Below are 54129 nucleotides of genomic sequence, written 5' to 3'. Positions count from 1 at the left end.
CACATGCAGGCCGAGATCGGCGTCCATCAACGCCAGCCGCGGCGCGTTGGCGACGAAGGTCGGGCCCAACGACAGGCAGCTGATGGCGCTCAGCCGACGCATGCCCGCCAACGCGATCATGCCTTCATCGATATCGGCATTCATGCCAAAATCATCACCGCAAACCACGATGCGCTTGGTCAAGTTCTCACCTCGCTTTCTTTCTTCGACACGCCCCACATGCGCGCCCTGCTTCAACAAGTCAGCCTGTTCATCGCCGTCGGATGCGCAGCGGCCGCCACCCACTGGGGCGTCGCGGTCGCCTGCGTCGAAGGCCTGGGCGCCGCTCCGCTCCTGGCCAACCTGCTCGGCTGGCTGGTGGCGTTCGTCGTTTCCTTCAGCGGACACTACCGGCTTACGTTCAGACATTCGAAAACACCCTGGACCATAGCAGTACGCCGTTTCTTCTTCATTTCAGCCGTCGGCTTCATCATCAATGAATCCGCTTACGCCTGGTTGCTGCGGGTAACGTCGGTTCCCTATGACGTGCTGCTGGCCCTGATCCTGATTGCGCTGGCGGTGGCCACCTTCATCACGAGCCGGCTGTGGGCGTTCCGCCACAGACCCGCTGCTTGAAGGCGGCATCCGACACGACCTGCCAGATCACGTATTTCACGCTGTTCGCGACCGGCTCCAGGCCCGCCAACGCCCGATAGGCGCCCGCGTCCGACCGTGTGCCCCAGACCCAGTAGCGCGCGCCTTCGGGCGCCGCGCACAGGCGGGACTGGAATTCCTGCGGACTGATCAACACTTGCCTGCCCACCTCGGGCTCGAACCTGGCCGCGTCGTAGAGTTCCTTGCGCCAGTTGTCGCGCACCGGCACTTCCGGATTGAGCCAGTCGTCCACCACCCAGGTTGGCCTGGGCGCCTGGGCGTACAGCGCCAGGTCGAACGGATAGGTGTGCAGCGACACATAGGTATCGCCGGGCTTGGCCAGCGGACGGATCGTCGCGGCCAGCGGGCCCGCGCTGCCGCGGGCCGAATGGGCGGCGATGCCGATGGCCAACACGCAGATCGCGGCGCCAACCCCTGCGCAGACGCGCACCAGGCGCGGCGCCAGCGCGTCGGCCTTGTCGCGGCTCGCGGCCACGATCACTTCGACCAGCAGGAAGGCGAGCGGCGGCACCGCCGGCAACACATAGCCCACCAGCTTGGAATTCGGCAGTGAAAAGAACCCCACCACCACCACGAACCATACCAGCGCCAGGCGCCGCAGATCGCGCTGCGGCCCCGCCGCCCAGAACGCCTTGCGCAGGATGCCGCCGCCCCACAGCGACCAGGGCAGGCTCAGTCCCACCACCACCGGCAGGTAGAACCAGAACGGCTGGGCGTTGTTGAAACCGGTGGCGGCGAAGCGCTGAAAATGCTGGTAGACGAAGAAATAGTCGTAGAAGCCCGGATAGCGGACCTGCATCAGGACGAACCACGGCATGGCGACCGCCGCGAACACCAACAGCGCGGGCGGCCACAACAGCGCCCCGAGCGCGCGCCAGCGGCGCCCCCAGACCAGCCAGATGAAGAGGATGGCGCCGGGCAGAACCAGGCCGATCAGCCCCTTGGCCAGCACCGCCAGGGCCGCCAGCGCGGCGGCGGCGAGCGACATCCACCGATAGGCCTGGCCGCGCTCCAGGCGCAGCACGGTGTCGGCCGCGGCCAGCACACACAGGGTGATCATGCCGGCCACCAGCATGTCGAGATTGGCGAACTGCGCGCCGCCGTAGAAGAAAGGCAGGGTCGCCAGCGCCAGCACGGTCAGCGTCGCGGTGGCGGCATCGCGATAGCGCCGCAGGAAACCATACAGCGCGGCGGCGGCGGTCCATGCCGCCAGCAGCGACGGCAGGCGCGCGGCCCAGGGATGCACGCCGAACACCGTGAACGACAGTTCGGTCAACCAGTAATACAGCGGCGGCTTGTGGAAATAAGGCATGCCGTCGAGCAACGGCACGGCGTGCGAACCGCTGCGCAGCATGTCCCAGGCGACACCGGCATAGCGGCCTTCGTCAGGCAGCGTCAGCGGCCGCACCCAGGCCAGGAACGCCAGCCAGACGCCGACCGCGAGCAGGAACCATCCCGCCGGCGGGATCCAATCGGAACGCGCCGGCCGTTGCATCGCGGCGGCCATCAGGATGCGACCTTGTCGGAATGGGAGGCTCGCCCCTGGCGGCGGCGCACCACGAACAACGGCCGTCCCTTGACCTCGTCGAAGATGCGCGACACGTACTCGCCCACCACGCCAAGCGAGATCAGGTTGACGCCGGCGAAGAACAGCACGGCCGTCACGATGGTGGTCCAGCCCGACACGGCATTGCCGGAGACCAGGTAATCGATCACGAGATAGCTCGCATAGGCCATTGCCAGCACCGCGAACAGCACGCCCACCAGGCTGACCAGGCGCAGCGGCCAGGTCGTGAACGCCGTCAATCCATCCAGCGCGAGGCGCGCCAGGCGCATGCCCCCGAAACGGCTGTCGCCATGCATGCGCTCGTCGGGCGTATAAGGCAGCGCTTCACCCTTGAAACCGACCCAGGCGTACAGGCCTTTCATGAAGCGGGTGCGCTCGGGCAACGCATTCAGTGCGTCCACCACGTTGCGGCTCATGAGGCGGAAGTCGCCAGCGTGGGCCGGCACGTCGACGCCGCGGGCGCCGCTGAGCAGCTTGTAGAACCAGCGGGCGCCCGTGCGCTTGAGCCAGGATTCGTCGGCGCGGGTCTCGCGCACGGCATAGACCATTTCGGCGCCGGCGGCCCAGCGCGCCAGCATCTGTTCGATCAGGGCCGGCGGATGCTGCATGTCGGCGTCCAGGCAGATGATGGCGTCGCCCGTGGCGCTTTCCAGGCCGGCGCTGAGCGCGGCCTCCTTGCCGAAATTGCGCGACAGCTGCACGTAGCGGAAGCCATCGTATTGGGTCCATTCAGCCATCAGGGCCTCGGTGCCGTCGGTGCTGCCGTCGTCGGCCACGATGATTTCCCAGCCGGTGCACAGGGCCGCCAGCCGGCTGCGCAGCAACGGCAACAGCACGCGCAGGTTCTCGCATTCATTCAGGCAGGGAATGACGCAGGTGACGCAGGCGTCGTAAGGCACGTTGGCAGCGGCCGTGCGCCAGATCGCTTCCACGGGAAGCGCTTTGGCCAGGACTTGCTGCCCCATGGGCTCGGACCGGAATTGAATGTGCATAAGGCTCTGGAACTGGAATGCGGGACGTTATGCCCGGCAGTATGCGCAAGCCCTCGTCGAATTTTCATGAAATGCTTTCGGTATCGGACTCGTCGCAATCGAGGCGATTCTAGGCAGGCATGCAGCCAAATGTATGAAGCGCCGTTTAGGCTCCGTAAACCTCTGTCCCCGATTTGTGAAAGGGCGTAAAGCGGCCCCGGCCCCGGCATCGGTAAAATGCGCGAAGCTCTTGTTTTCAAAGGTGGTTATGCAATATCGAGTCCGCCCCATGCTGGCCGGCGACATGGACGGCATCCTGGCAATCCAGGCCGGCGCCTATCCGGGTTTCCTGCTGGAGAGCGCTGATTTCTTCCTGAACCGGCTGACGCTGGCGCCAGCCCATTGCTGGGTGGCGCAGGCCGACGCGATGCCGGATTCCCCGCACCTGCTCGGCTATCTGGTGTCGTACCCGTGGGACGCCGGCCTGCCGCCCACGCTGGACGCTCCGCTTGCCGCCCTGCCCGAGCGTCCGGACCACTGGTTCCTGCACGATTGCGCGGTGGCGCCCTCGGCCCAGGGGCTGGGCGTGGGACAGGCGCTGTTGCGCACGGCCGCCGGCCATGCCGCGCAAACCGGGTTGCAACGCGCCAGCCTGGTGTCGCTGGGTTCAGCGGTCGGTTATTGGACGCGGCATGGCTACGCCCCCGTCGCGGCCGGCGGCCGGGAACTGGCCGACAAACTCGAGGGCTACGGCCCCCAGGCCAGCTACATGGCGCGCGCCTTTCCGCTCTGACCGGCGCGGCACGCCCCCGCCCCTGCTCGTTGCCGCACGCATGCCGCGCCGCCGGCGTCCCGTTAAGATGGGAACGCAATCCCGGAAAGACATGGCGGCAACGGTTTCCACAGCCTGACTTCGCTGCGCCCGCGGGCGCGAAGGTTTCCATGATTTCACTCTCGCCCGTCCAATCCCTGCTGGCCTGCTGCCTGGTGCTGGCCATCGGCCGCGTCCTGACCACCCGCATCGGCGTGCTGGCGCGCTACAGCATTCCGGACCCGATCGTCGGCGGCCTGCTGTTCGCGATCGGCGCCTATGCGCTGTCGACCTGGGGCGGCCATGCCGTTTCCCTGGAAACCAGCATCAAGCCGACCCTGTTGCTGCTGTTCTTCGGCTGCATCGGGCTGACCGCCAACCTGAAACTGCTGGCCAAGGGCGGCCCGCGGCTGATCGCCTTCCTGCTGGCGCTGATCCCCTTCCTGGTATTGCAGAACGCGGTCGGGCTGGGCATGGCCTGGCTGCTGGACATGCATCCGCTGATGGGGCTGCTGGGCGGCACCATCACGCTGGTCGGCGGCCACGGCACGGGCGCGGCCTACGCCACCCGCTTTGCGGACGTCAACAATATCCAGGACGTGATGGCGCTGGCCATGACCGCCGCGACGATGGGACTGGTGCTGGGCGGCGTGGTCGGCGGCCCCGTGGCGGAATGGCTGATGCGCCGCCACAAGCTGGCCGGCAGCCTGGATCGCCAATCGGCGGCGGGCCACGAGGCGCCGGACCTGAGCGAAGCGCAGGCGCCGTCGACGGCCGCCTCGTTCATCACCTCGATGACCGCCGCCTTCGTCTGCCTGGTGGCGGGCGGCTACCTGGCCACGCTGGTGGAAGGCGCGCCGGTGAGCCTGCCCAACTTCCTCTGGTGCCTGGCGACCGGCGTGCTGATCCGCAATGGCGGCGAACGCCTGGGCCTGAAACTGGACGACCGCGCCACCGAGATCATCGGCACCATCACCCTGTCGCTGTTCCTGGCCATGACCATGATGACGCTGGACCTGACCAGCGTGGCGCGCCTGGCCGGGCCCCTGGCGCTGATCCTGGCGGTGCAGACGCTGTTCTGCGCGCTGTATTCGGCCTGGGTGGTGTTCCGCCTGCTCAAGAGCGACTACGAGGCCGCCATCATGTCGGCCGCCTTCTGCGGCTTCTCGCTGGGCGCCACCGCCACCGCCATCGCCAACATGCAGGCGCTGACGCGGCGCCATGGCCCCGCGCCGCAAGCCTTCATCGTGGTGCCGGTGACCGGCGCATTCCTGGTGGACATCCTCAACGTGATCGTGCTGACCTCGTTGATCTCGCTGCCGTTCGTGGGAGGAATGTGACCATGCTCAAGCGCATCCTCCTTATGGCCCTGTGCCTGCTCGTGGCAGCCTGCGGCCGCGCGCCCGATACCGACGCGCTGCGCGCCGACGTCGAACGCGGCCTGGCCGCCACCTACGGCGCGGGCCTGTTCCGCATCGACCAGCTCAAGAGAATGGGCTCCGCCACCGACAGCAGCGCTCCGGCAGGCGAAACCCGCCGCGTGGTCTATTACGACCTGCGGCTGGAAGTGACCCGCGACATCGCGCTCGGCGCCTGGGACCAACCCGGCGCCGCCGCCCTGGTAACGCTGCTGGGCGCGGGCCCGCGCAGCATCAGCGGCGTGAAATCCAGCGGCAACCAGGCTGGCGACCAGATCGTGGCGCATGCCAGCGCCATCTACCGCAAGGAAGGCGAAGGCTGGACGCTGGTGACCCCCGCCGGCTTCAAGGCCGCCGAGGCGCCCTCATTGGACACCGGCGCGCCGCCGCCCGTGACGCAGCGGCTGCTGGACACGCTCGACCAGATCACCCATTCGGTTGCCTACAGCGCCTCCAGCACCGCGCAGCACGTGGTGCAACAGGAACTGGAACGCTCGGTCGCCCGCATCAATGGCCGGCTGGCGCGCATGCAGCAGGGCTATCCGCTGGCCGGCGGACCGGACCGGGGCGAGTACGTCACCTTCGCGCGCGCGCTGGGCGCGGTGGGCCAGGCGCGCCAGATCCGCGTCACGCCGCTGATCACCGGCGGCGGCGCCGAGAACATCGCCCTGCTGCGCAGCGGCGACGCCGTGGTCGGGCTGGCCCAGGGCGATACCGCCAAGCTGGCGTACGAGGGCCGCGGTCCGTTCGCGTCGCAAGGGCCGTTCGCCGGCCTGCGGGCGCTGGGCAGCCTCTATCCCGAAATGGTGCATATCGTCGTGCGCGACGACGCCAAGCTGCGCGGCGTGCGCGACCTCAAGGGCAAGAAGATCGCGCTCGGCGCGCAGGGTTCGGCGGTGCGGGCCACGCTGGAAGCGGTGCTGGCGGCGCATGGGCTGCAGCCTGGACGCGACTACGAGGCGGTTCCCACGCCCTTCACGGCTTCGCTGCCGGCGCTCAATGCCGGCCTGATCGACGCCGCGGCGCAGGTGATCGGCATTCCCGCCACGCCCCTGCGCGACGCCCTGACGCAGGCCCACCTGAAACTGCTGCCGCTCGATCCGGCCGCGGTCAAGACGCTGGCCGCCCAGGACAACGCGCTGATGCCCCTGGAAATCGCGGCGGGCACCTATCCGAACCAATCGGAACCGGTCGCCACCATCGGCACCGCGGCGCTGCTGCTGACCACGTCCGACCTGACGCGCGATGAGGCCCTGCAGGTGGTGCGGGCGGTCTACCAGACCGGCCAGGACCTGCTGGCCGCCGGCTCGGCCCAGGGCGCCCAGGTCAACATCGCCAACGCCCGGCGTGGCCTGACCGTGCCGTTGCACGACGGCGCCGAGGAAGGCCTGGCCGCGCTGGAGAACGCAAAACCCCGCTGACCGCGCTTGCGCTTATGATGGCGCTCCCAATCAGGAATATTCATGAACAAATTCGATCTGCAGAAGAACCAGGCGCTGAAACTGGCCGGCCAACTCAAGCAAGCCGGCACGCCCGACCGCTTCGGCGCCGCCTCGCAAGTGCCCGACCGCCGCGAGCAGCGCAAGCTCGACCAGGCCGCCGGCCTGGTGCCGTTTCCGCTGAAGCTGTCGCAGGCGCAGGCGGACCAGCTGCGCGCGGCCGCCGCCGAACGCGGCCTGAGCACCAACGACATCATCGCCGAAGCCTTGCAGAAGGCCCTGGGCTGATGCATATCTGGGTCGACGCCGACGCCTGCCCCGGGGTCATCAAGGACATCCTGTTCCGCGCCGCGCAGCGCTGGCAGGTGCCGGTGACCCTGGTGGCGAACCAGGCGCTGCATACGCCGCCTTCGCCACTGATCCGGGCGGTGCAGGTGCCGCGCGGCTTCGACGTGGCCGACGCTCACATCGCCGAACGCGCGGTGGCCGGCGACCTGGTGATCACCGGCGACATCCCGCTGGCGGCGCAGGTGCTGGAAAAAGGCGCCATGGCGCTGAACCCGCGCGGCGAACGCTATTCGCCCGAGACCATCCGTGAACGGCTGGCGCTGCGGGACATGATGGAGGAATTGCGCGCGAGCGGCGTGGACACGGGCGGACCGTCTTCGTTCAGCCAATCCGACCGCAAGGCCTTCGCCAACCAGCTCGACACCCTGCTGGCGCGCGCGGCGCGGCTGGCCGCGCCCAAGGCCTGAACGACGCGGGCAATGCGCCCGGCCGCGTCAATAGAACGTGATGTACGCCTTGTAGATGATGGTGCCGATGGCCGTGATAAGGCCGATGCCCATCAGCCCCATGCCGATGTTGCGATCCCGCAGCCCAAACCCGAGCAGCATGAGCGCCACGCCCGTGACGATGATGATCAACATGGTGTTGGTGCTGGGGTGCATGAAGGTCTCCCGGTAAACGACGCGTTTCGCGTCTCAGTCTGCGTTTGCCTTTGCTCTTGCTTTTGCATCCACATCCGGTTGCCGCGGCCCGGCCACGCGCTTTGGGTCGAGCTTAGGGTCGAGCTTTGGGCCGAAATTGCGACTTCAGATTTCATCATAGACAACCCGGGGCACGATGGCGCGCAAATCCGGCGGTCGCGCTTGCGGCATATCAAGGCCGCGCGCAAAACAAAAAAGCCAACCGGCTAAGGTTGGCTTCATTGTCGCTCGGGTTTGCGTCTTCGCTTGCGCAAAGCGCTTGCACCGGTCTCGAGTCGCGACTGCCGGCTTTTCAGCCTGACGGCGCTCTTCGAGGGTCTTTGGTGGGTAGTACTGGGTTCGAACCAGTGACCCCTGCCGTGTGAAGGCAGTGCTCTACCACTGAGCTAACCACCCCGAAAGAGGCGAAATATTAGCACGCTTTTTTGAAAGTGTGCAAGTCGCCTCGAAAAAACTTCAAGCGGCCGCCACCGGCGCGTCCAGCTTGCGCCACACGCATTCGCCGCCAACCGACTTGTCCAGCGCCGCCAGGTAGGTTTCGTGCTCGGCCAGTTCGGCTTCGCTGGCCTTCACCACCGGCAGGCCGGAGGCGTCGAACCTGGCCAGCACCACGCCGCCGCCCGCGCCCGAGTCGTTGTCGTCGACATCGATCAGCAGCGCATCCTGGCCGCGGGTCATGGCCAGCCAGACTTCCGCCAGCAGTTGCGAGTCGAGCAACGCGCCGTGCAGCGTGCGGTGCGCGTTGGAGATGCCGAAGCGGTCGCACAGCGCGTCCAGCGAGTTGCGCTTGCCCGGGAACAGCGAACGCGCGTGCAACAGCGAATCGGTGACCGTCGCGCAGTATTCGGTGATCGGGCCGCGGCCGGTCTTGGCCAGCTCGGCGTTGAAGAACTTCACGTCGAACGCCGCGTTGTGCGCGATCAGCTCGGCGCCCTGGATGAACTTGACGAACTCGTCGGCCACTTCCGCAAAGCGCGGCTTGTCGGACAGGAACTCGGTGGTCAGGCCGTGCACCGCCAGCGCCTCGGGGTCGCTGTCGCGGTCCGGGTTCAGGTAGATGTGCAGGTTGTTGCCGGTGGCCATCCGGTTGACCAGTTCGACGCAGCCGATTTCGACGATGCGGTGTCCCTGGGCGGGATCCAGCCCGGTGGTTTCAGTGTCAAAGATGATCTGGCGCATAAAGCTATTCCGACGCTTGGGCCGCTGGCGCCGACGGCGCCTGGCCATCCGCCGGGCCGGCCGGGGGATGCGTTGCGCTGCCGGCCGGGCCGGGTTTCCTGCGTGCGGTGGCGATCAGGGTGTAGGCCACCGGCACGACGAACAAGGTCAATAGTGTACCCAGCATCAGCCCGCCCACCAGGACCCAGCCGATCTGCTGGCGCGATTCGGCGCCCGCGCCCGACGACAGCGCCAGCGGCACGGTGCCCAGCACCATGGCGCCGGTGGTCATCAGGATCGGCCGCAGGCGCAGCACACTGGCCTCGGTGACGGCCTCGAACAGGGCCTTGCCCTCGTCTCGCAGTTGGTTGGTGAATTCGACGATCAGGATGCCGTGCTTGGTGATCAGGCCCACCAGCGTGATCAGGCCGATCTGGCTGTAGATCGACAGCGTGCCGCCCGTCAGCCACAGCGCCAGCAGCGCGCCTGTCATCGACAGCGGCACCGACAGCATGATGATGAAGGGGTTGCGCCAGCTTTCGAACTGGGCCGCCAGCACCAGGTAGATGAAGGCCAGCGCCATGGCGAACACCAGGTAGATGCTGCCCGACGAATCGCGGAACTCGCGCGACTGGCCGTCCAGGTCCGTCACCACCGTATTGGGCAGCACGTCGCGCGCCACCTGGTGCATGTGGGTCAGCACCTCGCCCAACGCATAGCCCGGCGCCACGGCGGCGTCGATCTTGACCGCGCGCAGGCGGTTGAAGTGGTTCAGCGACTGCGGCGACACGCCTTCGTGCACGGCCACCAGGTTGTCCAGCTGCACCATGCTGCCGTCACGCGCCCGCACGTGGATGCCGGAAATGTCGGTGGGGGTGGCGCGGTCGCGCGGCGTGACCTGCACGATCACGTCGTACTGCTCGCCCTGGTCCTTGTAGCGGGTCACCTGGCGTCCGCCCAGCATCGATTCGAGGGTGCGGCCCACGGTGTCGACGTTGGTGCCGACGTCGGCCATCTTGTCGCGGTCCACCCGCACCCGCAACTCGGGCGTGTTCAGGCGCAGGTCGGTGTCCAGGTTGAGCAGGCCGGGATACTTGCGCAGTTCCGTCAGGAACACCTCGGTCAGGCGCGCCAGTTCCTCGTAGGAGGCCTGGCTCATGATGATGAATTCCACCGGCTTGGAACGCGCCGACTGGCCCAGCGACGGCGGATTGGTCGGGAACGCCCGCACCCCCGGCAGCGACGAGAACAACGGTTGCAGTTCCTGGGTGATGGCCTGCTGGCGGCGGCCGCGCTCCTCCCAGGGCTTGAGGCGCAGGATCGCGGTGCCGTCGGTGACCGTGGGAAAACCGACGGTGACCTGGCTGCCGCTGGCCTCGGGAATGGCGGCGTAGAACTTCTCGATGCCGAGCATGCTGTCGAGCGTGTAGTTCAGCGTCGCGCCTTCCGGCGAACTGACGATGCCGAACACGACGCCGCGGTCCTCGACCGGCGCCAGCTCGCTCTTGACCACCTTGAACAGCACGCCGCTGGCCGCCGCCACCGCGATGCCGATCGCCACCACCAGCCAGCGATGGCGCAGCGCCAGCGCCAGTGTCCGCCGGTAGCCATTGCTCATGGCGTCGAGCCAGCCTTCGATCAGGTTGTACCAGCGGCTGTGGCTGCTCTGGTGGCGCAGCAGCACCGAGCACATCATGGGCGTCAGCGTCAGCGCCACGAAGCCGGACACCAGCACCGCGCCGGCCAGCGCCAGCGCGAACTCGATGAACAGCCGCCCGGTGCGGCCGGTGGCAAAGGCCAGCGGCGCGTACACCGTCACCAGGGTCATGGTCATGGCCACCACGGCGAAGCCGATCTCGCGCGAGCCGCGCAGCGCCGCTTCCTTGCGCGGCATGCCGTCCTCGATGTGGCGGAAGATGTTCTCCAGCACCACGATGGCATCGTCCACCACCAAACCGATGGCCAGCACCATGGCCAGCAGCGTCAGCGTGTTGATCGAGAAGCCGAACAGGTACATCAGCGCGCAGGCGCCCACCAGCGACACCGGGATGGTGACGATGGGAATGATGCTGGCGCGCAGGTTGCGCAGGAAGAAGAAGATCACCAGCACCACCAGGACGATGGCTTCGCCGATGGTGTGGAACACCGAGTCGATGGAGCGCTCGATGAACACCGACGAGTCGTAGGCGATGGTCAGCTTCATGCCCGCGGGCAGGTTCTCGTTCAGCCGCGCCACTTCCTCGCGCGCCGCCTTGGACAGCTCCAGCGGGTTGGCGGTGGACTGGCGCGTGACCCCGATGTTGATGGCCGGCTTGCCGTTGAAGCGCGACAGGATGCGGTCATTGGCGGCCCCGATCTCCACCTTGGACACGTCCCGCAGCCGCACCGGATAACCCTTCACGTTGGCGACGATGACGTTCTCGAACTGCGCCGGGGTCTGCAGGTCGGTGGACGACACCACCGAAAACTCGCGCGCCCGCGACTCGATGCGGCCGGCCGGGATCTCCACGTTCTGGCTGCGCAGCGCCGACTCGACGTCCTGCACCGTGAGGCCATAGGCCGCGAGCTTGTCGCGGTCGACGTAGATGCGCATGGACGGCAGCCGTTCGCCGAACACGCGCACCTCGGCCGCGCCGGGCAGCACCGACAGGCGGGTCTTGATGTAGCGGTTGATGTAGTCGGAAGTCTGGATGGCCGAATACGAGCCGGACTCGACCGCGATGTAGATGATGGGCTGCGAATCCGCCTCGACCTTGCCGATGATGGGCTCGTCGATCTCGTCGGGCAGGAAACGGCGCGCGCGCGAGACCTTGTCGCGCACTTCGGCCGCCGCCGCGTCCGGATTGCGCGACAGGTTGAACTTGATGTTGATCAGGCTGCGCTCGGAGCGGCTGCGGGAGGTCATCACGTCCACGCCCTCGATGCCGGCCAGCTGGTCTTCCAGCGGCTTGGTCACCTGCGACTCGATCACCTCGGGCGAGGCGCCCTTGTAGGTCGTGTCCACCGACACGATGGGCTCGTCGATCTTGGGATATTCCCGCACCGTCAGGCGCGAATACGAGATCAGGCCGATCAGCACGATGACCAGTGACAGCACCGATGCGAACACCGGCCGCTGGATACAGGTTTCCGAAATGCGCATGAAGGCCGCCGCTCGCTGGGATAGTGGCGTCAGGCGCCGTTGTTGACGACCTGCACCGGGCCGCCGTCGGTGACGCGCTGCAGTCCGGAGACCACCAGTTGGTCGCCCGCCGCCACGCCCGTCAGGATCTCGACCTTGCCTTCACGGCGCTCGCCGATGGTGACTTCGCGGCGCTCGGCCACGCCGTCCTTGACGCGGTATACGTACTGGGTCTCGCCGGACGGCGACAGCGCCGCCTCGGGCGCGACCAGCGCCTTGTCCTGGTTGAACAGCAGTTGCACGCGCGCGAACATGCCCGGACGCAGCAGCGAATCGGCGTTGGCCACGGTGGCGCGCAGCAGGATGGAGCGCCCGCCCGCATCGACCAGCGGGCTGACCGCGTACACCAGGCCGGGGCGTTCCTGGCCAGGCAAGGCATCCAGGCGCAGCGTCAGCTGCTGCCCCACGCCGACCTTGCTGAGATACATCTCGGGCACGCGGAAATCCACCTTGAGCGGGTCGATCGCTTCCAGCGGCGCCAGGTCCTGGCCCTGGTTGACGTAGTCGCCCACCGACACGCTGCGCAGGCCGGCGAAACCGGCGAACGGCGCGCTGATGGTCATCTTGTCCAGGCGCGCCTGCGCCAGCGCCACCGCGGCCTCCTGCACCTTGAGCGTGCTGGCCGACTCATCGCGCGCCTGCTGGCTGACGAAGCCCTTGGCCTGCAGCGCCACGGCGCGGCGATAGTGGCTCTGCGCCAGCGCCAGATTGGCACGGGCCTGCGCCAGTTCGGCGCGCGGCACGGAATCATCCAGGCGGATCAGCGCCTGGCCACGCTTGACCGGCTGGCCTTCCTTGAATTCGATCGACTGGATGCGGCCGGCCACTTCGGGCCGCAGCATCACGGCCTCGTCCGAGCGCAGGCTGCCCACCGCCGACAGGCCGCGGGCGAACGGAATTTCCGTGACGGCGGAGACTTCGACCCGCACTGGGGCCGCCTTGGATACGGGCTTGGCGGGCGCGGCGGCGCTGGCCGCCTGCGTGGCGACCGGCGCGAGCCAGCGCGGCACGAATACGCCCAGAGCGGCCCCCGCGGCCACTCCCGCCGCGATCGCGGCCAGCAATGCTGCTTTTTTCATGCGAATGTGGCGGTATCGCGGCGCGTGCCAGGCATCCCCCGCTGGGACGGCGCCGCAGGAACAGGATCAAGGGTTGGCACTTTAGCACCGGATTTACAACCTGGAACAATCCTGAAGCGCACTGAAAGCACTAAACCGGCCGACCCAGGGTATTTCCCGATGCGGCAGGCCGCCGCAGCGCGCCCGCATCGGTGAAAACACGGAGCCGTTGGCGGACGCCGCGGCGCCCCGGCGGGTCGTTCAGCCGCGTCGGACCGACTCGACGCCCTGGTTGGCCAATTGGTCGGCGCGCTCGTTGCCGGGATCGCCGGCATGGCCACGCACCCAGCGCCACGACACGGTGTGACGGCGCACCTGCTCATCCAGGGACTGCCACAGCTCGGCATTCTTGACCGGCTTCTTGTCGGCCGTCATCCAGCCGCGCCGCTTCCAGTTGGCCAGCCATTCGGTCATGCCTTTCATGACGTACTGGGAGTCGGTGTGGATGGTGACCGCGCAGGGACGCTTGAGCGCGCGCAGCCCCTCGATCACGGCCAGCAGTTCCATGCGGTTGTTGGTGGTCTGGGCCTCGCCGCCGTGCATGGTCTTTTCGTGCACGCCGGCGCGCATCAGCACGCCCCAGCCGCCCGGACCGGGATTGCCCTTGCAGGCGCCGTCGGTCCACATTTCCACTTTCTGGTCGTTCGCGTTGTTGTCCTGCATGGTGCTGCTTGTATGTCCTTGTACTCTCGATGTGAATGCGGCGGGCCGCTCAGGAGCGGTCGAAGCCGTCGTCGGCCTGGCGGTTGACCACCACCGACGCGGCCCGGGCCCGCTTGGGCTTAGTCTTCCAGGCCGGGCCGATGATACGCATGCCGGCCACGCGCTTGACCGCCGACACCAGGTAGACCGCGCCGCCCACGCTCCACCAACGCGCGCCGGCCGATTCGAGGAAGCCCCAGCGCTGCAGCCATTTTTCGCTGCGGCAAGCCGGCGCGTAGCAGCCAAAGTGGCTTTGCTCGACCTCGAGCGACAGCAGCTTGAACCAGTCTTTCAGGCGCGGCAGCGACACCTGCGACGACGGCGGTTGCGGCAGCCAGGGCTCCATGCCCGGCATGCGGGTGCGCGCGCCCCACATGCTCCAGGGATTGAAGCCGGAGATCACCACGCGCCCTTCCGGCACCAGCACGCGCTCGACCTCGCGCAGCACGTTGTGCGGCTCGCTGGTGCATTCGAAGGCGTGCGGCAGGATCAGCAGGTCCACGCTCTGCGATTCGAACGGCAGCGCCTCGGGCTGCGCCAGCACCACCCGCGACTGCCAACCGGCGATGCTTTCGGCGGCCGGGGTTTCGGTGCCGACATACCCCTTGAAGGGCATGCGGTTGGCGCGCAGCAGGTTCAGGTCGGCCAGGCCGACCTGCCAGGCGTAATATCCAAAGACGTCCGCCACCGCCGCGTCGAACTGCGCGCGCTCCCAGGCCAGGGCGTATTGCCCTGGCGGAGTCTGGAACCATTCGGCCAGTTCTACAATCGGCGGAGTCTCTTCTGCCACGTCTTATTCCTTCGAATCCCATGCAAGCCTTGACCGCCCCCGCAGGCGGCCGCGAACGCAATGCCGCGGTCTTGCCCCTGCCCGCCTTCACCGACAACTATATCTGGGCCATCGTCCGCGACGGCCAGGCCGCCGTGGTCGACCCGGGCGAAGCCGGCCCGGTGCTGCAATGGCTGGCCCGCGAAGGCCTGCGACTGCGCGCCATTCTACTCACGCACCATCATGGCGACCATGTGGGCGGTGTTCTCGAATTGTCCCGCATCGGCGACATCACGGTGTACGGCCCGGCGCGCGAAAAATTGCCGCGCTGCGACGTGCCGCTGGTCGAAGGCGACCGCGTGGTGCTGCCCGAACTGGACCTGGACCTGGCCGTGCTGGACGTGCCGGGACATACCGCCGGCCACATCGCCTACACCGGGCGGGCGGCGGGAAAACAGCCTGTGCTGTTCTGTGGCGACACCCTGTTTGCCGGGGGCTGTGGCCGGCTTTTCGAGGGCACTCCCGCGCAAATGTCTGATTCTTTGGAAAAATTTTCTGTTTTACCGCCAGATACACAGGTTTTTTGCGCACACGAGTACACTCTAGCGAACTTGCGCTGGGCCATGGCGGTCGAACCCGCCAACCGCACCCTGCAACAGTGGTATCAGCGGGCCCGGCAATTACGCGCAGAAGGTCTCCCCACGCTTCCGTCGACCATCGGCCAGGAACGCGCGACCAATCCGTTTTTGCGTACGCAGCAAGCTGACGTCGTCCGCGCCGCAGACAACTGGGCCGGCCACGACCACCCGACGCCGGTAGAGGTTTTTGCCTCCCTTCGTGAATGGAAGAACGATTTCAAGTGACCGCCCGATGAATTTCTCCCGACTCCTTCTGCCACTTCTGCTGGCAGTCCTCGCCGGTTGCGCAGGAACCAAATCCCACGACGGCAAGAACCTCACCACCAATTCCCAAGGGCGCTACATCGCCCGCGACACGTCCCGCACGGTCGACCTGACCAATCCGCCGGTCGACGCCTGGGACCGCATCCGCCGCGGCTTCGCCATCCCCAACCTGAACACCGACCTCTCGCAGCAGTGGACCGACTACTACGCGTCCCACCCCGAGGCGGTGCAGCGCATGGCCGAGCGCGCCGGCAAGTACCTGTATTTCATCGTCGACGAGATCAACCGGCGCGGCCTGCCGACCGAGCTGGCGCTGCTGCCTTTCGTCGAAAGCGCCTACAACCCCACCGCGCTGTCGCGCGCCCAGGCCTCGGGCCTGTGGCAGTTCGTGCCGGCCACCGGCCAGCATTTCAACCTGAAGCAGGACTGGTGGCGCGACGAGCGCCGCGACCCCATCGCCTCGACCAACGCGGCGCTGGACTACCTTGAAAAGCTGTTCGAGATGCAGGGCGACTGGTATCTGGCGCTGGCCTCGTACAACTGGGGCGAAGGCTCGGTGCAGCGCGCCATGGCCAAGAACGAGGCCGCCGGCCAGCCCACGGACTACCTGTCCCTGAACATGCCGGACGAGACCCGCAACTACGTGCCCAAGCTGCAGGCCATCAAGAACATCATCGCCGACCCGCAGCGCTACGCGGTGGCGCTGCCGCCGGTCGGCAACACGCCCTACTTCGTGACGGTGCAGAAGAACAGCGACATCGACCTGGAAATCGCCGCCAAGCTGGCCGAGATGCCGCTGGACGAATTCAAGGCGCTGAACCCGTCGTTCAACCGCCCGGTGATCCGCGGCGACCACGCCCCCACCCTGCTGCTGCCGGCCGACCGCGTCGAGATCTTCAACGCCAACCTGACCAACTACAAGGGCGACCTGAGCGCCTGGAAGGTCTACCACTCGCGCCGCGGCGAATCCTACGCCTCGATCGCCAAGCGTTTTGGCGTGACCGAAGCCAAGCTGCGCGAAACCAACGACATAGGCTCGCGCCAGAAGGTCGCTTCCGGCCAGTCGCTGCTGGTGCCGGGCGACCCGGGCACCGGCGGCGTGCAACTGGCCTCGCTGGCCGCGCCGGTGGGCGCGCTGGATTCGGCTCCCGTCAGCACCGGCAAGACGCCGGCGCCGCGCGGCAAGGCCGCCGCGCCCGCCGCCCGCGGGGCCAATGCCCGTCCCAACGTGCGCACCCACAAGGTGCGCCAGGGCGACACGCTGTTCTCGCTGGCCAAGCAATACGGCACCTCGGTGGACGCGCTGCGCGCCCTGAACAACCTCAAGGGCAGCGCGCTCAAGATCGGCACCCAGCTGCGCGTGCCGGGCACCAACGCCCGCGGCTAGACCCCGCGATCGATACGCTTCATGCAGCGGCGCCCGCAAGGGCGCCGCTCTGTTTTGTCCGCGAAACCGCCAAACTCCTTAAAATAGGCGGTCTCCAGCAGGAAAAAATCAAAGGAATCACACACATGGGCTTTCTCGCCGGCAAACGCATCCTGGTCACCGGGGTGCTTTCCAACCGCTCCATCGCCTACGGCATCGCGCGCGCCTGCCACCAGCAGGGCGCCGAACTGGCCTTCACCTACGTCGGCGACCGCTTCAAGGACCGCGTGGCCGAATTCGCCGCCGAGTTCGGCAGCGACATCGTGCTGCCCTGCGACGTCGCCGAAGACAGCCAGATCGAAGCCACCTTCACCGAGCTGGCCAAGCGCTGGGACGGCCTGGACGGCCTGGTGCACTCGATCGGTTTCGCGCCGCGCGAAGCCATCGCCGGCAATTTCCTGGACGGCCTGTCGCGCGAAGGCTTCCGCATCGCCCATGACATTTCCGCCTACAGCTTCGCCGCGATGGCCAAGGCCGCGCTGCCGCTGATGGAAGGCCGCAACGGCTCGGTGCTGACGCTGACCTACCTGGGCGCCGAACGCGTGGTGCCCAACTACAACACCATGGGCCTGGCCAAGGCCTCGCTCGAAGCCAGCGTGCGCTACCTGGCCACGGCGCTGGGTCCGCGCGGCATCCGCGCCAACGGCATTTCGGCCGGCCCGATCAAGACACTGGCCGCCAGCGGCATAAAGGACTTCTCGGCCATCCTGAAGTTCGTCGAGGCCCAGGCGCCGCTGCGCCGCAACGTCACCATCGATGACGTCGGCAACGTCGCCGCGTTCATGCTGTCGGACCTGGCCGCCGGCGTCACCGGCGAAATCACCCACGTGGACGCCGGTTTCTCGACCATCGTCCCGGGCATGGAAGAGTAATTCCGTTGGCGGGCCGGGCGCGCCGCCCGGCCGTTGCGCGCCGGGCGGGTCTTCCGCCCGGGCTGCCGGCGCCTCAGGCCGGCCGCACCACCAGCGTGGACACCTGCACGTCCACCGCGGTCATCAGTTTGTGGATCGGGCATTTCTCGGCCACCGCCAGCAATTCGTCGATCTGCGCGTCCGACAGTTCGCCATGCAAGGTGAGCTTGGCGGTCAGGCGATAGACGCCCTTGCGTTCCTCGCTGGCATCGCGCACCACGTCAACGCCCACCGACTCCAGCGGCAGCCCCTTGCGCTGCGCGTAGACCATCAGCGTCATGGCCTTGCAGCCACCCAGCGCCGTATCGAAGTAATCGTGGGGATCGGGGCCCGCGCCTTGTGGCTGCGGCATGTCCAGCGGCAGGTCGTGGCCTTCGGCCGTGGCGGTGAACTGCAGGGTCTTGGGCGCGTTCTGGCGCACGTGGATGGTCATGGGCGGGGTTCCTCGCGTTGCGGGCGGCACGACGGGCCGCTCCTGCCCCGTTTGTAGCATCCGCGGCCGGCTATCGGGCTTCCGCAACACTCATTTCTGACTGTAAGCTGAACTTCCAGCCTCGGCGCTGGTCGGATATTGCTGTCCGCAAGATCGTTTGCATTCAACAGGAAGACCGCATGAGCGCCAGACAACTTCTAGACCAATTACTGCAATCCGGCCAGGGCCTGCTGGCCGACGCCGGTTCCAAGGTGCAGGGAGCCACGGGCGGCAAAGGAGCCTCCTTCCTGACGGGGTTGGGCGGCGGCGCCCTGGGCGCCGGCGCGCTGGGCCTGCTGCTGGGCAGCAAGAAGGCCCGCAAGATCGGCGGCAAGGTCGCCATGTACGGCGGCATGGCCGCGCTTGGCGCCCTGGCCTACCGCGCCTATGGCGACTGGCAGCGCAAGCAGGCCGGGGCGCCCGCCGGCCCGCCGCAGACGCTGGACCGCCTGCCCGCGCCCGAGGCCGAACAGCACAGCACGGCGGTGCTGACCGCGATGATCGGGGCGGCCAAGGCCGACGGTCACATCGGGCCTGAAGAACGCGCCCTGCTGGAAACCGAGTTGGCCAAGCTGTCCAGCGATGCGCAGGACCGTCGCTGGCTCGAAACCGAGTTGTCGCGCCCGCTCGATCCCGCCGTGATCGCGCAGTCGGCCAAGACACCGGAAATGGCCGCCGAAATGTACCTGGCCAGCCTGCTGGTGGTCGACGAGGAAAGCTACATGGAGCGCGCCTACCTGGACGAACTGGCGCGCCAGCTCAAGCTGCAACCGGGGCTGAAGGAACAGCTGGAACAGCACGCGCGCGCGGCGGCCTGACGGCGGGCGCGTCGCGCCAGCCCGCAGCGGCGGGGCCAGCGGCACAACCGCCGGCCCCGCCGTTTTCATGTCCTGTCAATCGGCATGCAGGCCGATTGCGGCAGTCAGCGCCGTGTAGCGGTCGATATCGGCGTTGATCATGTCCTGGAACGCGCCTGGCGAGCTCGTCGTCGGCGTGAAGCCCTGCTCGCGCAATGCCGCCTGCACGTCGGGCCGCAGCATGATGCGCGCCAGCGTGGCGTTCAGCCTCGCCACGACCGCCGGCGGCGTGGCGGCCGGGGCCAGCAGGCCGTGCCATTGGTCCAGCGCGTAGCCGCTGATGCCTTGCTCGGCCACGGTCGGCACGGCCGGCAGCAAGGGAGAACGCTGCGGCGACGTCACCGCCAGCGCGCGCAGGCGGCCCGCCGCGATCAAGGGCGCGGCGCTGGACGCCGTGACCACGCCCATCCCGACCTGGCCGGACATCACATCGGTCAGGGCCGGACCGCAGCCCTTGTAGGGCACCTGCTGCAAGGGCGCGCCCGTGGCCCGCGCCAGCATTTCACCCGCCAGGTGCTGCGGCGTGCCGTTACCGCAGGAGGCAAACGGCAGCGGACGCTCGGGTCGGGCCGCGTTGAGCGCGTCATCCAGGGTGCGCAGCGGCGAGGCCGCCGGCACCACGAACACGGATGGCACGAACGCCACATTCATCACCGCCGTGAAGTCGCGCCTGGGCGAAAATCCCAGGCTGCGGTACACACCGGGGTTGATCGCGAACGAACTGTTGACCATCAACAAGGTGTAGCCGTCGGGCGGCGATTCGGCGACCACGCGGGCGCCGATGTTGCCGCTGGCGCCCGGCCTGTTCTCGACCACCACCGGTTGGCCGAACTGTTCCTGCAGGTCGGCGCCCAGCCGCCGCGCCAACAGGTCGGTGCCGCCGCCAGGCGGGAAGGTCACCACGATGGTGATGGGGCGGGTCGGATAGTTCGCGTCCGCCACGGGATCGCCGGATGGCGGATTGCCGCAGGCACCCAGCGCCAGGGCCAGCGGCAGCAAGCAAAATCGAAGGGCGCGTTTCATGATGCGTATCCCTGGCAAAAGGCCGGACTCAGGCGTCCAGTCCGATATCGAGCACCTTGGCGCTGTGCGTCACCCAACCGACGGCGATCTGGTCGACACCGGTGGCGGCCACCGCGGCGGCGGTGTCGGGCGTGATGCGGCCGGAGGCTTCGGTAATGGCGCGGCCGCGCGCCATGGCAACCGCCTGGCGCAATTCGTCCAGGCTCATGTTGTCCAGCAGCACCACGTCGACGCCCAGCGCCAGCGCGGTTTCCAGTTGCGCCAGCGTGTCCACTTCCAGCTCGATCTTGACCATGTGGCCGACGCTGGCGCGGGCCCGTTGCACCGCGGTCTCGACGCTGCCGGCCAACGCGATGTGGTTGTCCTTGATCAGCACGGCGTCGTCCAGGCCGTAGCGGTGGTTGCTGCCGCCGCCCACCCGCACCGCGTACTTCTGCACCGCGCGCAGGCCCGGCATGGTCTTGCGGGTGCAGGTGACGCGGGCGCCGTGGCCGGCGATGGCGCGGGCGATCGAAGCCGTTGCGGTGGCCACGCCGCTCAGGTGGCACAGGAAGTTCAGCGCCACCCGCTCGGCGCTGAGCATGGCGCGGGCGTTGCCGCGGATGGTCGCGATTTCGGTGCCGGGCGCCAGCTCGGCGCCATCGCGTTGCGCCACGCGAAACTCCATGGCGGGGTCCAATGCGCGAAACGCCAGGCGCGCCAGGTCAAGACCGGCCAGCACGCCATCCTGGCGCGCCACCAGGCGCGTCTGCGCCACGGCATCGGCCGGCACGATGGCGTCGGTGGTCAGGTCTCCGGCCCGTCCCAGGTCTTCGAGCAGGGCCGCGCGCACCAGCGGCTCCAGCATGACATCCGGCAGGGAGGGAATGGTCAATCGGGCGAACGGGGCTTCAGCATTAATGCTCATTTTGAGTATTTGTTGGTTAAAAAAGGCGCGCTCCAATTGCGCATGCACTTATGCTAAAGATGAGTATATGAGCTTGTCAAGCGTCAGAGCCCGCGCGACACGGGCAACTTGCTGCCGGCGATGGCGCGCTCGAGCAGCACGTCGCGGCGGAAGCGGAACAGTTTGGCCGGACGACCGGCCGTGCCGGTTGCCATTTCGCCGGTCTCTTCCACCAGCGCCTGCTGCTCGATCAGGCGCCGGAAGTTCTGCTTGTGCAGGCCGCGCCCGGCCAGGGCCTCGACGGCCTGCTGCAACTGCAGCAGCGTGAACTGCGCCGGCATGAGTTCGAACACCACCGGCCGGTACTTGATCTTGGCGCGCAGCCGCGCGATCCCGGTGGCCAGGATGCGGCGGTGGTCATGGCGCATCGGCTCGCCCGGCAGCGCGGCGGCCTGCCCCGCCGCGTGGCGTCGCCCCGCCTCGGGCACCAGGCCGGCCTCGAACAGCAGCTCGTAGCGCTGCAGCACCATGTCTTCGTTCCAGGCAGCGCCATCGAGCCCGAAGGTGATGGCAACGCGCTGGCCGCGGCGGTTGCGCATGGCGGTGTCGGAAGCGCCTTCACACCACGCCCGCAGGCGTGGCACGATCAGTTCGTCCAGCACCGAGGGCGTGCCCGCGCGCCGGTCTTCCCACGGGAAATAGCGGTACCAGTCCTGCCAACCGACCTGCGCCACGCCGGTCTCGCCCGCCTCGCGAGTCAGGCCGAGATAACTGACGGACATGACCCGCGCGCCCGACTCGTCGGAACGATCGCCGTCGGCGAAGGTATAGAGCTGCTCGACGTAGCCCAGGGGATGATGCGTCTGCGCCTCCACCCACGCCCGCAAGCCCGCTTGCAGCGAACGGTGCGAGAGTTCGAAAGGCCCCGCCGGCAAGGCGCGCGCGTCATCGGTGGTCAGGACGCGCGGCTCGCCGTTGGTGACGGCGACCAGGACGGCGACGAGTTCGGCATGGACGGAGCGTTCGACGGATTCGGTCAAGGTGGATGGCTGGAAATGAAGGAAACCGGGCGCTGTGCAGGGAGGTCGCGAGGCCAGGACATTCGTGGTCTGGCAACGTTGCAACGCGCTCGGCATTATAAGGGCCAGGACGCAGCAACAGCCCCTTGCAAACGTGACAACGCAAATGGCGCTGCGGGCCGATGGCGGCCCTAAGATGAAGGGAAATCCCCGGCGCGTCGCCATCCCGGGACGCCCACAACCGGAGACGTCATCATGCTGAAAACCGCCATCGATTCTTCCGCCGCTGCGACCAAACCGGAACCGGCCAAGGACAAGGCTGCCACCGTCGACCCGCGCAAGGGCACCGGCGTCCTGCCGATGCCCGACCAGAGTCCCACGGTCGCCGGCATGCCACGGCAGGGCCGCGCCATCGAGCCCCCCGGAGATCCCGGCATCATCACGCCCGAGGACGATCTGCTCGATACCTCGTACGAAAACCGCAAGCCCTGAGGCGCCGCGCGGGTCGTCAGCCGACCTTGGCCACCGCTTCCTGGCGCGTGTCGACCACCGTCAGGATGGCCAGGAACCCACTGATGTCGAACACCTCGCGCACGTGCGGCTGCATCGCGCACAGTGCGAGCGCGCCGGCGCTCTGCTTCAGGCGCTTGGCCAGCACCAGCACCACGCGCAGCCCGGCGCTGGAGATGTAGTTCAGGTTCGACATGTCGAGCACGAAGCGGTGCTCGCCCTTTTCCACGTGCGACAACAGGTCCGCTTCGATGCCCGCGGCGTTGCCGCTGTTGATCTGCCCTTCGGGCGAGACAACCAGCACTTCCCCGACTTTCTCGATTGCGAGATTCATAGTGGTTCCCGGAAATTGACCGGCGCCCCGATCCCGGCGCTTGCGGGCGGCGGCGCGATGCCGAGATGATACGCGAGGCGCCCGCGCAGCCAAACGCAAACTTCAAAACGCGCGCGGCATAGCCTGCCGGTACGCCGTCGGCGCGCATTCGGGCATACTTCCACCTGCACGTGTACCACTGAACGCAAGGCGACCATGCCCTCTCAGCCCGATACGCTTGACCTCGTCCCCGACGCCCGCGCCGTCGCTTCCGCCATCGAATGGCTGGAGGCCATCGCCGAGCGCGACGGCTGGTCACCCAAGCTGAGCTTCGGTCTGTCCTTGAGCCTGGACGAAGCGCTGACGAACATCGTTTCGTATGCCTTCGACGATCCCCTGCTCGCGCCCGATCCTGCCCGCGTCAACCTGGCCTGCCGCCAGGATGACGAATGGATATCGCTGGAGATAATCGACAATGGCCGACCGTACGATCCCACCAAGACAGCGCCTCCCCCATTGGCCGCCACGCTCGACGACGCCGAGATCGGCGGCCATGGCGTGCGGCTGATGCAGCACTATCTGCACGACCTGCGCTATACGCGCGACGGCGACCGCAATCGCCTCACCCTCGTGATGCGCGCCGCGTGACTCACCGGCGCGTCCCATCAAGACGCGCTATCGACAACTTGCAATGCATAGACAGAAAGTACCGAACGAAACGCGGTGATCTGTCACTCATGCATAGACTGCGCGCCGGTTGCGCGTGGCCCCCGCTCAGATGCCGCCCGTGAACGCTCCCTATCGTCCAGAAGGATTGCTTGCCCGCCCCCTGCATGCCCGCGTCGACGCGAGCGCCGTGGCCCACAATCTCGCGCGCTTGCGCGCCGCGTTGCCGGACAGCGACGCGCCACGGCTGTGGGCCACGGTGAAAGCCGACGCCTACGGCCACGGCCTGGCGCGCGTGCTGCCGGCCCTGCGCGACGCCGACGGCCTGGCCGTGCTGCACCTGGACGAAGCCCGAGCCTGCCGGCAACTCGGATGGAATGGACCGGTGCTGGTCTATGGCGGCCTGTACTCTCCCGCCGACACGCTGTTGCTGGACACGTCGGACCTGCACCTGGTCATCACCCACGCCGCGCAACTGCAATGGCTGGCGCAATCGCCGGCGCGCGAGCGGCCGGCGATCTGGCTGCGTTTCGCCGGAGACATCCATCACACCGGCTTCTGCGCGGACGACTATCGCGCCGCCTTCGAACAGGCCTGGCAGCTGGCCGCGCGCGGCCTGGTCGGCGAAATCGGCCACTTGAACCACTACGCCCGCGCCGATGAAGCCGACGGCGTCGGCCAGGCCGACGCGCACTTCCGCGAGGTGGTCCGCGGATTGCCGGGCCCGGTGTCCACCAGCAATTCCGCCGCCGTGCTGGGACATGCCGGCCTGGCCGCCGGCACGCAATGGGTGCGCCCCGGCCTGGCGCTGTATGGCGCCAGTCCCTTCGCCGACCGCAGCGCGGCACAGTTGGCATTGCGGCCGGCAATGTCGCTGCACTCGCAAGTGGTCGGCATCCAGCGCGTGCGGGCCGGCGCCGGCGTCGGCTACAGCGGCGCCTTCGTGGCGCCGGCGACCATGGACGTCGGCATCGTTACCTGCGGCTATGCCGACGGCTATCCGCGCCATGCGCCCACCGGCACGCCGGTGATGGTGGCCGGCGTGCGCACCCGCCTGCTTGGACGCGTGTCCATGGACATGATGGCGGTGGACCTGGATCCCATCCCGCAAGCCGCCATCGGTTCCCCCGTGACGCTGTGGGGCGCGGACGGCCCGCCGGTCGAAGAAGTGGCGATGGCCGCGGGCACCATCGCTGCGCAATTGCTGACTGGCTTGAGCGCGCGCGTGCCGGTGGCGCTGGCCGGCGCCACGCGCTGAATGACGGCGCCCAGGACACGCGGCGCCTCCCCGACGCAAGCCGCGGCGCGGCGCGCCACGGCGGTACCGTCGCTGGCGTCAGGCCGTTTCTTCGCGCGGCCTGGCCGGCGCGAACAACAGGAACACCAGCGTCGCGCCCAGGTAGATCACGCCGGTCGCGGCCAGACCCGCGCCCATGCCGGCGGCGCCGAACATCGCGCCGACCACCAGCGGACCGGCCATCTGGCCCAGCTTGTCGGCAGCCCGCATGACGCTGGTGGCGCCCGCGGCGCCGTAGCGCTGCACATCCGGCAGGGCCAGCATGTAGGGCGATTGCGACGCGCCGGCGAAGCAGCTCGCCAGCGCCAGCAGCAGCACCGCGGCGGCGGCGGCCAGCAGGCCGCTGTTGAAGTACAGGCCCAGCATGCCGGCGCTGCCCACCAGGCCGCCCAGCACGATCCAGCTTTTCTTGATGCCGCTGCGATCCACCACCCGCCCCATCAGCGGCCCGACGTAGATGACGCACAGGCCATAGATCATCAGCACCCGGCCGATGCTGGACGCGGCCACGCCTTCGGCTTCGAGATAGAGCGGCAAGGCGAAGGACAGCAGGCCGACCTGGGCGATCGAGAACGGAATCACGCTGCCCAGCAGCAACAGGCCGAAGTCGCGCGTGCAAAGCAGGCGCAAGGTATCGGTGAAATGCGCGTGGACGCGTCCCGCCGCCTGCGCGGCCAGCTTGCGCCCGCGGTCCATGTAGGGGCGCATCAGCACCAGCACGCCGGCCAGCGGCATCGCCAGCATCACCGCGCCCACCGCGAAGACGGCGCGAAAGCCCACCTGCTCCATCAGCATCGCGCCCACCGCGGCGCCAGACAGGTGCCCGGCGAACAGACCGGCGATCACGCCGGTCATGTTGCGGCCACGATACTGCGGCGGGCTGCGTGTCACGATGAAGCCCTGCAGCCCCATCCACGTCAGGCCGTAGCCCAGGCCCACCAGGCCGCGCGCGGCGCTGAACATCAGCAGATTGGCGGCGGCGGCGCAGGCCAGCATGCCCGCGGCGGACACGCCCAGGCCCGCCAGCACCGGCACCTGCCAGCCCCTGCGGTCGGTCAGCCGGCCGGCCAGCAGCGAGGTCAGCAGGCCACAGCCCATTTCCACCGAGATCGGCAGGGCCAGCAACAGATTGGCCGGCAGGTCCAGGCCGCCGGCCGGCAGGCTGCGCGCATACAACGGCAGGAAGCCCAGCGGCAACGCCCACGCGAACAGGAAGCCGAACATCACCGGCCGCGCGATGCGTCCCACTTCGGATTCATCGTCGGGACCGACGCGGGTGCCGTCGGCCAGGGTGGCGCGCGCGGCGAAGGCGCGGTTCATCAGCAGCGCCAGCAGCAACAGCATCTCGATCGCGGCCACCAGCGCCACCGCCACCACCGTCACGGCATCCAGCGCGCGACCGCGCACGCCCGCGGCGATGACATCGCCGGACAGGCGCAGCACCAGGTCGCCATGCGCCTTGGGATCGGCCAGTGCCGCGCCGAGGGGCAGCACCAGCGTCAGGTCGTCGGCCTGCGGCCGGCTCACGGGCAACTGCGACACGTCCAGCGCCCCGCGCGCATCGGCGCCGTAGAGGACGCGGCCGTTGCGGTCGGCCAGTTCGATCTGCGCCACCGCCGGGAAAGTGCCGGCCAGGCGGCTGAACGGCGCCTCGACGCCACGCAGCCGGTCCACTTCCAGCCCATAGCCGAGCACCCGGTTCAGGTCGCGCTGCAGGCCCTCGGCCAACAGGCCGACGTTATTGCGCGTCACGTCGAGCCAGCCGCTGCGGAAAGTGGAAATGGTGTAGGCCGCGTACACGCCCTGTGCCAGCACCAGCGCCAGCAACGGCACCACGAAACGGGCCCGGCCGCCGGCGGCCAGCGAGGTCAGCGGCACAACGTATTTGAAGACCGCCGCCAATCCCAATCCGACCAGCACCGTAACCAGCAACAGCACCTGCAGGTTGTCGATGATGAGCCGGCGACTGGCCTCGCCGTCCTTGGCAGCGGACAGCACCACGGCGCCCACCACCTTGCCGCCCGCGGCGATCAGCGGCACGGCCACCGTCACCCCGTCGTCGGCAACGCCGACCAGGGCGCCGGAGCCACGGCGCGCCAGGCCCGCCGCGAGCGGGCCGCCCGCATCCAGCGTGCGCGCCAACCGCGCCGCGCCTTCGGGCAGCTCGCCCTGCGTGGCCAGCGCCTGGCCATCGGCCAGCAGCACCGCGGCGCCCTGCACGCCGCGCGAGCCCGCGGCCCCATCGCGCAACGTGTCGCGCAGGCCGAAGTACTGTTCAAGCGGCTTGCCAAGGCGCAGGCCGTTTTCGATATTGCCGGCGACGCGGCGCGCCACCACCTCGACGCGGTCGGCGGTGGTATCCACCACCAGCCGGTTCAGCGCGGACAGGCTGAGCGCGCCGATCAATGCCTGCGCCAGCAGCAGCACGGCCAGACAGGCCAACGTCACTTCAAGCACGGGGCGACGACGCAACCCATCGAGCACTATTTGTATTGGTTCGCTACGCATGGGGCCCCGCCGCCGCAAAGTATTTACACACGGGCACCAATGGTATTTACAATTAATGCAAATTGCATCTTATTTCACGCCTTCACCTCATCCGCCGCCTATCGCCCCCATGTCGTTGCGCTCGCTCCGTAGCAAGATTTTTCTACTGGTCGTAGCGCTGCTCCTGGCGGTCGCGGCATTCGTGATGCTGACCACCCAGCGCAATGTCACGCGCACGGTGGTCAACAGCGAGCGCCACGCCGTCAGCAACGTGATGGAACTGGTGCTGCGGGATGCCGAGGCGCGCTGGGGCGCCCTGCTGGCGGACAAGATTTCCACGGTGCGCAGCGGCCGGCGGCAGTTGATGCAGAGCGGCACGGTGGTGGCCGCGGCCCTGAACGCCTATGCCGACATGGCCGAGCGCGGCATCATGACGCCCGGAGCGGCCAAGGGCATGGCGCGCGCCTGGATCAATCGCCTGAAACTCGACGACCGCCGCTACGCCTTCGTCTATGACGCCGACTTCCAGGTGCTGGCCAGCGGCAACCCGGACATGATCGACCGCGACCTGTCGTCGCTGTCCGACTTCAAGAACCGGCCGCTGGCCCAGGCCCTGCTCGAGGAAAGCCGCAGCTCGGGCTATGGCTTTGCCATCTACCGCTGGCCGCCGTCAGCCCAGCGTGGCGATGGCGAAACGCGCTACGCCTATTTCGGCTACTTCCGTCCCTGGAACTGGGTCTTCGCCATCTCCGACAGCGCCCAGGATGTGATCGAGCAGATCGAGACGCGCCGCGCGCAATTGGAAAACTCGGTGCGCGACACGCTGTCGAAACTGACGCTGGCGCAATCGGGCTTCATCTTCATCGCGGCCGATGACGGCCGCATGGTCGTGGCGCCTCCCGAGGCGCGCGCCGGCCTGCTCGACGCCAAGGATGGCCAGGGCGAAACGCTGCGCGCGCTGCTGGCGCGCCAGGACCGCGGCGGCAAGCTGCAAAGCCTGCGCTTCGAGGGCGGCGACGGGCCCTGGCAAATCGACAGCGCCCGCTTCGCGCCGCTGGGCTGGACCGTGGTGGCGGTGGTTCCCGAAAGCGACCTGACGGCGCCGGCGCGCGAGCTGCTGAATCGGCAGGCGCTGATCTTCGTCGGCATGATGCTGGTGGCGCTGGTATGCGCCTGGCTGGTGGCGGCGCGCATCGTGCGCCCGCTGGAGACGCTGACCCACTATGCCCGCCTGCTGCCCGAGCAGGACCTGACCGCGGCATCCAGCGTGCCCGCCTACATCGCCGCGCTGCCGGACAGGCACAAGGATGAGGTCGGCCGGCTGGCGGCATCGTTCCTGTTCATGGACCGCAAGCTGCGCGAGAACATCTCCCGGCTGATGCGCGAGACCACGGCCCGCGAACGCTTCGAAAGCGAGCTCAATATCGCGCGCGCCATCCAGCTCGGCCTGTTACCGGTGCCGCTGTCGCCGCTTACGCGGGAGCAGATCGACCTGAATGCCGTGATGCTGCCGGCCAAGGAAGTCGGCGGCGACCTGTACGACTACTTCACCCTGCCCGACGGCCGGCTGTGCCTGGCCATCGGCGACGTTTCGGACAAGGGGGTGCCGGCGGCACTCTTCATGGCGGTGACGCGCACCTTGATCCGCGCCACCGCCGAGGACGAGACCGACCCGGCGTTGATGATGCAGAAGATCAACAATCGCCTGTCCGAAAACAATCCCAACATGATGTTCGTCACGCTGCTGGTCGGTGTGCTGGACATGACCACCGGCGAACTCAAATGGGCCAACGCCGGCCACCTGCCGCCGGCGGTGGTGGGCGCGGACGGCGTGGTGCGGTTGCTGGAAGGCCGCAGCGGCCCCGCCTGCGGCGTCCAGGAGAACCTGGAGTACCGCTGCCTGTCGACCGTGCTGGGGCCCGGCGAGATGTTCGTGGGCTACACCGACGGCATCACCGAGGCCGTCAATCCGCAGAATGCGCAGTACGGCGACCCGCGCCTGCTGGCCGTGCTGTCCAATCCCCCCGTGCCGGCGGCCAGCCTGGCCAAGCGTCTGCTGGAAGACGTGCAGGCCTTCGCCGACGGCGCGGAGCAATCCGATGACATCACATTGATCGTGATCCGCCGCCCATGAAGACATCGCTGTCCACCCTATTGCTGAGCCTGGCCCTGCTGGCGCCCGCCGCGAGCCTGGCCCAGGCCGCGGCGGCGGCCCCCACCGCCGGTCCTGCCGCGGCCGCGCCGCCCGCCGCCACGCCACAGGTGTTCCCCACCAAGCCGGTGATGCGCCCCGACGGCAGGAAATGGCGCATCGGCTATTTCGAGAGCGGCGACTACAGCGAATATCCGCGCACGCTGCGCGTCACCGTCGATGGCCTGCAGAAGCTGGGCTGGATCACCGTTCCCGCCATCCCCGACGGCCTCAATGGCAGGCAGATGTGGGAATACCTGGCCGACAACGCCCGCAGCGACACGCTGGAATTCGTGCGCGACGCCTGGTGGCAGCCGGGCAACTTCGACGCCGCGCAGCGGCCCGCCGTGCGCGAATCGATCAAGCAGCGCCTGGAGGGCAGGAAGGACATCGACCTGATCATCGCCATGGGCACCTGGGCCGGCCAGGACATGGCGGGCCTGGGCGCGCCGGTGCCTACGATCGTGGCCTCGACCAGCGACGCGGTCGGCGCCCGCATCACCCGCTCGGCGCAGGACAGCGGCCTGGACAATCTGCACGCGCGCGTCCAGCCCGAGCGCTATCAGCGGCAAGTGCGCCTGTTCCATGAGATCGTGCCGTTCAAGCGGCTCGGCCTGGTATACGAGGATAGCCCCGAAGGCCGCACTTACAGCGCGGTCGAGGCGGTCGAGCAAGTGGCGCGCGAACAGGGTTTCAAGGTGCTGAGCTGCAACGCGCCCTCCAATGGCATCGCGCCCGAAGTGGCCACCCGCAATGCGCTGGAATGCTATGCCAGGCTGGCGCCGCAGATCGACGCGGCCTACGTCACGGTGCATCGCGGCGTTACCCCGGCGTCGATCGACACGGTGGCCGAGATCCTGCGGCAGGCGCGGGTGCCCAGCTTCTCGATGCTGGGTTCCGAAGAGGTCAAGCATGGCCTGTTGCTGAGCCTGGCGCAGGCCGACTATTCGTACGTCGGCCTGTTCTATGCCGAGACCATGGCGCGCATCTTCAACGGCGCCAAGGCGCGCGAATTGAGCCAGGTCTGGATCGATCCGGCCAAGATCGCCTTGAATCTGCAGACCGCCCGCGTCATCGGCTTCGATCCGCCCGTGGATATCCTGCTGGCGGCCGACGAAGTCTACGAGGCGCGGTAACCCCCCTGTATCCGGCGTCGGCCTGAAATCGCGCAATCGCATAAAATCCGCATACGTGTCGTGGCAACGGAACTAAAACGCCACCCGGGTTACTCAATCACAGGGGCTGTTGAATCTCCTCTGGGCCCGATCTCGGACACGCCGGATTTATTGGCTGCATGACAATTTCATCGGTTACCCCATCATCGCCGTTCGTCTCTCTCGATGCCTTCGCCAAGGCGGCGCAGAGCGGCGAGGACGTCTACGTCGACATCGCGGGCGAAACGCTGCGGGTTCTCGGCGTGGGCAGCACGCCCGGCGGCCGCAGCGTGGCATGGGTGGCGCCCAATGTCGACACGACCGGCATGTTCGCCCAGGCGTTGGCCCGCAGCTACGGCCAGGGCATCGCCAGCGCGGTGTCGCGCGAACTGGGACTTGAACCGAATCCGGGCAAGCCGCTGTCGGCGCGCACCGTCACGCTCGCGCTTGACATGGCGCAAACCTCGCGCGACGCCCTGTCGGGCGTTGATTTCATGACACGCCTGGCGCTGTCCGCCACCAACGACGCGCCGGCCTTCCAGCAGGCCTGTCGCGACGCCGGCGTGGCGCCCTCCGACCTGGACGCCGGGCGCCGCGGCGCCCTCGACCAGGCCATGCAGGCGCGCTTCGACCAGGCGGCCGAATCCGGCCACAGCCCGGTTTCCCTGGCCACCGCGGCGGGCTGGCTGCGCGACCTGCTCAAGTCCGCCTGAAGCGCATGCCGGCAAAGGATTCCGTTCCCCGGAATATCCTCGCGCGCGGTTTACTTGTTTTTACATATCTGACTTAAAAAACGCTACTTTTGCCTCAATATTTCGATTTTCGAAATATTGTGACAGAGGTAAGCTGCGATAATTCGCGCCATGCCGGTAGTAACTTGTAGCTTAATACACGTTTCTTTTCCCAACCCATGACCAATCCGAGCGATTGCACAACCGCTTCCCCGGAAGCGGATTTGCCTCCCATTCGCCCTGACGGCGAAGGGCAGGGATGGGACACGGGCGAGGAATACCTGCTGCGCGACCTGGTGCGGGAACACGCCACCCGGCTGCAACGCTTCATCGTCAAGCACATCGGCAACAGCAGCGAGGCCGAAGACCTGGCCCAGCAGGCCTTCGTCGAAGCGGCCCGTTCGTACCGCAGCTTCCGCGGCGAATCGCAACTGTCCTCCTGGCTGTACGGCATCGCGCTCAACCTGGTGCGCAACCACCTCTCGCGCGCGCCGGAGCGGCGCCACGACTTCGTCAGCGACAGCGTGCTGGCCGACCATGCCGCTGACGACCTGTCTCCGGACCGCGTGGCGGAACAGAACCAGACCCTGGCCCTGCTGCAGGAGTCGCTGGAAGAACTCCCGGAAAACATGCGCGACATCCTGCTGATGGTGGGCATCGACGAAATCTCGTACGAGGACGCGGCCGCCCTGCTGACGGTGCCGGTGGGCACCGTGCGCAGCCGCCTGTCGCGCGCACGCGCCGCGCTGCGCGACAAGCTGGCACAGAAGGGCTTGCGGCTCGACGCCTGAGCCGCGGCGGCCCAGGCCGCCCCCTTCGCGGCTTGTCCGCTAATGTGCCGTGCCGTATCTGCGGGACAGCACACTAGGGCGCCCTGCCCGTCCCCGGCGCAGCCACCGGCTCGACCTGGATCACCGGCCCCTGCTGCGCGTTGGACTTGCCTTCCAGCACCGGCGCGGCGCTAGGCGTGCCATCGAGCCATTCGGAGGCCCGCACCGGGCCGCTGCTGCGACGCAACTCCACATTCGGTCCGAAGACGATGCGCGTGCGCTGGCTTTGCGCCAGGTCGAGATACTGCCCCGCCGTCATGCGCCCGTCTCCTCCCCATGTGGCGTTGAGCATGGGGCCGGTGCCCGCGGCGCCGGGCGTGGCCACCACTTCGCCGTTGATCGCGACCACCTTCGGCCGGATCAGGAACAGGCGTTCGCGCCGCTGCACGGTCTTGGACTTGTTGGAGAACAGCAATCCCAGGCCCGGAATGTCGCCCAGGATCGGCACCTTGTCGACCTGCTCCGAATTCTGGCTGCTGTTGTAGCCGCCGATCAGCAGGGTCTGGTCGTTGCCGACGATGGCCAGGGTGCTGATGTTGCTCTTTCGGACGGTAGGCAGATTGTCGATCTGGCGCTCTTCCTGGATGCGTCCGTCTTCGATGTCCACCGTCAGCTCGACCCGCGCGCCGTTCTTCGATTCGATATGGCGCGGCGTCACGCGCAACGAGGTGCCCACGGTCACCGGTGTCACGGTCGCCACGCGCTCGCCGCGCGTCTGGATGTAGAAGGTGTCGGACAGGTCGATCATGGCGCCGAGATTGTCGGCGGTCAGGATCGACGGCTGCGACAGGATGTTGGCCTGTCCCTTGGTCTGCAGCGCGCGCAGGCGCGCCGCCAGGGTGTTGCCGACGCTCACGCCGATGGTGCCGGGCGACAGGGCGGCGCCGCTTTCCAGCGGCAGGCCGCCGCTGGGACCGAGGCCCAGGTTGCCATAGCCGAAGGTGGTGGAGCCGGCGCGCGCCCCCCAGGTCACGCCCAGTTCGCTGACCAGGTCGGAGTTGACGTCCACGATCATGGCCTCGATCTCGACCAGCGTGCTGGGCAGGTCGAGCTGCTCGATCAGGCTGCGGTAGATGGGAATGCGGTCCGGGATATCCTGCACGATGATGGCGTTCAGGCGCGCATCGGCCTGCACCGTGGGCTCGCGCAGGCGCAGGCCCGACTTGCCCGTGCTGGCAGGCACGGCAGGCTGATTGCCCGCCGGCCCGGCCGGCGCCGCGCCGCCGTCGCCAGCCACCTGCGGGAACGCCGGCGGGTTGTCGCGCAACGGCGCCGCGATCGCGGCCAGGGTTTCGTTATTGGCGCCGCCCCCGCCGCCGGTGATCAGGTTGCGCAGCACGGTCGACAGGCCGGGCGTCACCACCTTCTGGTCGCGGTAGCTGATGGTGCGGTCGTTGACCGAAGCATGCTTGAGCCGGAACACCGCCACCTGCTGGCCGCCGGCGCCCATCGGCAGCGCGGCCACGGTGCGTTCCACCAGGTCCACGTAGCCCGGGGGGCCCGACACCAGTGCAATGCCCTGGTCGGGCAATTCGCCCCAGCCAAAGCGCGGGTCCAGCACACCCAGCTGCTGCAAGGCCTGGCGCAAGGCGCTGATGGAACTGCCCATGGCGCTGACCGAGCGCGTTTTCATGTCGTTGGTGCGGCTGACGAACAACGTGCCCGCGTAGACGAACCAGTTGAAGCCGTACACGCCGCCCAGCCGGTCCATGAACTCGGTCGGCGTATTGGCGTTGAATTTGCCATTGACCGTGCCCGTGACATTGGGGCCGATCTGCAGCGACAGGCTGAAGCCCCCGGCGAATTCACGCAGCAACGTCTGCAGGTTCTCGTCGCGGGCATAGTAGCTGTAGGGCACGTTGGGCCAGTTCGGCGCGGCTTGCGCGCCGGCCGCCAGGCCCAGCGACAACGCGGTCGCCAGAATCATCCGCTTCAACACTCTTTCTCCTCGGGCGGAATGCCCGTCACGCGTGTTCATGCCAGCCGCCGCGCGGCGCCGGCCCAAAAGGAAAGCGCATTGGCGAACGCGCCCATGGCTTCGTCCAGCGCCAGCTCCCCGCTGCCCGGCTGCAAGGACTGCTGCAGCCACAGCGCCCGCCCCTGCGGATCCACCACGCAGGTGGCCGCATGCCTTGCCAGCATGCCCGCGGCCAGCTTGCCGATTTCCGTCACCAGCCGGTCACGGTCGGCGTCGCCGGCCGGCAAGGCGCAAAGGCGGGCGGACATGGCCAGCCAGCCGTCACGCACCGGCTGCAGGTGGACGCGGTAGGTGTCGTCGATCACCACGGTGATGCGGCCGTCGGCGCGTGTCGACGGCGCCAGGCCATGGCGCGCCGCATAGGCGGCAATCAGGGGATGCTGGGGTACGTTCATGTCGGATCGTCCGCATTGCCGGCCAGCTTCCTGACGAGCCGCAGGACTTCGGCGACCGGCTCGATCAGTTCACTGGGAATGTATTGGTCTGGCAGCGCGGACGCCATCAACGCGCGCGCCAGGGGAATGTTCTGCATCACCGGCACACCGGCTTCGCGCGCCGCCCGCATCATCTGCTCGGCCAGCGCGCCCTCGCCCTTGGCCAGCACCACCGGCAGCGGCGTCTCGTCGGGCTCGTAGTAGATGGCCACCGCCAGGTGGGTGGGGTTGGTCACCAGCACCGAGGCCTTGCGCGTGCTGGCAACCGCGCCGTGCATCACCATTTCCTGGTGCAGGTGCTTGCGCTTGTGCTTGATGTGGGGATCGCCCTCCATCTCCTTGAATTCCTGCTTGATGTCTTCCTTGCTCATCATCAGCCCCTTGCGGTACTGCATGCGCTGCCAGACGAAATCGGCCAGGGAAATCACCACATAGGCCACGGCGATATTCACGATCAGCGCGCGCATCATGCCGCCCACGCCCGCTTCCAGGCCGGCCAGGCCGCTGTGCGGCACCGCCATCAATTCCGGCAGCGCGTCACGCACCACCAGCGTCACCAGCACCGACAGGAAGGCGATCTTGATGATGGACTTGAGCAGTTCCACGAGGTTCTTCTTCGAGAAGATGTTCTTCAGGTTGCTCATCACGTTGAGCTTCTTGGCCGACGGCTTCAGCTTCTCGAACGCCAGCACCACGCCCACCTGCAGGAATTCGGAGAACATGCCCACCACCAGCACGATCAGCACGAACGGCAGCACCAGGTAGACCGCTTCGCGCAGGGCCGCGTCCAGTGCGATTGGCAGCGCTTGTTCGAAAGGCTGTCCCACCAGCGTGGACGGGATCAGGACCAGCCGCCCCAGCGCCTCGACGATGCCATGGGCGTTGCCCAGCAGGTAGCCGAACAACGCCAGCACCAGCAGTGTCTGGGTGAAGTCCTTGCTGTGCGCGACATCGCCTTTCTGGCGCGCGTCGCGCAGTTTCTTTTGGGTGGGCTGTTCGGTCTTTTCGCCGCTCATGGCGCCCGCCATTGGTTGTCCAGGAACGGCAGGGCCGAACCGATCTGGCCCGTGGCCTCGGCGGCATATTCGAACAGCGTGCTCATGTAAAGCACCATCACCAGCAACGCCAGCGCGCTCTTGATCGGCATCGCCAGGAAGAACACCTGCAACTGCGGCGCGAAGCGGCTGACCAGCGCCAGCCCCACTTCGGCCAGGAACATGGAGATGATGGCCGGCGCGGCGAACAGCAGCGTCAGCCGCAGGAAGCGGCCCAGCTGGTCCAGCATCAGCGGCACGCTTTCGCGGCGCAGCGTGGGCGCCCAGTCCCACAGGTCCCACAGGCGGAAGCTGTCGTACAGCATCGTCAGCATCAGCATGAAGCCGCCGCCCACCAGGAAGAACACCATGAAGGCCTGGTTGAACAGGATCCCGAGCGGCGACGAGTCGTTGCCCGTGGCCGGGTTGATAGTGGCGCCCAGGCTGGCGCCGCGCTGGTTGTCGACCACGAAGCCCACCGCCTCGAAGATCCAGAACGGGATCGCCACGAGAAAGCCCATCACCAGGCCGATGAAGACTTCCTTGGCCACCAGCAGCACCAGCTCGACCGCGTCCAGGTCGATCACGGCGTAGCGCGGCGCCAGGGCTGGCACCAGCACCAGGCCGATGGCCGCGCACAGGGCGTAGCGCAGCATGCCGGGCAGCAGCTGGCGGTTGAACAAGGGCAACATCGCGCACAACGCCAGGATCCGCGGCTGCGTCAGCGCCAGCGTGCCCAGGAAGACTTTCGCTTCGACGAAGTTGATGCCCGAGGTCATGGTTGCGCGCCGCTCCTAGTGGATCTTGTAGAAGAGGTCGAACACGGAGATCGTGAAGTTGTACAGCTCGGCGCTGAGCCAGCGCGCCGTCAGCATGATGGTGGCGAACACCGCGATCAGCTTGACGGCGAACGACAGCGTCTGTTCCTGGATCTGCGTCAGCGCCTGGAACAGCGAGAACAGCGTGCCCACGATCGCCGCCACGGCGATCGGCGGCAGGGACAGCCACAGCACCAGGTAGAGTGCCTGCGTCATGTACGAAACGAGGTCGACGGTTCCCATGGCGGCCTCAGGTATAGGACAGCACCAGGCCCTGGATCAGCCGCGTCCAGCCGTCGACCATGACGAACAGGAACAGCTTCAGGGGCATGGAAATCGTGACCGGCGACACCATCATCATGCCCATCGCCAGCAGGATGTTGGAGACGATCAGGTCGATGATGACGAACGGCAGGTAGAGCAGGAAGCCAATCTGGAAAGCGGCGGTCAGTTCCGACAGCAGGAACGACGGAATCAGCACCAGCAGGTCGTCTTCCTTCAGGTTGCGGGCCTGCTGCTCGCCCCACAGTCCGCGCGCGGTGCGCAGGAAGAAATCGCGCTGCTCCGCGCGGCTGTTCTTGAGCATGAAGGCGCGCATCGGCTCGGCGCCGCGCGCCACCGCCTCGAGAATGCCTTCGAGCCGGTCCGGCTCGGGCGTGCCAGGGGCCGCCACGGCCGGCGGCGCGCGCAGCTCATCACCGATCTGCATCACCACGGGCCCCATGACATACGCGGACAGTATCAGCGCCAGCCCGTACAGCGCCATGTTGGGCGGCACCTGCTGCACGCCCAGGGCATTGCGCACCAGCGTCAGCACCACCGCGATCTTCAGGAACGAGGTGGTCATGACGGCGGCCAGCGGCACCAGCGCCAACAGCGCCAGGACAACCGCCAGGCTGATCGGATCCGCGCCGTTCATGCGCCCGCCTTGCCCAGGCGATGCAGCGTGACCCCGATGCGGCCGTCGATCTCGACCAATTCACCGCTGCCGACCAGCGCGCCGTTGGCGCGCACCAGCACCGGCCCCTCGGCCAGCGGCCGCGCCAGATCGAAGGTCTCGCCGGGCTGCAGTTGGCGCAGCTCTCCCAGGGTGATCAGGCGCTCGCCCAGTTCGAAAGTCAGTCGGACGGGGATGGCGTCGATATCGAGCGGCGTCTGGGCGCCCGCGTCGGCATCCTGCGGCGATTGCGGCGTCTCGGTCATGAGGGAAGTCCAGCCTTGGGTAACGAGGTATGAAGAATCCTGGCGGCGCACGCGCAACCCCTGGGCGCCGGCGCCCAGCCACAGTTCGCCCTCGGGCGACACCAGGCAGTGATCGAGGAACACCGTGTCGCGTGGCGCCAGGCTGCGCAGTTGCGCCGCGCCCAGCTCGGTCCAGCCCAGGCAGGCGGCGATGCGCACCGGCACGGCGTCGGCATCGATTTCGTTGGCCGCCGGCGCGGCGCGGCCGATCAAACCCGCCAACAGCATCAGGCCAAGGCCGTCCGCGGCCAACGTGGCGTAAATCGTCTCGCCGCTGGCAGGGTGGCGCGCGGCGAGCGTCCAGGCATGCGCCAGCGCCGCCGCCGGCGCGTCGCGGGCGACCACCCGCAGCGGGCCGCCTGGGGAAGTTTCGCCCAGGGCAGCGACCACCTCGGCCAGCAGCGTTTCGATGGCGGCCGACACCAGGGCGGGAGGCAGCTCGCCCGTATCCAGGTCGGGCCAGCGAGCCGCCAGCCAGGCCTGGGCCGCGCCGGCCGGCAGGCCCAGGCGCAGCCGCGCGCCGGCCCATTCCAGGTCGGCCGACAGCGTGGCCGAGCGCTGCACGGCGTCGGGAGCCCCGGGCGTGAAGCCCAGGCGCCAGCGCGCGGGTTCGGCGTCACTGCCGGCCAGTGGCGCCAGCGTGACCGTCAGGTCGGCGCCATGGCGCGCGATCAGCGAACGGGCGCGGGCCTCGTTGCCGGACAGGCGCGGCAGCGGGAGCGGGGACGAGGGAGAAAACGTACTTGCGGTCATGGGTTCCAGGGATCAACGGAGCGGCGCATCGGCTTCGGTCTCCGTCAGGCAGGGGTCTTCCGGGTCATCGGTGCCGACGCGCACGCGCGTCGGCCGGCCCAGGTTCTCGGCCAACTGCTCGGCCAGCGGCCGCGCCAGAGTGGCCAGACGTTCACGCGAGGTCTCGTTGGCGCAGACGAAATCGGCGACGACGCGTCCTTCCGCTTCGTAGACCGACACGCTCACGCCCGGCAACACCTCGTCTTTCAACTCCACGCGCACCTGGCGCCGGCCCTGGCTGCCATCGGCCACCAGCAACTGCTCGGCGCCGCCCAGCAGGGCCTCGGCCAGTGCCCGGGACGGCGCGTCGGCGGGCACAACGGCCTGCGCGCCGGCGGCCCCGAACAGCGAAAACGGCGTGGGCGCCGCGGACAGCGCCGGGCTCGATTCGTCGCCGCCTTGCGCCATGGCCTGCTCGAATGCGCGCCGATCGGCGTCGCTAGCCTGGCGTCCGGACGTCTGGGCATCCGACTGGGCCAGGCCCGAGCCGTGGGTGATCGCGGTATCCAGGCCGATGCGGCGGTCGATGCTCATGCCGGCTCGTACTCCTCGTGCTGTTCCCAATCCTCGCGATCGCGGGACAGCGACGCGGCCTCTTCCATTTCCATGTCTTCCTTGTGCTCCAGCGCCTTCAGGTGCTCGGCCAGATGGAGGCTGGCCAGCTCCACGAACTTGCCCGTCAGGCGCACCGCCTGCTGGTGCTGATCGCGACGCTCGGCCAGCGCCCGGGCCTCGTCGCCCAGGCGCTGCGCCGCCTGCTCCAAGGCCTGTTCGCGCTGGCGTTCGCCTTCGCGCAGGCCGGCCACGCCCTGCAGCACGTCCTCGATCTCGCGCACCCGCACCACGCGGCTGCACAGGTCGCGGTACATGGCGCGCTCGCGCCGCTCGGATTCGTCGCGGAAATCGGCCAGCGCCTGCTCCGACGCCAGGCGCGCGGCATCGGCCTCGGCGTGCCGCAGGCGCTGGCGCGACACCGCGATCTCGGCCTGGCCTTCGCGAAAGCGCTTGATGGCGAGCAGCTCGTCGAACACGCTCATGCCGCCCCCACGATGCCGGTCATCTGCGCCAGCGCCTCGGGCAGCGTGGCGCGTTCGTCGGTGCGCTGCCGCAGGAACTGGTTGATCGCGCCGATCTTGTCGATGGCCTCGTCGGTGACCGCGTCGCCGCCGCGCTTGTACTCGCCGATCTTGACCAGCAATTCGACTTCCTGGTACTTGGCCATCAGCTCGCGCAGCCGGCCGGCGGCGCGCTTGTGCTCCGGCGTGATGACCGCGTTCATGACGCGGCTGGCGGAGGCCAGCACGTCGATCGCCGGATAGTGATTGGCCGCGCCCAGCTTGCGCGACAGCACGATGTGACCGTCGAGGATGGAGCGGGTCTCGTCGGCGATGGGCTCGGTCATGTCGTCGCCCTCCACCAGCACCGTGTACAGCGCGGTGATGGAGCCATGCTCGTTCATGCCGGCGCGCTCCATCAGCTTGGGCAGCGTGGCGAACACCGACGGCGGATAACCCCGCCGGGTCGGCGGCTCGCCGGCCGCCAGGCCGATTTCTCGTTGCGCCCGGGCGAACCGGGTCACGGAATCCATGAGGAACAGCACACGCTTGCCCTGGTCGCGGAAGTACTCGGCAATGGCGGTGGCCACATAAGCGGCCTTGGCCCGCTCCATCGACGACTTGTCGCTGGTGGCGCAGACGATCACGCTCTTGCGCCGGCCCTCGCGGCCCAGTTCGTGTTCCAGGAATTCCCGCACCTCGCGGCCGCGTTCGCCGATCAGGGCGACCACGGTCACGTCCACCGCCGCGCCCTTGACCAGCATGCCCATCAGCGTCGATTTGCCGCCGCCGGCGGCCGCGAAAATGCCCATGCGCTGGCCTTCGCCGCAGGTCAGCACGCTGTCCAGGGCGCGTACCCCCAGTTCCAGCGGCTGTGAAATGATGCGGCGCTTGAGCGGGTCCGGCGCCTCTGCGAACACGGGATAGAACTTGCTGGCCTCCAGCGGCCCGCGCTCGGCTTCGTCCAGCGGCCGGCCCAGCCCGTCCAGCACCCGGCCCAGCAGGCCCGGGCCGACGGGCACCATGTGGGCACGGCCGGTGGGGATGACTTCGGTGGCGGTGGAGATGCCATACATGTCGCCGATCGGCGTGAGCAGCGCCGCGTCGCGCGCGAATCCCACCACCTCGCCCTTCATCTCGAAATTCTCGCCAGGGTTGCGCAGGATGCAGACCTCGCCCACCTTCACCGACGGCACCACGGCCTTGATGATGGTGCCGATCACCTGCGTGACACGGCCCTTGATACGCAGCGTCGGCGTGTCCTGGAGCGCCAGCGCCATCATCTCGGAGATGTAGTCGAACTGACGCATGGCTATACGCGGCTGCCCAGGGTGCGCTGAAAGGCCTGGCGCAAGGCCTGGATCTGCCCTTCCAGGCTGGCTTCGACCATGCCGATCTCGCTTTCCAGGATGCAGGAGCCGCGCGCCAGCCGGCCATCGGCCAGGATGTCGAGATAGCCCACGCCGGGATAGGCCGCCAGCAGGTCGTTGATCTGTTCTCGCACCGTATCGACTTCCGCCGGATTCAGGCGCAGCGTCATCTGCTTCTGGTTGCGCACGACGGCCAGGGCATTGCGCACCACCACCATCACCTTCTCTCGATCGTCAAAGCCGTCGACCACCTTGCGCACCGCCGACATCACCAGCTCGACCATCTCGTTTTCGACGCCGGCGAAATAATCCACCGTCCGGCCCACGGTCTCGATCATTTTCTCGGCCTGGTCCAACAGCGCCGCCTCGTGGCCCTCCTCGTAGCCGCGCTGGCGTTCCGCCTCGAAGGCCGCCTGGGTGCCGCTGATGATCGCGTCCGCCTGCGCCCGCGCATGCGCCAACAGCCGCTCCGCGTCGGCCCAGGCCAGCAGCTCGGCGGCCCGCAGCACGCGCGCGGCCGGATCGATGCGGCCCGCGGCGTCGGTGTCCGCGCTGCGCGGCGTCAGCGGATCGCGGGGAATGAGGAAAGCCATGTGGGATCCGTTTGCTTCAGGAGCGACAAGCCCAGCGTCAGGGCCTGCGGCGCCGGCAGGGGTGGCGCAGGCGTGGCCACGTCGGGCAGTTTCAATTCGGCGCGGCGCGCCAGTTCGGGGCCGGCGCCGCTCCAGGCGGCGCGCAGCGCACCCAGTCCCAGCGAGTCGATCGCGGCGGTGGTGTCGGCCACGGTCCAGGCGACGCTGTCGGCCAGGCCGCCATGCAGGCTGGCGGCGGTGCGGCGCGAGAACGCGAGCAGGTCCCCGCCCAGGTCGGCGATGAGCGCGCGCACCTCGTCGCCGGCGATGGCGCGGCGCAGGCGCGGGCCGCACAGCACCGCCCCCAACTGGCGCGCGCATCGCATCATCGCGTCCGGCGCCAGCAAGGCCAGCGCCAGCTCCGGATGGTCCGGATCGGTCACGGGGCGCTGCCGCAAGCCCAGCGTCTCGAGGATCTCGCGCGACCAGTGCCGGTGCCACGCCGGCGCCAGGGCGGGCGCGGCGGCCACCAGCGCCAATGCCGGGCGCGGCGCATACGCGGCGTGCCGGCTGGGATGCAGGGTGCGACTGGGCAGTTGGTTGAACTCGACCAACCTGCGATCCAGCAGCGTCGATGCCGCGACCATCGCTAGCGCGCCTCGGTCACGGGTTCGCGGCGCTCGGGCCGGACGCGGCCCGGCATGCCGTGGCGCCACAGCAGGTAGCCCAGGGCGCCGGCCAGGCACAGCACCAGCAGGACCAGCGCCGTCATCCAGGCTATCAGCGTGGCCGACGATCCCTCGCCGACCTCGATGCCCAGGACGTGACGGCTACCGCCGGCGACAGCCGATGCCGCCGCGGCCGGCTGCGCCGACACCAGGGCGATCGAGACCCGGTCTTCCGTCAGCCCCGGAATCGCGTGGGTGACCAGCTTGCGGATCTGCGGCTGCAACGCATCCAGGTTGTAGCCGGTCTGGTGCTTGATGAACACCGCGGCGGTGGACGGCGTGGTGTTCTCGCCCACGCCCCCACGCTCCGGCAAGACCACATGCACCCTGGCGGCCAGCACGCCATCCATCTGCGACAGCGTGTTGGTCAGCTCCTGCGACAGCGCATAAATGTAGCGGGCGCGTTCCTCCAGCGGCGACGACACCAGTCCTTCCTTGCGGAAAATCTGTCCCATGCCGTCGAAGCGTTCCCGCGGCAGGCCGCGGGAACGCAGGATGTCGAGCGCGCGGGCCACCTGCTGCCCGTCGACCGACACCGCCACGCCGGTCTTGGTGGTGGCCTTCTGCGCCGCTATCCCGGCATCCAGCAGCACCGACAGCACCTCATTGGCCTCGCTCTCGTTGGCGGCGGAAAACAGCTCCACGCGGGCGCCGCAGGCGGCCAGGAGCAATGCCAGGCCCAGCAGCAGCCAGCGCAGGCGCGACAGCGGTCCGCCATGGGCGCGGCCATCGACGGCGAAAGAAGACGGCATTGGAACAGCTTGCATTAGGACATCCTGACGAGCGAATCGATGTTCTGGGTGGTGCGCGAGACGGCCTTTCCGACCAGCTCGTACTGCACCGACACCTGCACCAGGTCGGCCTGCAACCGCAGCATGTCGGCGATGGCCGGCGCGGACGACATCGCGTCCAGGCGGCCCGAGATGTTCTGCCACTTCTCCGAATACTCCGTCGTGGTGCTGCGCAGGCTGGCCAGGATCTGGTTGCCGAGCGTGGCCGGGGCTGCGTCTACAGCGGGCGCGAAGGCGGTTTGCAGCGCGGCCTGCAGGCCGGTAAGCGCGGGCGCCTGCGGTTCGGGCGCGTTCATGATCGCGGCGAACCTTCGGGCCGCAAGCTCGGACGGCTGCGGACCCGGTGTGGGTGACAACGGCGCCAAGGCGGCCGTGAGCGCTGTGATTTCCATGTTCCCTAGCTCCAGAGTATCGATCGACAAACCACCCCGCCCGGATCAACCGGCGGCCGGCGCCAGCCCCAGCAGGCCGCGCGCCAGTCGCGCGCCCTCGGTCTCGCCGTCGACCAGCGTTTCCAGCAGGCGCCGGCTTTCCGCGCGGCGGCCGGCCAGCTGCAGCGCGAACCCGCGCCACGCATCCACCAGGACCTGCTCGGCCGGATCGGCCAGCACTGCGCCTTCCAGCAGCCGCACCGCGTCCGACGCACGGTCCGCATTCATCCATGCCACCGCCAGCCCCACCACCGGATAGGCGCGATCGGGCCGCAGGCGGCGCAGGGCGTTGAAAATGGTCTCGGCGCGCAGGCTGTCCCCTCCGCCAGCGGCCAGGAAGCCGACTTCGGCCAGCAGACGGGCATCCTCCGCTGAAAGCACAACAGCCGTCTCCTGGGAGACGGCTTGATCCGCTGCGGTCGATACGGAATGAGCGGCGCTATCGTTCATCTTTCATGACGCGGCCTCGCGCGAAGAGAGTTGCAACAATGCCTCGGCGCGGGCCCGCACCTGCGGGGGGACGTCGGCCGCGCTCAACAGTTGCAGCGTGCGCCGGGCCTGGTCGAACTGGCGCGCCGCCAGCTGGCATTCGGCGATCCGCAAGGCCGTCGGCAACGAATCGGGATACAACGTCAGCACCAACGAAAAGATGTTGATGGCCTCTTCCGGGCGCCCCAGCATCTGCAGGCACAGTCCCAGTCCGATCAGGTAGTGCTTGCGCGTGGGGCCGTACTGCGCCAGGAACGCAAAGACGGGCAAGGCCTGCGCGTATTGTTCCTGCGCCACGTGGGCATAGGCCAGCGCATACACCACCTCGAGCTGCTCGGGCGTCAGGCGGTCGTTGGAAGGCAACGCCTCCAGTCCGCGGTAAAGCGCCTCGCCAAACTCATCACGTTGCATTGCGCTATCGGCCATGTCCATTCCTCGATGCGGGTTCGGTTGCGGGCGCGGCATCAGACCGCCATCCGCTTGCCGATGTTGGCGGTGATCTGCGACATGCTATCGGCGGCGCCGTTGATCATCTGCGACACCTGGCGCAGGCCTTCTTCCATCTGTTTGATCACCTTGGTGATCTCCTCCTGGGCTTCTTCCATCCTGGCCTGCAGCTTGCGGGCATAGGCGTCCATTTCCTTCTTGTCGGCCTGGATGTTGTCGGCTTCGTTCTTGGTCTTGGCCACGGAGATGTTGACCGCCCCCTGCGCCACCTGCGTCACGCCCTGGGTGATCTGGCCGGCGGCGCCGACCACCCGTGCCATCGTGCTGAGGGTGGAGGCTCCGCCGGTGGCCGCGATGGTGACCGCGCCCACCGCAATGGTGGCGGCAAGGGAGAACGCCATCGTGAGCGCCATGGTAGTGGTCTTGTCGGCGCCCGCGAGTTCGGCGATGCCGCCCGCCAGGTCGCCGAGCAGTCCCGGCTCGAGCATCAGCAGGGCGGGTGACGTCAACCCCATGACACCGGCCACCACCTTGCCGATGCGTTGCGCGGTTTCCTCGTCAACGCCGCAGGCCTGCAGGAATTTGCTGGCAACAGTCGTCATCAGGTTGCTCAGGCTGATTTCGGGGCCACCGCATTCCTTGGATATCTGGTCGGCCAACGAAATCGTCGAACTGATCAGCGCCATGACCGCCAGGGCCAGCAAGGGCGCGCCGGCGCCGCCGGAGGCCACGGTGCCGGCCGCGAGCACGGCCACCGCGATGGCCGAGAAGACCAGCGCGGCGATCTTGCCGATCCAGCCGAAGATCTTGCCCAGGATGCCCTTGCTCGCGGCCTCCTCGCACTTCTTGACGTAGTCCTGGATCTTCTGCAGCTGCGCTTCGTTGTTCTTTTCCATCTTGGTGCGCGCCGCCGACAGGTTTTCCTTGGCGCTGGATATCTGCGCCTCGTCGGACTTGGAGCGGATGCTGCGCAGCAGATCGATCATGTCGTTGGCCGAGAACGACTGCGCCGGCGGTTCCAGCGCGGGCGCGCCGTTGCCGTTGAACAAGCCATCGCCGGCAGGGGACGGCCCCGCCGTCTTCCCCGTCGGCAGCGAGCCGGCCATCCCAACGAAGGCATCCAACAGCTCGCGCACCCGCGCCGTGGACTGGGCCGCCTGCGCGCGGGCGTCCGCCGCCGCCCCATCATTGCCCGGTAGCGGTGTGCCGGAAGCGATGCCGGCGGAAGTGGAAGAGATCGAAGTCATGTCGGTTTCCCGTGGTTCACGGAATCAGATATTGCGGGCGATGCCGCGGTTCGTTTCCATGCGCGATTGTTCGATCGCCGCCAGCTTGTCGCGCACGTCGCGGATCACATCCATCATCTGCTGCGCCATCTCGCTGGCCTGCTGCATGCCGGACTCGTGCACTTTCGACTGGGCCTCGAGTTCGGAGCGGCGAGCCTCGTGTTCCGCCGCCTTCTGCTCCTGGGAGGCGTTGATCATGGTGCCGATGCCGCCCGCGACCCCGGACACGCCACCACCAACGTCGGACAGGCTGCGCGCGCGCGCCTCGGCGCCCGCGCCACCCTTGGCCAGCACGCCGAGCTGCAGGCCACCCGAACCGGCCTGGGCCAGGCCGCCGAAGATCTGGAAGGCGCCTTGTGTCATGGCGCCAATCATGCGGTCCTTGGCGGCGTCACGCATTTCCTGCGCCGCCCCTTTGAGGGTGTCGACCTGCGCCTGAAGTTCGTTGGCGCGCACTTCGCGTGCCGAACTGCGCATGGTCTGCGCCAGTTGCTGGAACAACGCCATGAAGGCATAGATGTCCGTCTGCACCTCCTGCTCGCTCAGGCGCGACATGGCGTCGAACACGGGGCCAGCGCCCTGGGTCACATCCGGCGCCGGCAGGCCACGCAGGCCGCCGAGGGCATCCTGCAGCTTTTGGCCGATCTCGGCGCTGATCAACGCCAGGTCCTTGGGATCGACCGGCCCGGTCGCGCCCATGGCGCCCAGCAGCTTCTGCTTGATCGCCTCGTTTTCCGAAGCGATCATCCGCGCGTTCTCCAGGACGCTCTTGATGACGTCGGGCGACGCGGCCAGGTCGTCGAGATTCTGCGGCAGATTGGCGCCTGCCCCGCCTGCGGAGTTGATGTTCATGGAATGGCTCCCGTAACTCGTGATCCGGCGCCGTCGGCGCCGTGCGTGGTTCAGGCCCGTGGCCCCGCCAGCGCGTCGCGCAGCATTCGCGCCCGCGCGGCCACGGCCGCGTGCTGTTCCTGCCCGTCGCACATGGCCTGGACAGTGTCCAGCGCCTCGATGGCCTCCTCAATGCGTCCCATCTCCACCAGCGACTCGGCGCTGTAGTAGAGCGGCGCCGGGTCCAGCGGATCCGCCATGATGGCCGGCAGATACTGGCGCAGCGCATCCTCGTGGCGACCCAGCATGCGGTTGGCTGCCGCCAGCGCCAGGCCGTAGCGCGGCTCGGTATGGTCATAGGTGACAAGGGCGGAGAACACCTTGAAGGCTTCGTCGTAGCGCTGCTGCTCGTAAAGCGCGTGGCCGAGCGAGTACATCGCTTCCAGCTCCGCGCCCTCAAGACCCAGCACGTCGCCGAGCTTGCCGCCCGCGCGCAGATAGCTGGCCAGCCCGCCGGTGGCGTCTTCCATGGCGGCGCTCAGGTTCCGCGCCAGCGCGGCGTTCTCTTCGGGAGTCAGGCTCATCGGGTTCTCCTGCGTCAGCCCGGGGGCTTACACCATGGGGCGAATTTTCTTCACGCCGCCCGACACGGGCGCGTTGGCGAAGCTCTGGCGTGCCATTTCCTGCGCCACTTCGGCCTCGATGGCCTCCATGTCCTGGCGCACCAGGGCCTCGGCCTGTTCGCGCTCCTGGGGCCCGAGGCGGGCGGCCGTCACCGCGCGCACCTTTTCCGGGTTCAGCCCCTGGTCCCGGTAGAAATCGTCGGCCCGTTCCAGGGCCCGGCGGGCCTCGTCCAGCGCGCGCTCGGCGTCGGCGTGAATCTGTTCGGCGGTTTTCTTGAGGCTCATGGCGCGTTCCGGGATAAGGAAAAAAGGAGTGAGGGGGATTTATCAGCGCATGTTGCCGATGATTGATGACCGGCTGTCCTGCATCTTCTTGAGGAAGTTCGTCATCACATCGAACGCTTCGTTGCGCTTGTTGGTCATGCCCTGCAGGCGCGTCATGTCCATCTGCTGGGTGTTCGACAGCCCGTCCACCTTGTTCTTGATGGCCTGGATCGCCGTATCGAGGCTGCCCTTGGTGACCTTGCTGATGCCGCCATCCACCTGCAGCTGATACTTGTCGGTGTTCAGGTCCATGCCGGCTTCGCCCATCGCCTTCCACATGGCGTCGCGCATCTGGTTGTAGCGGTTGTCATTCGCGGTGCCCGCCTTGTTCCAGTCCGGGATGTCTCCATCCTGCATCTTGGTGGCGCCGTCCTTGCCGGACTTGAACAGCCCCGCGAGCGCGTTCAGGCTGTTCATGGCGTCGTTCAGCTTGGCTATCTGCTCGTTGCGGCCCTGCACCTCCTTGATCTGGTTCTGCAGCTGCGCATCAAGCAACTTGACGCGCTCGTTCTGGACCGCCATCAGGGCGGTCTCCAGGTCCATGCTCGAGAGGTCGATGCCGCCGATGCTGCTGGCGCCGTTCGCGCCGGCCAGAGGTGAATTCATGCCTGTCTCCGATAGGTAAGGGGTTCCGGTGCCCGTGGCCTCCGGGTTTTCCCCTGGCGCCGGCATGCCACCGGCCCCGCATGCAGCTTGAGTAACCAGGCCGCCGCGCGAGTTCCACGCCAGCCCCTTTTTTTTGTGCGCCGCCCTCAGCGCATGTTGCCGATGATGGAAGAGCGGCTGTCCTGCATTTTCTTGAGGAAGTTCGTCATCACGTCGAATGCCTCATTGCGCTTGTTGGTCAGACCCTGCAGGCGCAACATTTCCATCTGCTGGGTGTTGCCCAGGCTGTCCACCTGGTTCTTGGCTGCCGTGATGTCGTTCTTGTTGGTCTCGATGCTGGCGGTGTTTTCCTTGATGCTGGCCTCCAGGCCGGCCACCTTGGCCGAGATCTGGTCGACCCAGCCCTGCACCACCCGTCCCTTGGCATCCATCGTGCCGTTGCGGTCCACATCGCGGGGCGCATCGGCGCCGCCCGGCACGGTCAGCCCGGCCTGCTTGATCTGGTCCAGGGTGGCATGGGAAAGCGCCTTGTCATCGCCCTGCCCCCAGGACAGGCCGTACCAGCCCTCCGGATTGGGACACTTGCTGGCCGCCAGCCGCCCCTGCAGGTCCTTCAGCTCGGCGATCTGCTGCTGCATCGACACGTTGGACGCTTCCAGCTTGTTGTTCTGCGCGCCCTTGGCGGTGATCGACTCGTTCAAGCTCGCCATCTGCGTGTTGCGGGCGTTGACCGAATCAAGCTGCTGGCGCAATGAAGTCTCCAGCAATTGCGCCCGCTGGCTCTGGACCGCCATCAGGGCCGTCTCCAGATCCATGCTGCCCAAATCCATACCCGCGATGCCGCTCGCGCCCGCCCCGGTTACCGTGGACATATCCGTTCTCCTTGCACCGTCGGGCCCGCCACAATGGACGCAGAACCCGGGTTAACCCTGAAAGAAACCCACATCCCACTGCCTGTCGCCCGCCGGGATGCCCGCAAGCCTTGTTGGTAACCAAACCCGCGCCGCGGTTCCATCGCGGGGCAATGGAACTTTTCCAGCCCAACCGTTACTACCCCTGACTGTGCGCGGCCTCCGGCCGCCTTTCCCCGCGCCCCCATGAACCGTATCGACGCCGGCCTGCCCGCCTCCGCCTACTCGTCCACGACCTCGCATGCCGACATCCAGCACGGCCAGCAGCAGGTCGGCACGATGCTGGGCCAGGCCGTCGTAACGGTGGAGGGCGAGATCTCGCTGGCGGATTCGGCCGAGGAACTCAGCCTGCACATGGCCGAGAAGACCGAGGACAAGCATCACGCCGAACGCAAGATTGGCCGGGACCCCGCGCAGCAGCTGCTCGGCGCCGAGGCGATCATGGCCTACCTGGCCGAATCGCATGACGCCGACGCCCAGGAAAAACTGGTGGAACTGGCCCGCCACCTGCTGACCGGCCAGGCCGATCCGCGCCAGGGCGCCGCCCGGGCGTTCGGCGATGCGGCCCGCCAGTACCTGGGCCTGCAATACGCGCTGCGGCAAGGTGAACAGCAGGGCGCATCCGAAGAAATCCTGGACGGACTGCGCGAAGCCCTGGCCGATCTCGAACTGGAAAGCGGCCCGCAGATACGCGCCAGCCTGAACACTGTCGGGGCGGCGGCCGGCTATGCCGACGACGCGCGCGGCGTGGCTGATTTCCAGCGCACCTACCAGGATGTGGTGCTGGGGGAGGCCTCGCTGGCCAGGACCCTGTCGCTGGCGCTGGAACGATTCGGCGGCAAGGACGTGGGCCGCGGCCTGCAGCAACTGATCCAGGCCCTGGGCCAGGACCTGGCAGCCGCCCGTCCGTCCACCAGCCCCGACCGGCTGCAGGCCCTGATGCAGGACCTGTACCAGCTCGGCGTGGCGGTCACGGTGCTGGACGGCTGCGGCGAACTGGGCGAAAAAATGGCGCTCGAACACGGCAAGCCGCTGGCGGCCGACCGCCTGATGCAGGATCTGGTCAATATCAGCAACGAGAAGTGGATTTCCGAATCCCGCTTCGCGGCGCTGGCCGCGAGCCACGGCGTCGACAGCGTCTCGGCGCGCATCGCATTCCTGGGCGGGGTGCGCGCCGTGCTCAAGGACCTGCCCGTGCCGATGTACCCGGACGCCGACGCACGCCAATCGGTCCTGGGCGCGGCGCAACTGGCCCTGGATGCGGCCATCGACGAGGAATACGAATGAATGGCCTGGATGATGGCGCCCTGGGGGCATTCGGTGAAAGCATCGGCCTGGAGCGGCTGGCGCTGGGCGCGCGCGGCAACCTGGCCCTGCAACTGGATTCGGGACGCCGCCTTGCCATCGAGCCCATCGGCGACGAAGTGCTGGTCTATGTCTCGGAACCGGTGCCTTACGACGCCGCGCAGCGCCTGCTGCGCGCCTGGCGGCGGGCCCACCATTCGCGCCTGGAGGGCCTGGCGGTGCAGGCTGCCCTGCGCGACCAGGACGGTATCCCGCGGCTGCTGGCGCTGGCCCGGTTGCCCGCGGCCCGGGCCGACGCGCCGGCGCTGCGGCGTACGGTGGAGCAGCTTGCGCGCTGGCTCGACGACACGCGCACCGACTGACCCACGACGGAGACCCCGAATCATGTCCGACATGCGCATCAACAGCTTTGCCTTCGACCGCGGCCTGGACGGCATCTCCTACGCCGGCCGCGAGGCGGCGGGCCAGCACCTGCCAGAACGCCAGGAACTGGCGCCTCCCGCGGACGGCGTCAAGGCGCAGCTGGCCCAGTTGCTCGACACGCCCAACATCGACCGCTACCTCGACAACCAGTTGCGCCCCACGGTGTCCAACCGCGACCTGCTGCTGCCGGGCAAGTTCGCGCAGGCCCTGCAATCGACGCTGGAAGGCCTGAGCGCCGCGGCCGAACAGGGCCCGGAGCGCAGCGCCGACGACGCCCGCGTGCTCAACCGCGCGGTGCGCCTGCTCAAGGACGAAGCTGGCCTGCGCGAACTGGTCGCCATGTATCGCAGCGCGCTGTACCAGGGATGAACGCCTCCATGCCCTTGACGCCCGACGCCCGCGAACTGCTCAGCCTGCTCGCCTATGTCTATCTGGAAAACAACCGCCCGGAAAAGAGCGCGGTGCTGTTGAATGCGCTGCGCACACTGGGCCTGGCCGACAACCGCCAGCTCGCCACCCTGGCGCTGGCCCAACTGCGCGCCGGCAAATCCGAAGCCGCCCTGGCTACGCTCGACCTGCTGGCCATGCAGGGCGGCGTCGACGCCTCGTTCCACCTGATCCGCTCGCAGGCCCTGCTGGCCCTGGAGCGGCGCGACGAGGCCGCCGCGGCCATGCGCGCCTACGTTGCCCTGCGCCCCGCCCCGGCGGCCGCGCCCACCGAAGCAGAAACGACTTGAGCCGCCCCATGCAAGCCCTGAACCGCGTCGTCGCCGCCGCCACCAGCCGCAACGATATCGTCCTGGCGGTCCTGATCGTCTCGATCATCTTCATGATGATCCTGCCGCTGCCCACGACGCTGGTCGACGTGCTGATCGGCGCCAACATGACGCTGTCGGCCATCCTGCTGATGGTGGCCATGTACCTGCCATCGCCGCTGGCGTTCTCGTCGTTCCCTTCGGTGCTGCTGGTCACCACGCTGTTCCGCCTGGGCATCTCGATCGCCACCACCCGCCTGATCCTGTTGCAGGGCGATGCCGGCCACATCATCGAGACCTTCGGCAACTTCGTGGTGGGCGGCAATCTCATTGTCGGCCTGGTGGTGTTCCTGATCCTCACCATCGTGCAGTTCGTGGTCATCACCAAGGGCGCCGAGCGCGTGGCCGAAGTGGCGGCGCGCTTCTCTCTGGACGCCATGCCCGGCAAGCAGATGTCGATCGACGCCGACCTGCGCGCCGGCACCATCGACATGGACGAGGCGCGCAAGCGCCGCTCGGTGGTCGAAAAGGAAAGCCAGCTGTACGGCGCCATGGACGGCGCCATGAAATTCGTCAAGGGCGACGCCATCGCCGGACTCATCATCGTCGCGGTCAACCTGCTGGGCGGCGTCCTCATCGGCACCATGCAGCGCGGCCTGTCCGCCGGCGAGGCGGTGCAGGTGTATTCGATCCTGACCATCGGCGACGGCCTGATCGCGCAGATCCCGGCGCTGTTCATCGCCATCTGCGCCGGCATCATCGTGACCCGGGTGCAGACCGGCGACGGCCCCTCCAACGTCGGCAAGGACATCGGCGCCCAGGTGCTGGCGCAACCGCGCGCGCTGCTGATCGCCGCCGCCATCGCGATCGGCATGGGCCTGATCCCGGGCATGCCGACCCTGACCTTCCTGGCGCTGGCCGCGGTGGTCGGCACCATCGGCTTCGTGCTGCTGCGCGGCACGCGCAAGGTGGTGGACGAGAAGACCGGCGAGATCACCGAGATCCCCGCCCTGGCGGCCGACGGCCAGAAGCCGCAGGCCAGGCCACGCGCCGACGGCAGCGCCGAGTTCGCGCCCACCCTGCCGCTGATGATCGACGTGGCCGCCGCGCTGCAACGCAGCTTCGACGCCGACGAGCTCAACGAAGAACTGCTGAAGATCCGTCGCGCGCTCTATTTCGACCTGGGCGTGCCGTTCCCCGGCATCCAGCTGCGCTTCAACGACGCGCTGCCGGCGGACAGCTACAACATCCTGCTGTCCGAAGTGCCGGTCTCCCAGGGCAAGCTGCGGCCGGGCGCGGTGCTGGTGCGCGACACGGAACAGAACCTGCAGGCGCTGCAGGTGCCCTACGAAACCGACAAGCGCTTCCTGCCCAACGTCCCGACGCTCTGGGTCGACGCCGGCCTGGCGCCCACCTTGACGGCCGCCGGCATCCCGTTCCTGGACCCGCACCAGGTGCTGACCTGGCACCTGGCCTTCGTGCTGAAGAAATACTCGTCGGACTTCATCGGCATCCAGGAAACGCGCTTCCTGTTGACGGCCATGGAAGACCGCTTCCCCGACCTGGTCAAGGAAGCGCTGCGGGTGATGCCGGTGCAGAAGATCGCCGAGATCCTGCAGCGGCTGGTGTCCGAGGACATTTCGGTGCGCAACCTGCGCGCGGTGCTGGAAGCGCTGATCGAATGGGGCCAGAAGGAAAAGGACTCGGTGCTGCTGACCGAATACGTGCGCGTCTCTCTCAAGCGCCACATCAGCTACAAGTACTCCAGCGGCCAGAACATCCTGCCGGCCTACCTGCTGGCGCCCAACGTCGAAGAAACCGTGCGCGGCGCCATCCGCCAGACCTCGGCCGGCAGCTACCTGGCGCTCGACCCAAATGCCTCCAGGAAGCTGGTGGACAACATCAAGCGCGTCGCCGGCGACCTGACGGCGGCAGCCCAGAAGCCCGTGCTGCTGACCTCGATGGACATCCGGCGCTACCTGCGCAAGATGATCGAGCAGGACCTGTACGAGTTGCCAGTGCTGTCCTACCAGGAGCTGACCCAGGAAATCAACGTGCAGCCGCTGGCCCGGGTGGATCTGTGAAGACACCCGCAACCGGAGCCCCCTCATGAGCGAAGCACTGGAACTGCGCGTGCTGTCCGGCCTGCATCGCGACGCCCGTTGCCTGGCCGCCGATGGCGCGGTGCTGGGCGCCGACCCGGCCTGCGACATCGTGCTGGCCGACGACGGCATGGGTCCGCGCGCCGCCCGCCTGCGCATCGGCGAGACCGGCTGGGACCTGGCGAACGATGACGGCGCGCCGGCCGATCCGGCCGGCGGCCAGCCGCGCACGCCATTCAACCGTCCCGTGCCGCTGGGTCCGGTCTGGATCACCGTCGCCCGGCGCGGCGACCCCTGGGCCAATCCGCCCGACGCCGCCAACGATGCGCT

At 68.0% G+C, this 54129-nt stretch carries 60 protein-coding genes and 1 tRNA gene (2 of these 61 only partly in view); 23 read left to right on the top strand and 38 right to left on the bottom strand.

The features are described from left to right. On the bottom strand, positions 1 to 183 hold the 5' end (the start) of the coding sequence (locus ACVN9Z_RS10940; protein ID WP_049054741.1) for a ChbG/HpnK family deacetylase. It extends 633 nt beyond the left edge of the window; only the first 183 of its 816 coding nucleotides appear in the window; its start codon is at positions 181 to 183; its stop codon lies off the left edge, out of view. Positions 184 to 219: 36 nt separating this feature from the next. Here ACVN9Z_RS10940 and ACVN9Z_RS10935 point away from each other — a divergent pair, with 36 nt between their 5' ends. Further along, a complete protein-coding gene (locus ACVN9Z_RS10935) occupies positions 220 to 615 on the top strand; it encodes a GtrA family protein (RefSeq protein ID WP_006388703.1) in 396 nt (131 codons plus the stop codon). Here the strand turns inward: ACVN9Z_RS10935 and ACVN9Z_RS10930 are convergent. Together ACVN9Z_RS10930 and ACVN9Z_RS10925 are read right to left on the bottom strand one after the other, a co-directional pair. Continuing rightward, positions 572 to 2161, bottom strand: coding sequence for an ArnT family glycosyltransferase (locus ACVN9Z_RS10930; protein ID WP_053089428.1), 1590 nt, complete (start codon positions 2159 to 2161; stop codon positions 572 to 574). The two genes, ACVN9Z_RS10935 and ACVN9Z_RS10930, sit on opposite strands and share 44 nt — an antisense overlap. Further along, complete coding sequence (locus ACVN9Z_RS10925) at positions 2161 to 3213, bottom strand: glycosyltransferase family 2 protein (RefSeq protein ID WP_458213388.1); 1053 nt, start codon at positions 3211 to 3213, stop codon at positions 2161 to 2163. The genes ACVN9Z_RS10930 and ACVN9Z_RS10925 overlap by 1 nt, the downstream gene beginning before the upstream one ends. Positions 3214 to 3481: 268 nt before the next feature. Here ACVN9Z_RS10925 and ACVN9Z_RS10920 point away from each other — a divergent pair, with 268 nt between their 5' ends. The 5 genes from ACVN9Z_RS10920 to ACVN9Z_RS10900 all read left to right on the top strand — a co-directional run bounded on the left by ACVN9Z_RS10920 (position 3482) and on the right by ACVN9Z_RS10900 (position 7615). After that, positions 3482 to 3985 carry a GNAT family N-acetyltransferase gene (locus tag ACVN9Z_RS10920; protein WP_047993464.1) on the top strand — a complete coding sequence of 168 codons (504 nt, stop codon included), beginning with the start codon at positions 3482 to 3484 and terminating at the stop codon, positions 3983 to 3985. Positions 3986 to 4134: 149 nt separating this feature from the next. Next, positions 4135 to 5343 carry a sodium/glutamate symporter gene (gene gltS, locus ACVN9Z_RS10915; protein WP_054485491.1) on the top strand — a complete coding sequence of 403 codons (1209 nt, stop codon included), beginning with the start codon at positions 4135 to 4137 and terminating at the stop codon, positions 5341 to 5343. Next, on the top strand, positions 5340 to 6842 hold the full coding sequence (locus ACVN9Z_RS10910; protein ID WP_026382468.1) for a TAXI family TRAP transporter solute-binding subunit: 1503 nt from the start codon (positions 5340 to 5342) through the stop codon (positions 6840 to 6842). Before gltS ends, ACVN9Z_RS10910 begins: the two co-directional genes overlap by 4 nt. Positions 6843 to 6884: 42 nt before the next feature. After that, the gene (locus ACVN9Z_RS10905) at positions 6885 to 7148 is read left to right on the top strand and encodes a hypothetical protein (protein WP_006388697.1); all 264 of its coding nucleotides are present in this window, start codon (positions 6885 to 6887) and stop codon (positions 7146 to 7148) included. Further along, on the top strand, positions 7148 to 7615 hold the full coding sequence (locus tag ACVN9Z_RS10900) for a YaiI/YqxD family protein (protein WP_006388696.1): 468 nt from the start codon (positions 7148 to 7150) through the stop codon (positions 7613 to 7615). Before ACVN9Z_RS10905 ends, ACVN9Z_RS10900 begins: the two co-directional genes overlap by 1 nt. A gap of 27 nt (positions 7616 to 7642) precedes the next feature. Here ACVN9Z_RS10900 and ACVN9Z_RS10895 read toward each other — a convergent pair whose 3' ends face one another. From ACVN9Z_RS10895 to ACVN9Z_RS10865, 7 genes are all read right to left on the bottom strand, one after another. Then, positions 7643 to 7810 (bottom strand): hypothetical protein, encoded by a 168-nt coding sequence (locus ACVN9Z_RS10895; RefSeq protein ID WP_006388695.1) that lies wholly within the window; start codon positions 7808 to 7810, stop codon positions 7643 to 7645. Between the two features lie 360 nt (positions 7811 to 8170). Further along, positions 8171 to 8245: transfer RNA gene (locus ACVN9Z_RS10890), tRNA-Val, on the bottom strand. Between the two features lie 60 nt (positions 8246 to 8305). Beyond that, positions 8306 to 9028 (bottom strand): DNA polymerase III subunit epsilon, encoded by a 723-nt coding sequence (dnaQ, locus tag ACVN9Z_RS10885; RefSeq protein WP_020925183.1) that lies wholly within the window; start codon positions 9026 to 9028, stop codon positions 8306 to 8308. A gap of 4 nt (positions 9029 to 9032) precedes the next feature. Beyond that, complete coding sequence (locus tag ACVN9Z_RS10880) at positions 9033 to 12149, bottom strand: efflux RND transporter permease subunit (RefSeq protein ID WP_006388693.1); 3117 nt, start codon at positions 12147 to 12149, stop codon at positions 9033 to 9035. A gap of 29 nt (positions 12150 to 12178) precedes the next feature. After that, complete coding sequence (locus ACVN9Z_RS10875) at positions 12179 to 13267, bottom strand: efflux RND transporter periplasmic adaptor subunit (RefSeq protein WP_049054735.1); 1089 nt, start codon at positions 13265 to 13267, stop codon at positions 12179 to 12181. A 240-nt stretch (positions 13268 to 13507) separates the two neighbouring features. Then, the gene (rnhA, locus tag ACVN9Z_RS10870; RefSeq protein WP_020925186.1) at positions 13508 to 13969 is read right to left on the bottom strand and encodes a ribonuclease HI; all 462 of its coding nucleotides are present in this window, start codon (positions 13967 to 13969) and stop codon (positions 13508 to 13510) included. Between the two features lie 49 nt (positions 13970 to 14018). Beyond that, on the bottom strand, positions 14019 to 14798 hold the full coding sequence (locus ACVN9Z_RS10865; RefSeq protein WP_173010746.1) for a class I SAM-dependent methyltransferase: 780 nt from the start codon (positions 14796 to 14798) through the stop codon (positions 14019 to 14021). Positions 14799 to 14818: 20 nt separating this feature from the next. Here ACVN9Z_RS10865 and gloB point away from each other — a divergent pair, with 20 nt between their 5' ends. The 3 genes from gloB to fabI all read left to right on the top strand — a co-directional run bounded on the left by gloB (position 14819) and on the right by fabI (position 17977). Further along, a complete protein-coding gene (gene gloB, locus ACVN9Z_RS10860; protein ID WP_020925188.1) occupies positions 14819 to 15640 on the top strand; it encodes a hydroxyacylglutathione hydrolase in 822 nt (273 codons plus the stop codon). Positions 15641 to 15647: 7 nt separating this feature from the next. Next, complete coding sequence (locus ACVN9Z_RS10855; protein ID WP_173010745.1) at positions 15648 to 17066, top strand: transglycosylase SLT domain-containing protein; 1419 nt, start codon at positions 15648 to 15650, stop codon at positions 17064 to 17066. 125 nt (positions 17067 to 17191) lie between these two features. Next, entirely contained in the window at positions 17192 to 17977 is a 786-nt protein-coding gene (fabI, locus tag ACVN9Z_RS10850) for an enoyl-ACP reductase FabI (RefSeq protein ID WP_006388687.1), read from the top strand. 73 nt (positions 17978 to 18050) lie between these two features. Here fabI and ACVN9Z_RS10845 read toward each other — a convergent pair whose 3' ends face one another. Continuing rightward, positions 18051 to 18449 (bottom strand): OsmC family protein, encoded by a 399-nt coding sequence (locus ACVN9Z_RS10845; RefSeq protein ID WP_020925191.1) that lies wholly within the window; start codon positions 18447 to 18449, stop codon positions 18051 to 18053. Positions 18450 to 18628: 179 nt separating this feature from the next. Here ACVN9Z_RS10845 and ACVN9Z_RS10840 point away from each other — a divergent pair, with 179 nt between their 5' ends. Continuing rightward, entirely contained in the window at positions 18629 to 19306 is a 678-nt protein-coding gene (locus tag ACVN9Z_RS10840; RefSeq protein ID WP_458213387.1) for a tellurite resistance TerB family protein, read from the top strand. A 75-nt stretch (positions 19307 to 19381) separates the two neighbouring features. Here the strand turns inward: ACVN9Z_RS10840 and ACVN9Z_RS10835 are convergent, their stop codons facing one another. The 3 genes from ACVN9Z_RS10835 to ACVN9Z_RS10825 all read right to left on the bottom strand — a co-directional run bounded on the left by ACVN9Z_RS10835 (position 19382) and on the right by ACVN9Z_RS10825 (position 22294). Continuing rightward, a complete protein-coding gene (locus ACVN9Z_RS10835) occupies positions 19382 to 20368 on the bottom strand; it encodes a tripartite tricarboxylate transporter substrate binding protein (RefSeq protein ID WP_320564883.1) in 987 nt (328 codons plus the stop codon). A 28-nt stretch (positions 20369 to 20396) separates the two neighbouring features. Beyond that, entirely contained in the window at positions 20397 to 21275 is an 879-nt protein-coding gene (nadC, locus tag ACVN9Z_RS10830; protein ID WP_006388683.1) for a carboxylating nicotinate-nucleotide diphosphorylase, read from the bottom strand. Positions 21276 to 21358: 83 nt separating this feature from the next. Then, positions 21359 to 22294, bottom strand: coding sequence for an NUDIX hydrolase (locus ACVN9Z_RS10825; RefSeq protein WP_006388682.1), 936 nt, complete (start codon positions 22292 to 22294; stop codon positions 21359 to 21361). A gap of 234 nt (positions 22295 to 22528) precedes the next feature. Between ACVN9Z_RS10825 and ACVN9Z_RS10820 the strand changes: the two genes are divergently transcribed. Continuing rightward, on the top strand, positions 22529 to 22765 hold the full coding sequence (locus tag ACVN9Z_RS10820) for a hypothetical protein (RefSeq protein ID WP_006388681.1): 237 nt from the start codon (positions 22529 to 22531) through the stop codon (positions 22763 to 22765). Positions 22766 to 22781: 16 nt separating this feature from the next. On the opposite strand, the gene ACVN9Z_RS10815 is transcribed toward ACVN9Z_RS10820, so the two are convergent. After that, entirely contained in the window at positions 22782 to 23117 is a 336-nt protein-coding gene (locus ACVN9Z_RS10815; RefSeq protein WP_006388680.1) for an STAS domain-containing protein, read from the bottom strand. A 195-nt stretch (positions 23118 to 23312) separates the two neighbouring features. Between ACVN9Z_RS10815 and ACVN9Z_RS10810 the strand changes: the two genes are divergently transcribed. Both ACVN9Z_RS10810 and alr read left to right on the top strand, forming a co-directional pair. Continuing rightward, positions 23313 to 23744, top strand: coding sequence for an ATP-binding protein (locus tag ACVN9Z_RS10810; protein ID WP_054514737.1), 432 nt, complete (start codon positions 23313 to 23315; stop codon positions 23742 to 23744). Positions 23745 to 23874: 130 nt separating this feature from the next. Next, positions 23875 to 25020, top strand: a complete 1146-nt coding sequence (gene alr / locus ACVN9Z_RS10805) for an alanine racemase (RefSeq protein ID WP_458213386.1) — start codon at positions 23875 to 23877, stop codon at positions 25018 to 25020. 78 nt (positions 25021 to 25098) lie between these two features. On the opposite strand, the gene ACVN9Z_RS10800 is transcribed toward alr, so the two are convergent. Beyond that, a complete protein-coding gene (locus ACVN9Z_RS10800; RefSeq protein ID WP_458213385.1) occupies positions 25099 to 27567 on the bottom strand; it encodes an MFS transporter in 2469 nt (822 codons plus the stop codon). Positions 27568 to 27676: 109 nt separating this feature from the next. Here ACVN9Z_RS10800 and ACVN9Z_RS10795 point away from each other — a divergent pair, with 109 nt between their 5' ends. From ACVN9Z_RS10795 to ACVN9Z_RS10780, 4 genes are all read left to right on the top strand, one after another. Then, positions 27677 to 29680 carry a SpoIIE family protein phosphatase gene (locus ACVN9Z_RS10795; RefSeq protein WP_020925199.1) on the top strand — a complete coding sequence of 668 codons (2004 nt, stop codon included), beginning with the start codon at positions 27677 to 27679 and terminating at the stop codon, positions 29678 to 29680. Continuing rightward, a complete protein-coding gene (locus ACVN9Z_RS10790; RefSeq protein WP_458213384.1) occupies positions 29677 to 30873 on the top strand; it encodes an ABC transporter substrate-binding protein in 1197 nt (398 codons plus the stop codon). Before ACVN9Z_RS10795 ends, ACVN9Z_RS10790 begins: the two co-directional genes overlap by 4 nt. 158 nt (positions 30874 to 31031) lie before the next feature. Continuing rightward, the gene (locus ACVN9Z_RS10785; protein WP_238912568.1) at positions 31032 to 31604 is read left to right on the top strand and encodes a BspR family type III secretion system anti-sigma factor; all 573 of its coding nucleotides are present in this window, start codon (positions 31032 to 31034) and stop codon (positions 31602 to 31604) included. 242 nt (positions 31605 to 31846) lie between these two features. Continuing rightward, positions 31847 to 32413, top strand: coding sequence for an RNA polymerase sigma factor (locus tag ACVN9Z_RS10780; RefSeq protein ID WP_020925202.1), 567 nt, complete (start codon positions 31847 to 31849; stop codon positions 32411 to 32413). Between the two features lie 73 nt (positions 32414 to 32486). Here the strand turns inward: ACVN9Z_RS10780 and sctC are convergent, their stop codons facing one another. The 22 genes from sctC to ACVN9Z_RS10670 form a co-directional block, all read right to left on the bottom strand. Further along, complete coding sequence (gene sctC, locus ACVN9Z_RS10775; protein ID WP_053496868.1) at positions 32487 to 34379, bottom strand: type III secretion system outer membrane ring subunit SctC; 1893 nt, start codon at positions 34377 to 34379, stop codon at positions 32487 to 32489. Between the two features lie 47 nt (positions 34380 to 34426). Then, on the bottom strand, positions 34427 to 34825 hold the full coding sequence (locus ACVN9Z_RS10770) for a CesT family type III secretion system chaperone (protein ID WP_053496870.1): 399 nt from the start codon (positions 34823 to 34825) through the stop codon (positions 34427 to 34429). Beyond that, entirely contained in the window at positions 34822 to 35880 is a 1059-nt protein-coding gene (gene sctU, locus ACVN9Z_RS10765; protein WP_026382483.1) for a type III secretion system export apparatus subunit SctU, read from the bottom strand. The genes ACVN9Z_RS10770 and sctU overlap by 4 nt, the downstream gene beginning before the upstream one ends. Continuing rightward, complete coding sequence (gene sctT, locus ACVN9Z_RS10760) at positions 35877 to 36677, bottom strand: type III secretion system export apparatus subunit SctT (RefSeq protein WP_047993389.1); 801 nt, start codon at positions 36675 to 36677, stop codon at positions 35877 to 35879. Before sctT ends, sctU begins: the two co-directional genes overlap by 4 nt. Positions 36678 to 36692: 15 nt before the next feature. Next, positions 36693 to 36959, bottom strand: coding sequence for a type III secretion system export apparatus subunit SctS (gene sctS, locus ACVN9Z_RS10755; protein WP_008163300.1), 267 nt, complete (start codon positions 36957 to 36959; stop codon positions 36693 to 36695). A gap of 7 nt (positions 36960 to 36966) precedes the next feature. Then, positions 36967 to 37635, bottom strand: coding sequence for a type III secretion system export apparatus subunit SctR (gene sctR / locus ACVN9Z_RS10750; protein ID WP_020925207.1), 669 nt, complete (start codon positions 37633 to 37635; stop codon positions 36967 to 36969). Further along, positions 37632 to 38711, bottom strand: coding sequence for a type III secretion system cytoplasmic ring protein SctQ (gene sctQ / locus ACVN9Z_RS10745; protein ID WP_458213383.1), 1080 nt, complete (start codon positions 38709 to 38711; stop codon positions 37632 to 37634). The genes sctR and sctQ overlap by 4 nt, the downstream gene beginning before the upstream one ends. 12 nt (positions 38712 to 38723) lie before the next feature. Continuing rightward, on the bottom strand, positions 38724 to 39284 hold the full coding sequence (locus ACVN9Z_RS10740) for a hypothetical protein (RefSeq protein WP_054472445.1): 561 nt from the start codon (positions 39282 to 39284) through the stop codon (positions 38724 to 38726). Beyond that, positions 39281 to 39787: a type III secretion protein gene (locus ACVN9Z_RS10735; RefSeq protein ID WP_020925210.1), complete on the bottom strand. Its 507-nt coding sequence runs from the start codon at positions 39785 to 39787 to the stop codon at positions 39281 to 39283. Before ACVN9Z_RS10735 ends, ACVN9Z_RS10740 begins: the two co-directional genes overlap by 4 nt. Further along, positions 39784 to 41115 (bottom strand): type III secretion system ATPase SctN, encoded by a 1332-nt coding sequence (sctN, locus tag ACVN9Z_RS10730; RefSeq protein WP_020925211.1) that lies wholly within the window; start codon positions 41113 to 41115, stop codon positions 39784 to 39786. The genes ACVN9Z_RS10735 and sctN overlap by 4 nt, the downstream gene beginning before the upstream one ends. A 2-nt stretch (positions 41116 to 41117) precedes the next feature. Continuing rightward, complete coding sequence (locus ACVN9Z_RS10725; protein ID WP_458213382.1) at positions 41118 to 41768, bottom strand: HrpE/YscL family type III secretion apparatus protein; 651 nt, start codon at positions 41766 to 41768, stop codon at positions 41118 to 41120. Further along, a complete protein-coding gene (locus tag ACVN9Z_RS10720) occupies positions 41738 to 42394 on the bottom strand; it encodes a SctK family type III secretion system sorting platform protein (protein ID WP_054448755.1) in 657 nt (218 codons plus the stop codon). The genes ACVN9Z_RS10725 and ACVN9Z_RS10720 overlap by 31 nt, the downstream gene beginning before the upstream one ends. Before the next feature lie 2 nt (positions 42395 to 42396). Beyond that, positions 42397 to 43242: a type III secretion system inner membrane ring lipoprotein SctJ gene (gene sctJ, locus ACVN9Z_RS10715; RefSeq protein ID WP_053496883.1), complete on the bottom strand. Its 846-nt coding sequence runs from the start codon at positions 43240 to 43242 to the stop codon at positions 42397 to 42399. Then, positions 43242 to 43562, bottom strand: coding sequence for a type III secretion system inner rod subunit SctI (gene sctI / locus ACVN9Z_RS10710; RefSeq protein ID WP_020925215.1), 321 nt, complete (start codon positions 43560 to 43562; stop codon positions 43242 to 43244). Before sctI ends, sctJ begins: the two co-directional genes overlap by 1 nt. A 141-nt stretch (positions 43563 to 43703) precedes the next feature. Then, entirely contained in the window at positions 43704 to 44078 is a 375-nt protein-coding gene (locus ACVN9Z_RS10705; protein ID WP_230846547.1) for a hypothetical protein, read from the bottom strand. Between the two features lie 72 nt (positions 44079 to 44150). Continuing rightward, complete coding sequence (locus tag ACVN9Z_RS10700; RefSeq protein ID WP_053496887.1) at positions 44151 to 44612, bottom strand: tetratricopeptide repeat protein; 462 nt, start codon at positions 44610 to 44612, stop codon at positions 44151 to 44153. Positions 44613 to 44650: 38 nt separating this feature from the next. Beyond that, the gene (gene sctE / locus ACVN9Z_RS10695; RefSeq protein WP_053496889.1) at positions 44651 to 45880 is read right to left on the bottom strand and encodes a type III secretion system translocon subunit SctE; all 1230 of its coding nucleotides are present in this window, start codon (positions 45878 to 45880) and stop codon (positions 44651 to 44653) included. 24 nt (positions 45881 to 45904) lie between these two features. Then, positions 45905 to 46771, bottom strand: a complete 867-nt coding sequence (gene sctB, locus ACVN9Z_RS10690) for a type III secretion system translocon subunit SctB (protein ID WP_053496891.1) — start codon at positions 46769 to 46771, stop codon at positions 45905 to 45907. A gap of 50 nt (positions 46772 to 46821) precedes the next feature. After that, on the bottom strand, positions 46822 to 47334 hold the full coding sequence (locus ACVN9Z_RS10685; RefSeq protein ID WP_053496893.1) for a SycD/LcrH family type III secretion system chaperone: 513 nt from the start codon (positions 47332 to 47334) through the stop codon (positions 46822 to 46824). A gap of 27 nt (positions 47335 to 47361) precedes the next feature. Further along, positions 47362 to 47658, bottom strand: coding sequence for a Btc22 family type III secretion system chaperone (gene btc22 / locus ACVN9Z_RS10680; protein WP_053496895.1), 297 nt, complete (start codon positions 47656 to 47658; stop codon positions 47362 to 47364). Between the two features lie 42 nt (positions 47659 to 47700). Beyond that, the gene (locus ACVN9Z_RS10675; protein WP_053496898.1) at positions 47701 to 48303 is read right to left on the bottom strand and encodes a hypothetical protein; all 603 of its coding nucleotides are present in this window, start codon (positions 48301 to 48303) and stop codon (positions 47701 to 47703) included. Positions 48304 to 48449: 146 nt separating this feature from the next. Next, positions 48450 to 49118: a hypothetical protein gene (locus ACVN9Z_RS10670; RefSeq protein WP_241076875.1), complete on the bottom strand. Its 669-nt coding sequence runs from the start codon at positions 49116 to 49118 to the stop codon at positions 48450 to 48452. A 282-nt stretch (positions 49119 to 49400) separates the two neighbouring features. Between ACVN9Z_RS10670 and sctW the strand changes: the two genes are divergently transcribed. The 6 genes in view from sctW to sctD are tightly spaced (at most 25 nt apart) and all read left to right on the top strand, a layout consistent with a single transcriptional unit that may run on beyond the window. Then, complete coding sequence (sctW, locus tag ACVN9Z_RS10665) at positions 49401 to 50501, top strand: type III secretion system gatekeeper subunit SctW (RefSeq protein WP_458213381.1); 1101 nt, start codon at positions 49401 to 49403, stop codon at positions 50499 to 50501. Continuing rightward, a complete protein-coding gene (locus ACVN9Z_RS10660; RefSeq protein WP_053496904.1) occupies positions 50498 to 50881 on the top strand; it encodes a hypothetical protein in 384 nt (127 codons plus the stop codon). Before sctW ends, ACVN9Z_RS10660 begins: the two co-directional genes overlap by 4 nt. Before the next feature lie 22 nt (positions 50882 to 50903). Beyond that, the gene (gene sctX, locus ACVN9Z_RS10655) at positions 50904 to 51311 is read left to right on the top strand and encodes a type III secretion apparatus assembly protein SctX (protein WP_054506168.1); all 408 of its coding nucleotides are present in this window, start codon (positions 50904 to 50906) and stop codon (positions 51309 to 51311) included. Between the two features lie 8 nt (positions 51312 to 51319). After that, complete coding sequence (sctY, locus tag ACVN9Z_RS10650; protein ID WP_054441092.1) at positions 51320 to 51679, top strand: type III secretion apparatus assembly chaperone SctY; 360 nt, start codon at positions 51320 to 51322, stop codon at positions 51677 to 51679. 8 nt (positions 51680 to 51687) lie between these two features. Beyond that, entirely contained in the window at positions 51688 to 53781 is a 2094-nt protein-coding gene (sctV, locus tag ACVN9Z_RS10645) for a type III secretion system export apparatus subunit SctV (RefSeq protein ID WP_458213380.1), read from the top strand. Between the two features lie 25 nt (positions 53782 to 53806). Continuing rightward, a protein-coding gene (gene sctD / locus ACVN9Z_RS10640; protein WP_053496905.1) for a type III secretion system inner membrane ring subunit SctD crosses the window boundary here: on the top strand, positions 53807 to 54129 show its 5' portion. Its footprint extends 1039 nt past the window's final position; only the first 323 of its 1362 coding nucleotides appear in the window; its start codon is at positions 53807 to 53809; the stop codon falls past the right edge of the window.

The organism is Achromobacter sp. KK8 (assembly GCF_054188005.1).
This window is presented reverse-complemented; position numbering and strand designations above follow the sequence as displayed.

Bases quoted from the DNA above. Each gene is read 5' to 3' on its own strand.
- ACVN9Z_RS10935 (WP_006388703.1), top strand. From the start codon at position 220: ATGCGCGCCCTGCTTCAACAAGTCAGCCTGTTCATCGCCGTCGGATGC.
- ACVN9Z_RS10930 (WP_053089428.1), bottom strand. From the start codon at position 2,161: ATGGCCGCCGCGATGCAACGGCCGGCGCGTTCCGATTGGATCCCGCCG.
- ACVN9Z_RS10925 (WP_458213388.1), bottom strand. From the start codon at position 3,213: ATGCACATTCAATTCCGGTCCGAGCCCATGGGGCAGCAAGTCCTGGCC.
- ACVN9Z_RS10920 (WP_047993464.1), top strand. From the start codon at position 3,482: ATGCTGGCCGGCGACATGGACGGCATCCTGGCAATCCAGGCCGGCGCC.
- gltS (WP_054485491.1), top strand. From the start codon at position 4,135: ATGATTTCACTCTCGCCCGTCCAATCCCTGCTGGCCTGCTGCCTGGTG.
- ACVN9Z_RS10905 (WP_006388697.1), top strand. From the start codon at position 6,885: ATGAACAAATTCGATCTGCAGAAGAACCAGGCGCTGAAACTGGCCGGC.
- ACVN9Z_RS10900 (WP_006388696.1), top strand. From the start codon at position 7,148: ATGCATATCTGGGTCGACGCCGACGCCTGCCCCGGGGTCATCAAGGAC.
- ACVN9Z_RS10895 (WP_006388695.1), bottom strand. From the start codon at position 7,810: ATGCACCCCAGCACCAACACCATGTTGATCATCATCGTCACGGGCGTG.
- dnaQ (WP_020925183.1), bottom strand. From the start codon at position 9,028: ATGCGCCAGATCATCTTTGACACTGAAACCACCGGGCTGGATCCCGCC.
- ACVN9Z_RS10880 (WP_006388693.1), bottom strand. From the start codon at position 12,149: ATGCGCATTTCGGAAACCTGTATCCAGCGGCCGGTGTTCGCATCGGTG.
- ACVN9Z_RS10875 (WP_049054735.1), bottom strand. From the start codon at position 13,267: ATGAAAAAAGCAGCATTGCTGGCCGCGATCGCGGCGGGAGTGGCCGCG.
- rnhA (WP_020925186.1), bottom strand. From the start codon at position 13,969: ATGCAGGACAACAACGCGAACGACCAGAAAGTGGAAATGTGGACCGAC.
- gloB (WP_020925188.1), top strand. From the start codon at position 14,819: ATGCAAGCCTTGACCGCCCCCGCAGGCGGCCGCGAACGCAATGCCGCG.
- ACVN9Z_RS10855 (WP_173010745.1), top strand. From the start codon at position 15,648: ATGAATTTCTCCCGACTCCTTCTGCCACTTCTGCTGGCAGTCCTCGCC.
- fabI (WP_006388687.1), top strand. From the start codon at position 17,192: ATGGGCTTTCTCGCCGGCAAACGCATCCTGGTCACCGGGGTGCTTTCC.
- ACVN9Z_RS10845 (WP_020925191.1), bottom strand. From the start codon at position 18,449: ATGACCATCCACGTGCGCCAGAACGCGCCCAAGACCCTGCAGTTCACC.
- ACVN9Z_RS10840 (WP_458213387.1), top strand. From the start codon at position 18,629: ATGAGCGCCAGACAACTTCTAGACCAATTACTGCAATCCGGCCAGGGC.
- ACVN9Z_RS10835 (WP_320564883.1), bottom strand. From the start codon at position 20,368: ATGAAACGCGCCCTTCGATTTTGCTTGCTGCCGCTGGCCCTGGCGCTG.
- nadC (WP_006388683.1), bottom strand. From the start codon at position 21,275: ATGAGCATTAATGCTGAAGCCCCGTTCGCCCGATTGACCATTCCCTCC.
- ACVN9Z_RS10820 (WP_006388681.1), top strand. From the start codon at position 22,529: ATGCTGAAAACCGCCATCGATTCTTCCGCCGCTGCGACCAAACCGGAA.
- ACVN9Z_RS10815 (WP_006388680.1), bottom strand. From the start codon at position 23,117: ATGAATCTCGCAATCGAGAAAGTCGGGGAAGTGCTGGTTGTCTCGCCC.
- ACVN9Z_RS10810 (WP_054514737.1), top strand. From the start codon at position 23,313: ATGCCCTCTCAGCCCGATACGCTTGACCTCGTCCCCGACGCCCGCGCC.
- alr (WP_458213386.1), top strand. From the start codon at position 23,875: ATGCCGCCCGTGAACGCTCCCTATCGTCCAGAAGGATTGCTTGCCCGC.
- ACVN9Z_RS10800 (WP_458213385.1), bottom strand. From the start codon at position 27,567: ATGCGTAGCGAACCAATACAAATAGTGCTCGATGGGTTGCGTCGTCGC.
- ACVN9Z_RS10795 (WP_020925199.1), top strand. From the start codon at position 27,677: ATGTCGTTGCGCTCGCTCCGTAGCAAGATTTTTCTACTGGTCGTAGCG.
- ACVN9Z_RS10790 (WP_458213384.1), top strand. From the start codon at position 29,677: ATGAAGACATCGCTGTCCACCCTATTGCTGAGCCTGGCCCTGCTGGCG.
- ACVN9Z_RS10785 (WP_238912568.1), top strand. From the start codon at position 31,032: ATGACAATTTCATCGGTTACCCCATCATCGCCGTTCGTCTCTCTCGAT.
- sctC (WP_053496868.1), bottom strand. From the start codon at position 34,379: ATGATTCTGGCGACCGCGTTGTCGCTGGGCCTGGCGGCCGGCGCGCAA.
- ACVN9Z_RS10770 (WP_053496870.1), bottom strand. From the start codon at position 34,825: ATGAACGTACCCCAGCATCCCCTGATTGCCGCCTATGCGGCGCGCCAT.
- sctU (WP_026382483.1), bottom strand. From the start codon at position 35,880: ATGAGCGGCGAAAAGACCGAACAGCCCACCCAAAAGAAACTGCGCGAC.
- sctT (WP_047993389.1), bottom strand. From the start codon at position 36,677: ATGACCTCGGGCATCAACTTCGTCGAAGCGAAAGTCTTCCTGGGCACG.
- sctS (WP_008163300.1), bottom strand. From the start codon at position 36,959: ATGGGAACCGTCGACCTCGTTTCGTACATGACGCAGGCACTCTACCTG.
- sctR (WP_020925207.1), bottom strand. From the start codon at position 37,635: ATGAACGGCGCGGATCCGATCAGCCTGGCGGTTGTCCTGGCGCTGTTG.
- sctQ (WP_458213383.1), bottom strand. From the start codon at position 38,711: ATGACCGCAAGTACGTTTTCTCCCTCGTCCCCGCTCCCGCTGCCGCGC.
- ACVN9Z_RS10740 (WP_054472445.1), bottom strand. From the start codon at position 39,284: ATGAGCATCGACCGCCGCATCGGCCTGGATACCGCGATCACCCACGGC.
- ACVN9Z_RS10735 (WP_020925210.1), bottom strand. From the start codon at position 39,787: ATGAGCGTGTTCGACGAGCTGCTCGCCATCAAGCGCTTTCGCGAAGGC.
- sctN (WP_020925211.1), bottom strand. From the start codon at position 41,115: ATGCGTCAGTTCGACTACATCTCCGAGATGATGGCGCTGGCGCTCCAG.
- ACVN9Z_RS10725 (WP_458213382.1), bottom strand. From the start codon at position 41,768: ATGGCTTTCCTCATTCCCCGCGATCCGCTGACGCCGCGCAGCGCGGAC.
- ACVN9Z_RS10720 (WP_054448755.1), bottom strand. From the start codon at position 42,394: ATGGTCGCGGCATCGACGCTGCTGGATCGCAGGTTGGTCGAGTTCAAC.
- sctJ (WP_053496883.1), bottom strand. From the start codon at position 43,242: ATGCAAGCTGTTCCAATGCCGTCTTCTTTCGCCGTCGATGGCCGCGCC.
- sctI (WP_020925215.1), bottom strand. From the start codon at position 43,562: ATGAACGCGCCCGAACCGCAGGCGCCCGCGCTTACCGGCCTGCAGGCC.
- ACVN9Z_RS10700 (WP_053496887.1), bottom strand. From the start codon at position 44,612: ATGGCCGATAGCGCAATGCAACGTGATGAGTTTGGCGAGGCGCTTTAC.
- sctE (WP_053496889.1), bottom strand. From the start codon at position 45,880: ATGACTTCGATCTCTTCCACTTCCGCCGGCATCGCTTCCGGCACACCG.
- sctB (WP_053496891.1), bottom strand. From the start codon at position 46,771: ATGAACATCAACTCCGCAGGCGGGGCAGGCGCCAATCTGCCGCAGAAT.
- ACVN9Z_RS10685 (WP_053496893.1), bottom strand. From the start codon at position 47,334: ATGAGCCTGACTCCCGAAGAGAACGCCGCGCTGGCGCGGAACCTGAGC.
- btc22 (WP_053496895.1), bottom strand. From the start codon at position 47,658: ATGAGCCTCAAGAAAACCGCCGAACAGATTCACGCCGACGCCGAGCGC.
- ACVN9Z_RS10675 (WP_053496898.1), bottom strand. From the start codon at position 48,303: ATGAATTCACCTCTGGCCGGCGCGAACGGCGCCAGCAGCATCGGCGGC.
- ACVN9Z_RS10670 (WP_241076875.1), bottom strand. From the start codon at position 49,118: ATGGATCTGGAGACGGCCCTGATGGCGGTCCAGAGCCAGCGGGCGCAA.
- sctW (WP_458213381.1), top strand. From the start codon at position 49,401: ATGAACCGTATCGACGCCGGCCTGCCCGCCTCCGCCTACTCGTCCACG.
- ACVN9Z_RS10660 (WP_053496904.1), top strand. From the start codon at position 50,498: ATGAATGGCCTGGATGATGGCGCCCTGGGGGCATTCGGTGAAAGCATC.
- sctX (WP_054506168.1), top strand. From the start codon at position 50,904: ATGTCCGACATGCGCATCAACAGCTTTGCCTTCGACCGCGGCCTGGAC.
- sctY (WP_054441092.1), top strand. From the start codon at position 51,320: ATGCCCTTGACGCCCGACGCCCGCGAACTGCTCAGCCTGCTCGCCTAT.
- sctV (WP_458213380.1), top strand. From the start codon at position 51,688: ATGCAAGCCCTGAACCGCGTCGTCGCCGCCGCCACCAGCCGCAACGAT.